This window comes from Halomonas sp. SL1 (assembly GCF_003030865.2).
GTDB lineage: Bacteria > Pseudomonadota > Gammaproteobacteria > Pseudomonadales > Halomonadaceae > Halomonas > Halomonas halophila.
The window spans coordinates 1-56,107 of sequence record NZ_PYUQ02000013.1 but is presented as its reverse complement, the minus strand read 5'-3'; the positions used below and the strand labels follow the sequence as shown (position 1 = coordinate 56,107).

The 56,107-nt window shown below is 68.5% G+C and carries 53 protein-coding genes (1 of these 53 cut by a window edge); 16 read left to right on the top strand and 37 right to left on the bottom strand.

Translation table 11 applies throughout. The features are described 5' to 3' along the window. From C9J49_RS08150 to C9J49_RS08130, 5 genes are all read right to left on the bottom strand, one after another. Positions 1-524 carry the 5' portion of a sarcosine oxidase subunit alpha family protein gene (locus tag C9J49_RS08150; RefSeq protein ID WP_107181559.1) on the bottom strand. Its footprint begins 2,518 nt before the window's first position, so only the first 524 of its 3,042 coding nucleotides appear in the window; the start codon lies at positions 522-524; its stop codon lies beyond the left edge, outside the window. Beyond that, a complete protein-coding gene (locus C9J49_RS08145; RefSeq protein ID WP_046078178.1) occupies positions 521-868 on the bottom strand; it encodes a sarcosine oxidase subunit delta in 348 nt (115 codons plus the stop codon). The genes C9J49_RS08150 and C9J49_RS08145 overlap by 4 nt, the downstream gene beginning before the upstream one ends. Positions 869-889: 21 nt before the next feature. Continuing rightward, entirely contained in the window at positions 890-2,140 is a 1,251-nt protein-coding gene (locus C9J49_RS08140; RefSeq protein ID WP_046078179.1) for a sarcosine oxidase subunit beta family protein, read from the bottom strand. A gap of 49 nt (positions 2,141-2,189) precedes the next feature. After that, a complete protein-coding gene (gene glyA / locus C9J49_RS08135; protein WP_046078180.1) occupies positions 2,190-3,488 on the bottom strand; it encodes a serine hydroxymethyltransferase in 1,299 nt (432 codons plus the stop codon). Positions 3,489-3,868: 380 nt separating this feature from the next. Further along, positions 3,869-4,909, bottom strand: a complete 1,041-nt coding sequence (locus tag C9J49_RS08130) for a GlxA family transcriptional regulator (RefSeq protein WP_046078181.1) — start codon at positions 4,907-4,909, stop codon at positions 3,869-3,871. Positions 4,910-5,054: 145 nt separating this feature from the next. On the opposite strand from C9J49_RS08130, the gene C9J49_RS08125 reads away from it, so the two are divergent. Genes C9J49_RS08125 through C9J49_RS08115 form a run of 3 tightly spaced genes read left to right on the top strand, consistent with a single transcriptional unit; the run spans position 5,055 to position 9,368 of the window. After that, positions 5,055-5,786, top strand: coding sequence for an ABC transporter ATP-binding protein (locus C9J49_RS08125; protein WP_046078182.1), 732 nt, complete (start codon positions 5,055-5,057; stop codon positions 5,784-5,786). 14 nt (positions 5,787-5,800) lie between these two features. After that, entirely contained in the window at positions 5,801-8,164 is a 2,364-nt protein-coding gene (locus C9J49_RS08120) for an ABC transporter permease (RefSeq protein ID WP_107181557.1), read from the top strand. 4 nt (positions 8,165-8,168) lie between these two features. Continuing rightward, the gene (locus tag C9J49_RS08115; RefSeq protein ID WP_107181556.1) at positions 8,169-9,368 is read left to right on the top strand and encodes an efflux RND transporter periplasmic adaptor subunit; all 1,200 of its coding nucleotides are present in this window, start codon (positions 8,169-8,171) and stop codon (positions 9,366-9,368) included. Between the two features lie 112 nt (positions 9,369-9,480). Here the strand turns inward: C9J49_RS08115 and C9J49_RS08110 are convergent, their stop codons facing one another. Next, a complete protein-coding gene (locus C9J49_RS08110; RefSeq protein ID WP_046078184.1) occupies positions 9,481-9,636 on the bottom strand; it encodes a 2Fe-2S iron-sulfur cluster binding domain-containing protein in 156 nt (51 codons plus the stop codon). Positions 9,637-9,676: 40 nt separating this feature from the next. After that, positions 9,677-10,792: a hybrid-cluster NAD(P)-dependent oxidoreductase gene (locus C9J49_RS08105; protein ID WP_035597962.1), complete on the bottom strand. Its 1,116-nt coding sequence runs from the start codon at positions 10,790-10,792 to the stop codon at positions 9,677-9,679. 345 nt (positions 10,793-11,137) lie between these two features. Here C9J49_RS08105 and C9J49_RS08100 point away from each other — a divergent pair, with 345 nt between their 5' ends. Continuing rightward, positions 11,138-12,424, top strand: a complete 1,287-nt coding sequence (locus C9J49_RS08100; RefSeq protein WP_046078185.1) for an aromatic ring-hydroxylating dioxygenase subunit alpha — start codon at positions 11,138-11,140, stop codon at positions 12,422-12,424. A gap of 164 nt (positions 12,425-12,588) precedes the next feature. On the opposite strand, the gene C9J49_RS08095 is transcribed toward C9J49_RS08100, so the two are convergent. Next, on the bottom strand, positions 12,589-12,846 hold the full coding sequence (locus tag C9J49_RS08095) for a hypothetical protein (protein ID WP_107181555.1): 258 nt from the start codon (positions 12,844-12,846) through the stop codon (positions 12,589-12,591). 189 nt (positions 12,847-13,035) lie between these two features. Continuing rightward, entirely contained in the window at positions 13,036-14,229 is a 1,194-nt protein-coding gene (fdhA, locus tag C9J49_RS08090; RefSeq protein WP_107181554.1) for a formaldehyde dehydrogenase, glutathione-independent, read from the bottom strand. A gap of 243 nt (positions 14,230-14,472) precedes the next feature. Between fdhA and C9J49_RS08085 the strand changes: the two genes are divergently transcribed. Continuing rightward, positions 14,473-16,044, top strand: a complete 1,572-nt coding sequence (locus tag C9J49_RS08085; protein ID WP_107181553.1) for a BCCT family transporter — start codon at positions 14,473-14,475, stop codon at positions 16,042-16,044. A 207-nt stretch (positions 16,045-16,251) separates the two neighbouring features. Beyond that, positions 16,252-16,767: an invasion associated locus B family protein gene (locus tag C9J49_RS08080; RefSeq protein WP_046078189.1), complete on the top strand. Its 516-nt coding sequence runs from the start codon at positions 16,252-16,254 to the stop codon at positions 16,765-16,767. Positions 16,768-16,848: 81 nt separating this feature from the next. On the opposite strand, the gene C9J49_RS08075 is transcribed toward C9J49_RS08080, so the two are convergent. The 10 genes from C9J49_RS08075 to C9J49_RS08030 all read right to left on the bottom strand — a co-directional run bounded on the left by C9J49_RS08075 (position 16,849) and on the right by C9J49_RS08030 (position 29,315). Further along, a complete protein-coding gene (locus C9J49_RS08075) occupies positions 16,849-17,652 on the bottom strand; it encodes an electron transfer flavoprotein subunit beta (RefSeq protein WP_107181552.1) in 804 nt (267 codons plus the stop codon). Beyond that, entirely contained in the window at positions 17,642-18,910 is a 1,269-nt protein-coding gene (locus tag C9J49_RS08070; protein ID WP_107181551.1) for an electron transfer flavoprotein subunit alpha/FixB family protein, read from the bottom strand. The genes C9J49_RS08075 and C9J49_RS08070 overlap by 11 nt, the downstream gene beginning before the upstream one ends. Further along, positions 18,910-20,883, bottom strand: coding sequence for a (Fe-S)-binding protein (locus C9J49_RS08065; RefSeq protein ID WP_046078192.1), 1,974 nt, complete (start codon positions 20,881-20,883; stop codon positions 18,910-18,912). Before C9J49_RS08065 ends, C9J49_RS08070 begins: the two co-directional genes overlap by 1 nt. A 214-nt stretch (positions 20,884-21,097) precedes the next feature. Beyond that, the gene (dgcA, locus tag C9J49_RS08060; RefSeq protein ID WP_046078193.1) at positions 21,098-23,170 is read right to left on the bottom strand and encodes a dimethylglycine demethylation protein DgcA; all 2,073 of its coding nucleotides are present in this window, start codon (positions 23,168-23,170) and stop codon (positions 21,098-21,100) included. A 13-nt stretch (positions 23,171-23,183) separates the two neighbouring features. Further along, positions 23,184-23,741 carry a DUF5943 domain-containing protein gene (locus tag C9J49_RS08055; protein WP_016853728.1) on the bottom strand — a complete coding sequence of 186 codons (558 nt, stop codon included), beginning with the start codon at positions 23,739-23,741 and terminating at the stop codon, positions 23,184-23,186. Between the two features lie 146 nt (positions 23,742-23,887). Further along, complete coding sequence (locus C9J49_RS08050) at positions 23,888-24,865, bottom strand: dipeptidase (protein ID WP_035597939.1); 978 nt, start codon at positions 24,863-24,865, stop codon at positions 23,888-23,890. A gap of 142 nt (positions 24,866-25,007) precedes the next feature. Then, a complete protein-coding gene (mtgA, locus tag C9J49_RS08045; RefSeq protein ID WP_107181550.1) occupies positions 25,008-25,709 on the bottom strand; it encodes a monofunctional biosynthetic peptidoglycan transglycosylase in 702 nt (233 codons plus the stop codon). 71 nt (positions 25,710-25,780) lie between these two features. Next, a complete protein-coding gene (locus tag C9J49_RS08040) occupies positions 25,781-26,917 on the bottom strand; it encodes a GlxA family transcriptional regulator (protein WP_035597931.1) in 1,137 nt (378 codons plus the stop codon). Between the two features lie 302 nt (positions 26,918-27,219). Continuing rightward, positions 27,220-28,077 (bottom strand): S-formylglutathione hydrolase, encoded by an 858-nt coding sequence (fghA, locus tag C9J49_RS08035; RefSeq protein ID WP_046078195.1) that lies wholly within the window; start codon positions 28,075-28,077, stop codon positions 27,220-27,222. A gap of 128 nt (positions 28,078-28,205) precedes the next feature. After that, entirely contained in the window at positions 28,206-29,315 is a 1,110-nt protein-coding gene (locus C9J49_RS08030; protein WP_035597919.1) for an S-(hydroxymethyl)glutathione dehydrogenase/class III alcohol dehydrogenase, read from the bottom strand. 134 nt (positions 29,316-29,449) lie between these two features. On the opposite strand from C9J49_RS08030, the gene C9J49_RS08025 reads away from it, so the two are divergent. Beyond that, a complete protein-coding gene (locus C9J49_RS08025; protein ID WP_035597916.1) occupies positions 29,450-30,343 on the top strand; it encodes a LysR family transcriptional regulator in 894 nt (297 codons plus the stop codon). A gap of 106 nt (positions 30,344-30,449) precedes the next feature. Here C9J49_RS08025 and C9J49_RS08020 read toward each other — a convergent pair whose 3' ends face one another. Beyond that, a complete protein-coding gene (locus tag C9J49_RS08020; protein WP_035597913.1) occupies positions 30,450-31,829 on the bottom strand; it encodes an L-serine ammonia-lyase in 1,380 nt (459 codons plus the stop codon). Positions 31,830-31,988: 159 nt separating this feature from the next. Here C9J49_RS08020 and C9J49_RS08015 point away from each other — a divergent pair, with 159 nt between their 5' ends. Next, positions 31,989-32,954 (top strand): LysR substrate-binding domain-containing protein, encoded by a 966-nt coding sequence (locus C9J49_RS08015; RefSeq protein ID WP_046078196.1) that lies wholly within the window; start codon positions 31,989-31,991, stop codon positions 32,952-32,954. 37 nt (positions 32,955-32,991) lie between these two features. Next, on the top strand, positions 32,992-33,633 hold the full coding sequence (locus C9J49_RS08010; RefSeq protein WP_035597910.1) for a hypothetical protein: 642 nt from the start codon (positions 32,992-32,994) through the stop codon (positions 33,631-33,633). 121 nt (positions 33,634-33,754) lie between these two features. Here the strand turns inward: C9J49_RS08010 and rpoD are convergent, their stop codons facing one another. The 3 genes from rpoD to rpsU all read right to left on the bottom strand — a co-directional run bounded on the left by rpoD (position 33,755) and on the right by rpsU (position 38,008). Next, on the bottom strand, positions 33,755-35,596 hold the full coding sequence (gene rpoD / locus C9J49_RS08005; RefSeq protein ID WP_035597907.1) for an RNA polymerase sigma factor RpoD: 1,842 nt from the start codon (positions 35,594-35,596) through the stop codon (positions 33,755-33,757). Positions 35,597-35,829: 233 nt separating this feature from the next. Then, positions 35,830-37,662 carry a DNA primase gene (dnaG, locus tag C9J49_RS08000; protein WP_035597904.1) on the bottom strand — a complete coding sequence of 611 codons (1,833 nt, stop codon included), beginning with the start codon at positions 37,660-37,662 and terminating at the stop codon, positions 35,830-35,832. 130 nt (positions 37,663-37,792) lie between these two features. Then, positions 37,793-38,008 carry a 30S ribosomal protein S21 gene (gene rpsU / locus C9J49_RS07995; RefSeq protein WP_013333229.1) on the bottom strand — a complete coding sequence of 72 codons (216 nt, stop codon included), beginning with the start codon at positions 38,006-38,008 and terminating at the stop codon, positions 37,793-37,795. Between the two features lie 278 nt (positions 38,009-38,286). Here rpsU and tsaD point away from each other — a divergent pair, with 278 nt between their 5' ends. Beyond that, positions 38,287-39,324, top strand: coding sequence for a tRNA (adenosine(37)-N6)-threonylcarbamoyltransferase complex transferase subunit TsaD (gene tsaD / locus C9J49_RS07990; protein ID WP_107181593.1), 1,038 nt, complete (start codon positions 38,287-38,289; stop codon positions 39,322-39,324). A gap of 121 nt (positions 39,325-39,445) precedes the next feature. Here the strand turns inward: tsaD and plsY are convergent, their stop codons facing one another. After that, entirely contained in the window at positions 39,446-40,033 is a 588-nt protein-coding gene (gene plsY / locus C9J49_RS07985) for a glycerol-3-phosphate 1-O-acyltransferase PlsY (RefSeq protein ID WP_258393829.1), read from the bottom strand. 150 nt (positions 40,034-40,183) lie between these two features. Between plsY and folB the strand changes: the two genes are divergently transcribed. Both folB and folK read left to right on the top strand, forming a co-directional pair. Then, positions 40,184-40,546 carry a dihydroneopterin aldolase gene (gene folB / locus C9J49_RS07980; protein ID WP_107181549.1) on the top strand — a complete coding sequence of 121 codons (363 nt, stop codon included), beginning with the start codon at positions 40,184-40,186 and terminating at the stop codon, positions 40,544-40,546. Next, positions 40,546-41,064 carry a 2-amino-4-hydroxy-6-hydroxymethyldihydropteridine diphosphokinase gene (gene folK, locus C9J49_RS07975; RefSeq protein ID WP_107181548.1) on the top strand — a complete coding sequence of 173 codons (519 nt, stop codon included), beginning with the start codon at positions 40,546-40,548 and terminating at the stop codon, positions 41,062-41,064. Before folB ends, folK begins: the two co-directional genes overlap by 1 nt. A 42-nt stretch (positions 41,065-41,106) precedes the next feature. Here folK and C9J49_RS07970 read toward each other — a convergent pair whose 3' ends face one another. The 8 genes from C9J49_RS07970 to C9J49_RS07935 form a co-directional block, all read right to left on the bottom strand. Next, entirely contained in the window at positions 41,107-42,249 is a 1,143-nt protein-coding gene (locus C9J49_RS07970) for a polynucleotide adenylyltransferase (protein ID WP_107181547.1), read from the bottom strand. Between the two features lie 2 nt (positions 42,250-42,251). Continuing rightward, entirely contained in the window at positions 42,252-42,572 is a 321-nt protein-coding gene (gene glpE, locus C9J49_RS07965; protein ID WP_016853711.1) for a thiosulfate sulfurtransferase GlpE, read from the bottom strand. Between the two features lie 38 nt (positions 42,573-42,610). Then, complete coding sequence (locus C9J49_RS07960; RefSeq protein WP_107181546.1) at positions 42,611-43,417, bottom strand: symmetrical bis(5'-nucleosyl)-tetraphosphatase; 807 nt, start codon at positions 43,415-43,417, stop codon at positions 42,611-42,613. A gap of 58 nt (positions 43,418-43,475) precedes the next feature. Beyond that, positions 43,476-43,865 carry a Co2+/Mg2+ efflux protein ApaG gene (gene apaG / locus C9J49_RS07955; protein ID WP_173835016.1) on the bottom strand — a complete coding sequence of 130 codons (390 nt, stop codon included), beginning with the start codon at positions 43,863-43,865 and terminating at the stop codon, positions 43,476-43,478. Next, on the bottom strand, positions 43,862-44,674 hold the full coding sequence (rsmA, locus tag C9J49_RS07950; protein ID WP_107181545.1) for a 16S rRNA (adenine(1518)-N(6)/adenine(1519)-N(6))-dimethyltransferase RsmA: 813 nt from the start codon (positions 44,672-44,674) through the stop codon (positions 43,862-43,864). The genes apaG and rsmA overlap by 4 nt, the downstream gene beginning before the upstream one ends. Positions 44,675-44,710: 36 nt before the next feature. Then, positions 44,711-45,766, bottom strand: coding sequence for a 4-hydroxythreonine-4-phosphate dehydrogenase PdxA (gene pdxA, locus C9J49_RS07945; protein ID WP_107181544.1), 1,056 nt, complete (start codon positions 45,764-45,766; stop codon positions 44,711-44,713). Then, complete coding sequence (locus C9J49_RS07940; protein WP_035596593.1) at positions 45,763-46,401, bottom strand: SurA N-terminal domain-containing protein; 639 nt, start codon at positions 46,399-46,401, stop codon at positions 45,763-45,765. Before C9J49_RS07940 ends, pdxA begins: the two co-directional genes overlap by 4 nt. Positions 46,402-46,490: 89 nt before the next feature. Beyond that, positions 46,491-48,968 carry an LPS-assembly protein LptD gene (locus C9J49_RS07935; protein WP_107181543.1) on the bottom strand — a complete coding sequence of 826 codons (2,478 nt, stop codon included), beginning with the start codon at positions 48,966-48,968 and terminating at the stop codon, positions 46,491-46,493. 160 nt (positions 48,969-49,128) lie between these two features. Here C9J49_RS07935 and C9J49_RS07930 point away from each other — a divergent pair, with 160 nt between their 5' ends. The 4 genes from C9J49_RS07930 to speD all read left to right on the top strand — a co-directional run bounded on the left by C9J49_RS07930 (position 49,129) and on the right by speD (position 52,577). Further along, positions 49,129-50,175: an aminoglycoside phosphotransferase family protein gene (locus C9J49_RS07930; protein WP_107181591.1), complete on the top strand. Its 1,047-nt coding sequence runs from the start codon at positions 49,129-49,131 to the stop codon at positions 50,173-50,175. Continuing rightward, on the top strand, positions 50,172-50,846 hold the full coding sequence (gene murU, locus C9J49_RS07925) for an N-acetylmuramate alpha-1-phosphate uridylyltransferase MurU (protein ID WP_046078205.1): 675 nt from the start codon (positions 50,172-50,174) through the stop codon (positions 50,844-50,846). Before C9J49_RS07930 ends, murU begins: the two co-directional genes overlap by 4 nt. Before the next feature lie 324 nt (positions 50,847-51,170). Next, the gene (locus C9J49_RS07920; RefSeq protein ID WP_016853702.1) at positions 51,171-51,590 is read left to right on the top strand and encodes an OsmC family protein; all 420 of its coding nucleotides are present in this window, start codon (positions 51,171-51,173) and stop codon (positions 51,588-51,590) included. Positions 51,591-51,782: 192 nt separating this feature from the next. Continuing rightward, positions 51,783-52,577, top strand: a complete 795-nt coding sequence (gene speD / locus C9J49_RS07915; protein WP_046078206.1) for an adenosylmethionine decarboxylase — start codon at positions 51,783-51,785, stop codon at positions 52,575-52,577. A gap of 131 nt (positions 52,578-52,708) precedes the next feature. Here speD and coq7 read toward each other — a convergent pair whose 3' ends face one another. The 5 genes from coq7 to purD all read right to left on the bottom strand — a co-directional run. Beyond that, complete coding sequence (gene coq7 / locus C9J49_RS07910) at positions 52,709-53,353, bottom strand: 2-polyprenyl-3-methyl-6-methoxy-1,4-benzoquinone monooxygenase (protein ID WP_035596601.1); 645 nt, start codon at positions 53,351-53,353, stop codon at positions 52,709-52,711. A 181-nt stretch (positions 53,354-53,534) separates the two neighbouring features. Continuing rightward, on the bottom strand, positions 53,535-53,876 hold the full coding sequence (locus tag C9J49_RS07905; RefSeq protein WP_035596603.1) for a histidine triad nucleotide-binding protein: 342 nt from the start codon (positions 53,874-53,876) through the stop codon (positions 53,535-53,537). Between the two features lie 41 nt (positions 53,877-53,917). Beyond that, complete coding sequence (locus tag C9J49_RS07900) at positions 53,918-54,790, bottom strand: phosphoribulokinase (protein ID WP_046078208.1); 873 nt, start codon at positions 54,788-54,790, stop codon at positions 53,918-53,920. Continuing rightward, a complete protein-coding gene (locus C9J49_RS07895) occupies positions 54,790-55,224 on the bottom strand; it encodes a thioesterase family protein (protein WP_046078209.1) in 435 nt (144 codons plus the stop codon). Before C9J49_RS07895 ends, C9J49_RS07900 begins: the two co-directional genes overlap by 1 nt. Positions 55,225-55,277: 53 nt before the next feature. Beyond that, positions 55,278-56,107 (bottom strand): phosphoribosylamine--glycine ligase (gene purD / locus C9J49_RS07890; protein WP_111382301.1); only part of this gene is annotated, 830 nt, incomplete at its 5' end.

The window sequence follows — 56,107 nt, the reverse complement described above, 5'->3', positions numbered from 1 at the left end:
ACCAGCACGTCGCAGTGCTGGTGCATGTGATCGTAGATGTCCGGGTCGCTTTCCATCGGGCTGCGACCGAGACCGGCGCCCTTGCGGATGTACTTCTCGTAGGTCATCCACATGGAGGCCGGGGCCATGAAGGTCTTGTAGTAGAAGCCCGGCGGCATGAAGCCGCCGCCCAGCTTGCCGACCAGGCCCATCAGGTCGCGCTGGACGTTCGGCCAGCCGTTGGTGCTGCGCGCGGTCAGGCCGTCGTACAGCGCCTGCTGGGTGGAGCGCACGTTCGGCACCTGGCCGGCCTCGGTGGCACCGAGCTGGACCAGCGCGTTCGGCTCCTCGGCGCCGGCGGCGAAGATGCCGCGGGGACGCGAGTACTTGAAGCTGCGGTTGACGATGTCGACGCCGTTGGCCAGCAGGGCGGAGGCCAGGGTGTCACCGGCATGGCCCTGATACGTCTTCCCGTTGAAGGTGAAGCTCAGCTGACGAGAGCGGTCGATACGGCCGCCCTGGGCGAGACGATTGAGCTGGCTCATGCGCGGACTCCTTCACGAAGCGATGCCTGGTCGGCTTCAGCAGACGGCCGGCCCTCGGGGTGCTCGGCGGTGAACGTCGGCTGCTCGCCCATCTTGTAGGTCTCGAGAATCTCGTAGGTCACGGTATTGCGCGTGATGTTGAAGAACTTGCGGCAGCCCACGGCGTGTACCCACATCTCGTGGTGGATGCCACGGGGGTTGTCGCGGAAGAACAGGTAGTCGCCCCACTCCTCGTCGCTGCAGTTCTCCGGATCCGCCGGCCGGATGAGGTGCGCCTCACCCTTGGGGTGGAATTCCTCTTCCTCGCGGTGTTCGCCGCAGTAGGGGCAATGGATATAGAACATGTCGGCTCTCCTCTGCGGAAATCAGTGGGCCACGCCGGCGGCGCCGTGCTCGTCGATCAGCGCTCCGGTGTTGAAGCGGTCGATGGAGAACGGGGCAGCGATCGGGTGCATCTCGCCCTTGGCCAGGCTGGCCGCGAACACGTTGGCCGACCCCGGGGTGGCCTTGAAGCCGCCGGTGCCCCAACCGCAGTTGAAGTACAGGCCCTTGACCTTGGTCTTGGAGATGATCGGGCAGGCGTCCGGGCAGGTGTCGACGATGCCGCCCCACTGACGGTTCATGCGCACCCGCGAGAACATCGGGAACATCTCGACGATCGCCTGCAGGGTGTGCTCGACGGTCGGGTAGCTGCCGCGCTGGCCGTAGCCGTTGTAGCCGTCGATGCCGGCGCCGATGACCAGGTCACCCTTGTCCGACTGGCTGACGTAGCCGTGCACGTGGTTGGACATGGTCACGGTGTTGAGCACCGGCTTGAGCGGCTCGGAGACCAGCGCCTGCAGCGGATGCGATTCCAGCGGCAGCTTGATGCCGGCCATCTTGGCCATCACGCCGGAATTGCCGGCGGTCACGCAGCCCACGGTCTTGGCCTCGATGTCACCGCGGTTGGTGTGCACGCCGTAGATCTGGCCGTCGCGGATCTTGAAGCCGGTGACTTCGGTCTGCTGCAGGATGTCCACGCCCAGGGCGTCGGCACCGCGGGCGAAGCCCCAGGCCACGGCATCGTGACGGGCCACGCCGCCGCGCGGCTGCCAGGAGGCGCCGAGGATCGGGTAACGAGCGCGCTTGGAGGTGTCCAGCAGCGGCTCGATCTCCTTGATCTGTTCCGGGGTCACCACCTCGCCGTCGACGCCGTTCAGGCGGTTGGCGTTGACGCGGCGCTGGATGTCGCGCATGTCCTGCAGGGTGTGGCCCAGGTTGAGCACGCCGCGCTGGGAGAACATGACGTTGTAGTTGAGGTCCTGGGACAGGCCTTCCCACAGCTTCATGGAATGCTCGTAGAGCGCCGCCGCCTCGTCCCACAGGTAGTTGGAACGCACGATGGTGGTGTTACGCGCGGTGTTGCCGCCACCCAGCCAGCCTTTCTCGATCACGGCGACGTTGGTGATGCCGTGCTCCTTGGCCAGGTAGTAGGCGGTGGCCAGGCCGTGGCCGCCGCCGCCGATGATGATGACGTCGTAGGACGCCTTGGGCGTGGGATTACGCCACTGGCGCTGCCAGTTCTCGTGGTGGCTCAGCGCGTGCTTGACCAGCCCGAAACCTGAATAACGTTGCATATGGGTCTACTCCTCAAGGGCCCCGCCGGCTGCCCGGCGGGGAACGGGCTCACGCGGTGGCGGTGTCGGTCGACTCGACCGCGGCCTTGGCATAAACGGGATGGCGGGCGCACAGCTCGGCCACCTTGCCCCGGACCTCGGCCTCGATGGCGGAGGTGTCTTCCTCCTTCTCCAGCACGTCGAGGATGTCGCAGATCCAGCCGGCCAGGGTCTCGCAGTCGGCCTGGTTGAAGCCGCGGGTGGTGACGGCCGGGGTACCGAGGCGCAAACCGGAGGTGACGAACGGGCTCTGCGGATCGTTGGGCACGGCGTTCTTGTTGACGGTGATGTGCGAACGGCCCAGGGCGGCGTCCGCGTCCTTGCCGGTCACGCCCTGCTTGATCAGCGAGACCAGGAACAGGTGGTCGTCGGTACCGCCGGAGACGACCTCGAAGCCACGCTCGACGAACACGCTGGCCATGGCCTGGGCGTTGTCGATGACCTGGGCCTGGTAGCGCACGAAGTCCTGGCTCATGGCCTCGCGGAAGGCCACGGCCTTGGCGGCGATGACGTGCATCAGCGGGCCGCCCTGCTGACCCGGGAAGACCGCGCCGTTGAGCTTCTTGTACAGCGCCTCGTCGCCGCTGGCGGAGAGGATCAGGCCGCCACGCGGACCGCGCAGGGTCTTGTGGGTGGTGGTGGTCACCACGTGAGCGTGGGGCAGCGGGCTCGGATAGTGGCCGGCGGCGACCAGGCCGGCGACGTGGGCCATGTCGACCAGCAGGTAAGCGCCCACGGCATCGGCGATGTCGCGGAACCGGCGCCAGTTGACCACGCGCGAGTAGGCCGAGAAGCCGGCGATGATCAGCTTCGGCTTGTGCTCGTGGGCCAGGCGCTCGACTTCCTCGTAGTCGATCTCGCCGGTCTCCGGATTCAGGCCGTACTGCACGGCGTTGTAGTGCTTGCCGGAGAAGTTCGGCGCGGCGCCGTGGGTCAGGTGGCCGCCGTGGGCCAGGCTCATGCCCAGCACGGTGTCGCCCGGGGCGACCATGGCCATGAAGGCCGCGGCGTTGGCCTGGGCACCGGAGTGAGGTTGGACGTTGGCGTAGTCGGCGCCGAACAGGGCGCAGGCCCGGTCGATGGCCAGCTGCTCGACCACGTCCACGTGCTCGCAGCCGCCGTAGTAGCGCTTGCCGGGATAGCCCTCGGCGTACTTGTTGGTCAGCTGACTGCCCTGAGCCGCCATCACCTGCGGGCTGGCATAGTTCTCGGAGGCGATCAGCTCGATGTGGGCTTCCTGCCGTGCCACCTCATCACCGATGGCGGCAGCGATCTGGGGATCGGTCATTGTCAGGTTGTTGTCATTCATTCGTCATCACCCTCGGGTTAGCGTCACAACGTTAAGGATTGGTGGCGATCGAGGCATCCTGAAAACGACACCGCCGTCGTTGAACGAGACACCGGCCTCTCACGCGTTTCACCTTGGCCATATTGATAGCCAAGGCCGCCGCCCAAAGATTGAATGAATGCGACAAATTTACCGACAGATTCCCGCCATAATATTCAAGCACCTGATTTTAAATAGTTTAATTTAAAGACGGTTTTTGTATTTATCCCTGCCTGACGCGGAGTATCGATACCCTCACAGCGCCAGCGTTGAAGCCCCTTCGAGCGACTCCCACGCGATCGTCGCGCCGACGACATCGTCCCCGAAGATGAGCGCGCCCGGTCGAGACGCCATACGCCACCCTAGCCGCCCGCCCCCTCGCGGGAGGCGATATGCAGGAAGAACGGATCCACCGGCGTCTCGCCGCGCTGCGCGGCCTTGCGCATGGCGGTAGGCGTGTCGCCGAAGGCCTCGCGGAAGTGGCGCGAGAAATGGGCGGTGTCGGCGAAGCCGCAGCGTTCGCCGATCTCGGTGACGCTCTTGGCGGTGTAGTGCAGCATCCACAGGCCATAGCGCAGGCGCAGGTCACGAGCGAACTTCTGCGGCCCGATGCCCAGCTCCTCGCGGAACTTGCGCTCGATGTTGCGCCGCGACGACCCCACCCGCCGCGCCAGTTCGTCCACCGTGATCGCCTCGCCCAGGTGCTGCTCGATGATGGTGATGGCGCGGCGCACCAGCCGGTCGGCGACCTTGTCGAAGACCACCGGCTGGGGCTGGGGATGCTCCCCGCGGCGCGCCTCGTCGATCAGCATGATGTGCAGGCTCTTCATCGCCCAGGCCTTGCCCAGGTGGCGCTCGACCAGGTAGGCGGCCAGATCCGCCGAGGCGATGCCGCCGGCGCAGGTCAGCCGATCGCCATCGTCGATGAACAGCCGATCCGCCACCGGCTCGATATCGGGGAAGCGGCTCGTCAGGTCGCCGTGGTGGTACCAGCTCACGCAGCAGCGCCGGCCGTTCATCAGCTCGGCCTGAATCAGCGCGAAGACGCCGGTGCACACCCCGACCAGCGGCACGCCGGCCTCGGCCACGCGCTGCAGGTAGTGGAGCGCCGCCTCGTCCACCGCGTCGTGCTCGTCCTGCACCCCGCCGATGACCACGATGTAGTCGAAGTCGCGCGGATCGCGAAACGGCGAGCAGGGCGTGACGGCGGCGCCGCAGCTGGACATGGCGTCGTGCCCGCCGCTGGTCATGAACACCCAGTGGCAGCGCAGCTGGCGCGAGCGGTCGCCCTCGTCGGCGGCCAGACGCAGGCAGTCGACGAAGGCCGCGAAGGGCATCATGGTGAAACGCCGCAGCAGCACGAAGCCGACGGACAGGGGCTCGTTGTCGTGGGAATGACGCATGGGACGGGGGACTCTTCGCTCTCGCCGGATCGCCCCTAGTGTCCGGCACGGCGCGGCGCGGCGCAACGCGGGCCCGGCGCATCGGAGCCGGCTCGCTATACTCCCGGTAGAGGTCACGACGACCGCCCATGCAGGGAGCCCCGCAGTGCCGACGCCCTCACCCGCCTCTTCCCCGTCGACGGTGCTCGAGGCCCGCCATCTGACCCGCATCTTCCGCATGGGCACCGTCGAAGTGGCTGCGCTGCGCGGCGTCGACCTCGACCTCGCGGCCGGCGAGCTGGTGGTGCTGCTCGGCCCCTCGGGCAGCGGCAAGTCGACGCTGCTCAACCTGCTGGGCGGGCTGGATACCCCCACCGAGGGCGAGATCCGCTTCCACGGCGACCCGCTGACCGGCGCCAGCGAGCGCGCCTTCGACCGCTATCGCCGCGAGCACGTCGGCTTCGTGTTCCAGTTCTACAACCTGATCCCGAGCCTCACCGCCCGCGAGAACGTGGCGCTGGTCACCGAGATCGCCCGCGATCCGATGACGCCCGAGGAGGCGCTGGAGATGGTCCACCTCGGCCCGCGCCTCGACCATTTTCCCGCCCAGCTTTCCGGCGGCGAGCAGCAGCGGGTAGCGATCGCCCGGGCCATCGCCAAGCGCCCCGAGCTGCTGCTGTGCGACGAGCCCACCGGCGCCCTGGACCGCGATACCGGCATCGTGGTGCTCGAGGCGATCCTGCGCGTCAACCGCGAGCTCGGCACCACCACCGCGCTGATCACCCACAATGCGGTGATCGCCGACGTCGCCGACCGGGTACTGCACTTCGCCGACGGACAGATCGTCGACAGCCGCACCAATACCGCTCGGCGCTCGCCCGCCGAGCTGGTGTGGTGAGCCGGAGATGCACCGTGAGTAGCCTCGACCGCAAGCTGCTGCGCGAACTGTGGCGCCTGCGTGCCCAGGTGCTGGCCATCGCCCTGGTGATCGCCTCGGGCAACGCCCTGCTGATCATGGCGCTGACCACCATCGAGGCCCTCGAGGAGACCACGGTCGCCTACTACGAGCGCACGCGCTTCGGCGAGGTGTTCGCCGACGTCACCCGGGCGCCGGAATCGCTGAGCCGCGAGCTGGCCGAGATCCCCGGCGTGCAGCGCGTGTCGACGCGCATCATCGAGGGCGCGCTGCTTGACCTGCCGGACTTCGACGAGCCGGTGGTAGCGCAGCTGGTGTCACTGCCCGAGCGCGGCGTCGAGCCGATGAACGCCCTGACCCTGCGCAGCGGCCGCCGGGTCGCCCCCGACCGGCCGGACGAGGCGGTGATCGGCGAGGCCTTCGCCGAGGCGCACGGTCTGGTGCCGGGCGACCACTTCGACGCCGTGCTGCGCGGCCAGCGTCGCACCCTCGAGGTGGTCGGCATCGCGCTCAGCCCCGAGTACGTCTACGCCATCGCCCCCGGCGGGCTGATGCCCGACGACGCGCGCTTCGGCGTGCTGTGGATGGGCCGCGAGGCGCTGGCCGCCGCCTTCGACTTCGACGGCGCCTTCAACGCCGTCAGCCTGACGCTCATGCCCGGCGCCAGCACCCGCGAGGTGGTCGCGCGGCTCGATGCCCGGCTCGCCCGCTACGGCGGCACCGGCGCCTATCCTCGCGACGAACAGGTCTCGAACTGGTTCCTGCAGAACGAGATCGCCCAGCAGAAGAACATGGCACAGCTGCTGCCGAGCGTCTTCCTGGCGGTCTCGGCCTTCCTCACCCACCTGGTGATGGGCCGCATGATCGATACCGAGCGCCGCGAGATCGGCCTGCTCAAGGCCTTCGGCTACTCGCGGCTGGCCATCGCCTGGCACTACGTCAAGCTGGTGCTGGTGATCGGCGGGCTCGGTGTGGTCATCGGCGCCCTGCTCGGCGCCTGGCTGGGACACTGGAACACCCGGCTGTACGCCGAGTTCTATCACTTCCCCTTCCTGCTCTACCGCCCCGGGCCGGAGAGCTTCCTGCTGGCCACGCTGGTCAGCCTGGGCGCGGCGTTGGCCGGCGCCCTGTGGGCGGTGCGCCGCGCCGCCGCCCTGCCCCCGGCCGAGGCCATGCTGCCGCCTTCGCCGCCGGTCTATCGGCGCAGCCGGCTGTCGCGCTCGGCGCTGGCCCGCCACCTGGACGAGCCCACGCGCATGATCGCCCGCCGCCTGCTGCGCTGGCCGCTGCGCGCGCTGCTGGCAAGCGCAGGCCTGGCCATGTCGGTGGCGGTGCTGGTGATGGCCCTGCAGTGGCTGGACGCCATCGACGCGCTGGTCGACAGCGTCCTCGTCGAGAGCCAGCATCAGGATGCCACCCTGGGCTTCCACGACCTGACCCCGCTCGGCGAGCTGGCCGGCGTCGAGCGGCTGCCCGGGGTACTGGCCGCCGAGCCGCTGCGCGGCGTGGCGGCACGCCTTCACCACGGCTCGCTCAGAGAGCGCGAGGCCATCGTCGGCCTGCCGCGCGACGGCGTGCTGAGCCCGGTCCACGACGCCCAGGGCCGCCCGGTGACGGTGCCGCCGGACGGCCTGCTGCTATCGCAACAGCTGGCCGGCATGCTGGAGGTGGAGATCGGCGACGTGCTCATCGTCGAGGTGCTCGAGGGCCGGCGCCCGCGGCTCGCGCTGCCGGTGGTACGGCTGTTCGACACCGACGTCGGCAAGCCCGCCTATATGGCGCTCGACGCGCTCAACCGCCGCATGGGCGACGGCCGGGTGATGCGCGGCGCCCGGATCGTCGTCGATCCGGCCCGCCGCGCCGAGCTGCTCGCCAGGCTCAAGACCCTGCCCGCCGTCAGCGGCGTGCAGTTCCGTCAGGCCGCCATCGACACCTTCCATGACACGCTCGGCCAGACCCTCTTCATCTTCGCCGGCTTCTTCATCGCCTTCGCCAGCGTGCTGTCGGTAGGGGTGACCTACAATACGATTCGCATCGCCCTGGCCGAGCGGGCCCGGGAACTCGCCACCCTGCGGGTGCTCGGCTTCAGCCGCTGGGAGATCTCCTACATCCTGCTCGGCGAGGCGGGGCTGCTGACCTGGCTGGCCATGCCGCTGGGCTGCCTGCTGGGCTTCGCCCTGGCCTGGTACCTGTCCAGCGCCTTCGCCACCGAGCTGTTTCGGGTGCCGCTGGTGATCCACCCGGCCACCTACGCCCGGGCGGTACTGATCGCGCTGGCCTCCGCCGGCGTCTGCGCCGCGGTGGTGCGCCGTCGACTCGACCGCCTGGACCTGATCGCGGTGCTCAAGACCCGGGAGTGACGCCATGGACGTGAAGGGACGCCGAGGACTGCTGTGGGGAACGCTGCTGGCGCTGCTGGCCGTCGGCATCGGCGTCGCCCTGCGCCCGCAGCCGGTGCCGGTGGATCTCGCCATCGCCGAGGTCGCGCCGCTGCGCGTCACCGTCGACGAGGAAGGCATGACCCGGGTACGCGAGGTGTTCACCCTGGATGCGCCGGTGGCCGGGCGGCTGCGGCGCATCGACGTCGACGCCGGCGACCCGGTCGAGGCCGACCGCACGGTGCTGGCCACCATCGACACCGCCCCGCCCGCGCTGCTCGACGCGCGACGCCTGGCCGAGCAGCGCGCCGCCCTCGAGGCCGCGCGCTCGACCCGGGACCTGGCGGCCGCCGAGCGCGAGCGGGCGGCGGCGGACCTGGCCTTCGCCCGTCGCGAACTCGATCGGGCCCGACGCCTGGCCGAGGAACAGAGCCTGGCCCGCCGGGCCCTCGAGGACGCCGAACGGGCCTTCCGCGTGGCCAGCGCCGAGCTGACCCGCAGCGAGGCCGCGCTGGCGGTCCGCGAGCACGAGCTGGAGCGGGCCGCCGTCCAGCTGCTATCGCCGCTGGAGCTCGAGGCCCGTCAGGCCAGCTGCGAGTGTGTGACCGTCACCTCGCCGACCCACGGCGTGGTGCTGCGCGTGCTGCGACGCAGCGCCGGCATCGTCGGCGCCGGCACCCCGCTGATGGAGATCGGCGATCCGGCCGACCTGGAAGTGGTGGTCGACCTGCTCTCCGAGGACGCGGTGCGCGTCTCGCCGGGTCAGGCGGCCATCCTCGGCGGCTGGGGCGGCCCCGAGCTGGCAGCCAGGGTGCGCCGCATCGAGCCGCTGGGCGTGACTCGCGTGTCGGCGCTGGGCATCGAGGAACAGCGAGTCGACGTGGTGCTCGACCTGAGCGACCCGCCGGCACGCTGGGAGCGCCTCGGCCACGACTATCGAGTCGACGTCGGCATCGTGCTGTTCGAGGGCGAGGTGCTGCAGGTGCCGCTCGGCGCGCTGTTCCGCGACGGCGACGACTGGGCGGTGTTCGTCGCCGATGACGGCGAGGCGCGGCGCCAGACGGTCACGATCGGCGCACGCAACGATCTGGCGGTGCAGATCCGCGACGGCCTGGAGGCGGGCCAGCGGGTGATCCGCTATCCCGGCGAGCGGGTCAGCGACGGCAGCGCCATCGTCGAGCGCTGAGGTCAAGCACGAGAGACCTCAAACGCAAGCGCCCCAGGCCATGGCCCGGGGCGCTTCGCGTCGAGAGACATTCGCGTAAGCGACATACGCCTCCACGACGTGCGCGTCTGCCTCAGTAATCCACGACCAGGTTGGTCTTGGGCGTGCTGCAGCAGGACAGGATGTAGCCCTCGGCGACGTCCTCGTCGGTGATGCCGCCGTTGTGCTCCATCTCGACCTCGCCCTCGGTCACGGCCACGCGGCAGGTGCCGTCAGGAAAGAGCCCCATGCCGCCATGCCGTTTCAGGCTTGAGCTCGAAATACCCGCCTCAGTAGTCCACAACCAGGTTGGTCTTGGGGGTGCTGCAGCAGGACAGGATGTAGCCCTCGGCGACGTCCTCGTCGGTGATGCCGCCGTTGTGCTCCATCTCGACCTCGCCCTCGGTCACGGCCACGCGGCAGGTGCCGCAGATGCCCATGCCGCAGGCCTTCGGGATATGCAGGCCCAGCTTGGCAGCGGCGGTGTGCACGGTCTCGGTGGGCTGGATGCGCACGCTCTTGCCGGTGCTGCTGAACTCGACGCTCAGCATGTCGGAGACGTCGAGCTCCTCGGCCTCGGCCTCGGCCTGCTCCACGTTCTCGATGACCTCCTCCTGGACGTCCACCGGCGTGGCGCCGAAGGCTTCCTCGTGGTAGCGGCTCATGTCGAAGCCGTTTTCCTGGAGCAGGCGCTTGACCGCGTTCATGTACGGGGTCGGACCACAGCAGAATATCTCGCGATCCATGAAGTCCGGCGCCATCAGCTCCAGCATCGCCTGGCTGAGGTAGCCGCGGAAACCGGCCCAGGCCTCGCCCAGCTCGTCGCTGCGCTCGCAGACGATGTGCAGCTTGAACTCGGGGATCCGCGAGAAGATATGCTCCAGCTCACGGTGGAAGATGATGTCCCGGGGCGTACGCGAACTGTGCACGAACTGCAGGTCCACGGCGGCGTTGGTGTCGAACAGCCAGCGCACCATCGACATCAGCGGGGTGATGCCCACACCGCCGGAGAGCATCAGGTACTTCTCCGCCGGGTAGTCGATGATGTTGAACTTGCCGACCGGACCGTGCACGGCCAGCTCGTCGTTGACCTTGAGGTTGTCGTGCAGCCAGTTGGAGACCACGCCGCCCGGCATGCGCTTGACGGTGATCGAGAAGCTGTAGGGCACGGACGGTGAGCTGGAGATGGTGTAGGAGCGCATCACCTGCTCGCCGTCGATCTCCAGCTCCAGGGTCACGAACTGTCCCGGCTTGAAGAAGAACATCACCGGCTGCTCGGCCATGAAGCAGAAGGTGCGAGTATCCCAGGTCTCCTGGATCACCTTGACGCAACGCACCTGGTGGCGGCCGTTGGTCCAGGTCTGGGTGGTGACGGGATTGACGGGATTGAGAAAATTCATTGTCATGATTGTATCGCCTGGGGGTCGCCTGGGGCTGCAGCGTGAAGCTCGCGGTCCGACGGCGGAGACACCGCCTGCCGTTGGCAGAATTTTGCGCACCCCCGCGCGCCCCCACTTGTCTGTCAACGACATGGTCATGCCCATCACGTCCATCGGCAGGACATTTATCACACCCCCTGGTCGCTGTTGCATCGCCACGCGTCGTCAGTGGACAACTCCCCCTCCAGACGCTGTTTCAAACTCACCTCACCCGCCGCGGCCCCACCGGGGCGTGAATTCGCTAGACCTTGGCCCGCATTTCAACAATCCCGAGGCTGTCACAGCAGCCCAGCAATGAGGAAGCGTCCCACCATGGATTCACTGTCACCTGCCCGTCTGGATGACCCCCTGGCCCCGGCACGCGAGGCCACCGCCGAGATGCTGAAGGAGCGTCAGCACAACTACTCGCTGCCGCAGCCGTTCTACAACGACGAGCGGCTGTTCGCCCTCGACATGCAGGAAATCTTCGAGAAGGAGTGGCTGTTCGCGGGCATGACCTCCGAGATTCCGGCCAAGGGCAATTTCATGACCCTGGAGGTCGGTGACAACCCGGTGGTGATCGTGCGCGGCAACGACGGTGACGTGCACGCCTTCCACAACGTCTGCCGCCACCGCGGATCGCGCCTGTGCGTGACCGACAAGGGCAAGGTCGCCAAGCTGGTCTGCCCCTACCACCAGTGGACCTACGAGCTGGACGGCCGCCTGCTGTTCGCCGGCACCGAGATGGGCCAGGAGTTCAACCTCGCCGATCACGGCCTCAAGCCGGTTCACGTGCGCACCGGCGGCGGCTTCATCTTCGTCAGCCTGGCCGACGAGGCCCCGGAGATCGACGGTTTCCTCGAGACGCTGGACCACTACCTGGCGCCTTACGACATGGAAAACCTCAAGGTCGCCGTGGAATCCAGCATCGTCGAGCAGTGCAACTGGAAGCTGGTGCTCGAGAATAACCGCGAGTGCTACCACTGCAACGGCGCGCACCCGGAGCTGCTCAACTCCCTGCAGGAGTTCGACGACACCGACGACCCCCGCGCCACCCCGGCCTACAAGGAGCTGGTCGCGCGCAAGCAGGCCGACTGGGAAGCCCAGTGCGTGCCCTACAAGCTGACCCGTCTGGATCGTCGCAACCGCCTGACCCGCACCCCGCTGCTGGACGGCGCCGAGTCGATGACCATGGACGGCAAGCGCGCCTGCCAGAAGCTGATGGGCCAACTGCAGAGCGCCGACCTGGGCTCGCTGCGCATCCTGCACCTGCCGAACTCCTGGAACCACTTCATGGGCGACCATGCCCTCGTCTTCCGGGTCCTGCCGCTCGGCCCGCAGCGTACCGTGGTGACCACCAAGTGGCTGGTGCACAAGGACGCCGTGGAAGGCGTCGACTACGATCCGGAGCAGATGCGCAAGGTCTGGGACGCCACCAACGACCAGGACCGCCGCCTGGCCGAGGAAAACCAGCGCGGCATCAACTCCAAGAGCTACCAGCCGGGTCCGTACTCCGAGACCTACGAGTATGGCGTCATCGACTTCATCAACTGGTACAGCGAGCGCATGCTGGAGAACCTGGGCCACAGCCAGCCCGACCTGCAGCTCGCCAACGGCTGATCTCGCCTCCGGTCGAGCGCGCCATCGCAAGGACCCGCCTCGGCGGGTCCTTTTTTATCGTCGCATCGAATGCCGTCGCGTCGGCCAGACACCAACGCGCCCCGCCCGGACATCCGGGCGGGGCGCGTGCGTTCGGCGACTCGAGAGTCCGGCGTCGAAGGCCCTCAGGCCGACTCACCCTCTCCGTTCGGCAGCTCCATCAGATGCTGCTCGATGGCCTCGCGCACCGCGGGCAGCATCACGTCGCTCTGGGCCATCAGCTCGCGGACCAGGGCCTCGAGCCCCGGCACGCCCACCTCGTCATGCTTGAGCCGCGCCAGATGGGCGCAGGTCTCGGGACTGGCATCCGCGGGGACATGAATGTCCAACGCCACCAGACGGTCGCGGAAATCATCCCCGTCGATCAGGTCGACGATCATCATGGTGGATTCCTCCTGTTCTTGATCTTCGGCTAGCCTCAAGATTGGCACCGCGCGACGTCGCCCGCAATGCCGGCGCTCCCCCAGGCGAAACCGCTCGCCACCGTTCACCCCCCCCCCTTCCAACGCATGACGGCGCCCCGAAGGGCGCCGTCATGAAGAGAGCCTGATGGCCTCTCATACCGCAACGTCTCAGGCCGCCACGCTGCCGTGCGGGTCCATGACGAATTTCTTGGCCGCCCCGCCATCGAAGTCGGCGTAGCCCTGCGGCGCCTCGTCCAGGCTGATCATCTGCACGTTGACCGCGTCGGCGATGTTGACCTTGCCGAACAGGATCGCCTGCATCAGCGGACGGTGATACTTCATCACCGGGCACTGGCCGGTGTGGAAGCTGTGCGACTTGGCCCAACCGAGGCCGAAGCGCATGCTCAGGCTGCCCTGCTGGGCGGCGGCGTCGGCAGAGCCCGGGTCCTCGGTCACGTACAGACCGGGGATGCCGATCTGGCCGCCGGCGCGGGTCACCGACATGGCGGAGTTCAGCACCGCGGCCGGCGCTTCCTGGCCGTGGTTGCAGCCGCAGGCGTGGGCCTCGAAGCCGACGCAGTCGACGAAGGCATCGACCTCGCGCTCGCCGAGGATGACCTCGATCTTGTCGGCCATGTCGCCGTCTTCGGTCAGGTCGATGGTCTCGCACCCGAAGCTGCGGGCCTGGGCCAGACGCTCCTCGATCATGTCGCCGACGATGACGCAGGCGGCACCCAGCAGCTGGGCGGAGACCGCGGCGGCCAGACCGACCGGACCGGCACCGGCGATGTAGACGGTGGAGCCCGGGCCGACGCCGGCGGTGACGCAGCCGTGGAAGCCGGTCGGGAAAATGTCGGACAGCAGCGTCAGGTCCTTGATCTTCTCCATGGCCTGATCGGCGTCCGGGAACTTCAGCAGGTTGAAGTCGGCGTAGGGGACCATGACGTATTCGGTCTGGCCGCCGACCCAGCCGCCCATGTCGACATAGCCGTAGGCCGCGCCCGGGCGTGACGGGTTGACGTTCAGGCAGATCCCGGTCTGGCCGGACTTGCAGTTGCGGCAGCGGCCACAGGCGATGTTGAACGGCACCGAGACCATGTCGCCCGGGCTCAGGAATTCGACGTCGCGACCGCACTCGACCACGATGCCGGTGATCTCGTGACCCAGCACCAGACCTTCCGGGGCGGTGGTACGACCGCGCACCATGTGCTGGTCGCTGCCACAGATGTTGGTGGTGACGACCTTGAGGATCACGCCGTGTTCGCACTTGCGATTGCCGAGGGCGAGTTCCGGGTAGGCGATGGACTCGACGGCGACCTGGCCCGGGCCCTTGTAGACGACTCCGCGGTTGTTTGAACTCATGTGGCTGGCTTCCTTCATGGTTTTTGTGGACTCACGGTACAAGACCGTCACCACGACCCTACCCCTCCTGCATGGCCGGAACGCTCCGCGAGCGGCCTCGCCATATCCATCCGCGACCCCCTTCGACCACATGCTGTCGACGCATAGCTGCAGGTCGCTTTCACGACACTCCTCGACCCGCCTCGGCGACAAGAATGATCGGCGCCGCCCGTGGCGGCACACAATAACAACCGAGGAATACGCATGACTCATGATGACGATCCTGTCCTGTCACCCGGGCAGGACAACAAGCAGTTACTGGGGCTGGATTTCCACAATCCCGTCTTCCCCCTCTCCGCCCTGGCCATTCTCGGCTTCATTCTCTACGCCCTGGTCTACCCCGACGCCGCCAACACCCAGCTGGGCGCGGCGCGCGGCTTCGCCATCGAGCACTTCGACTGGCTGTTCATGATCGCCGGCAACGTGTTCGTGGTGCTGTGCCTGGCGCTGATCGTGCTGCCGCTGGGGAGGATTCGCCTGGGCGGGGCCGACGCCCGCCCCGATCACTCGCTGGTGTCCTGGTTCAGCATGCTGTTCGCCGCCGGCATGGGCATCGGCCTGATGTTCTGGAGCGTGGCCGAGCCGGTCGCCTACTACACCGACTGGTACGGCACGCCCCTCGACGTCGCCGCCCGGACCCCGGAGGGCGCGACCGCCGCCATGGGCGCCACCATGTTCCACTGGGGCCTGCACCCCTGGGCGATCTACGGCGTGGTCGGCCTGTCGCTGGCTTTCTTCGCCTACAACCGCGGCCTGCCACTGACCCTGCGCTCGGCCTTCACGCCGCTGCTGGGCGAACACACCCGCGGCTGGATCGGCCATCTGGTGGACATCCTGGCGGTACTGGCCACCATCTTCGGCCTGGCCACCTCGCTGGGCTTCGGCGCCTCCCAGGCCGCCGGCGGTCTCAACTACCTGTTCGACGTGCCCAATACCCTGGGCACCCAGATCGCCATCATCGTGGCGGTCACCGCCGTGGCACTGTTCTCCGTGTGGCGCGGCATCGACGGCGGGGTCAAGCTGTTTTCCAACATCAACATGGTGATCGCCCTGCTGCTGCTGCTGTTCGTGGTGATCACCGGCTCCACCATGCTGTTCGTCAACGGCCTGTGGGACACCAGCGTGGCCTACCTGACTCACCTGGTACCGCTGTCCAACTGGGTCGGCCGCGAGGATGACACCTGGTTCCACGGCTGGACGGTGTTCTACTGGGCCTGGTGGATCTCCTGGTCGCCGTTCGTCGGCATGTTCATCGCCCGCGTCTCCCGCGGCCGCACCGTGCGCGAGTTCCTGATGGCGGTGCTGCTGGTCCCGACGCTGGTGACGATCGTGTGGATGAGCGCCTTCGGCGGCAACGCCCTGGCCCAGGCCGCCGGCGGCGTCGGTGCGCTGTCCGATGGCATCGGCGAGGTCTCGCTGGCAATGTTCCAGATGCTCGAGCACCTGCCGCTGACCACCCTGACCTCGACCATGGCCATCGTGCTGGTGCTGGTGTTCTTCATCACCTCCTCCGATTCGGGCTCGCTGGTGATCGACAACATCACCGCCGGCGGCAAGGTCGACGCCCCGCGCACCCAGCGGGTGTTCTGGGCCACCCTGGAAGGCGTGATCGCCGGCGTGCTGCTCTACGGCGGCGGTGACAAGGCCCTGGGCGCCCTCCAGGCCGGCGCCGTGGCCACCGGCCTGCCCTTCACCCTGGTGCTGCTGGTGATGGCCGTGGGGCTGGTCAAGAGCCTGCGCGAGGAACACGCCCTGGGCCTCGCCCGGACCGCCTGACCCCTCGCTGAACGACACCGACGCCCCCGGCCGGGACTTCCCGCCGGGGGCGTCGGCGTTCCTGCTTACCGTTTCCCCGTTGCGGCCCCGCGGGGGCTCGACCTTGCCGCCGGTTACGGGCATGGTGGTAGCACCATGCCCGGGCACCGCTCGGCGTCCGGGGCCACGAGCGTCAAACCGTCTCAACCGTCAGGAGAAAGAACCCCAATGTCCAAACGACTCGTGTCGGGCCTGATCGGCCTGCTGTGCCTGCTGCCGCTGGCGTCTTCGGCCCTCGCCCAGACCAGCATGTCCGGCCAGGGCGGCAACTTCGAGAGCGAGCAGTACCAGAGCTGGGAAGTGCGCTGCCCCACCGACGCCCAGAGCGGCCCGTGCAGCATGACCCAACTGGTCACCAACCCGGACGACGACCAGCCGGTGATGCGCGTGATCATCGCCCAGCCGCCCCAGGCCGAAGTGCCGATCATGACCTTCCTGCTGCCGCTGGGCGTGCGCCTGGCGCCGGGCCTGCAGCTGAGCGTGGACGGCGGCGAAGGCGTGCCCTTCCCCTATCAGGTCTGCGACCAGCCGGGCTGCCGCGCCGACCTGCCGCTGGAACCGTCGCTGATGCAGCAGCTGCGCGGCGGCAGCAACGCCACCCTGAGCCTGATCGACCCGCGCGGCAGTCGCCGCGATCTGAACATCTCGCTGATGGGCTTCACCAGCGCCAGCCAGCAGATCTGAGTCGCGCGCTCCGCGCCACGTAAAAAGCCCCGGTCGGTGACCGGGGCTTTTTGCTTTGGTACCTGGCGAGAGACGCTGCGGCTAGCGCAGCACGCCCTCTTCCTTCAACAGCTTGAGGATCGCTTCCGCGCCTTCCTCCGCGGTCACGTCGGTGAGCACCTGGCCACCGCCGCCCTCGGCCTTGGCGGCCGCGGCCTTGAAGCGGTCGCGGGCCGAGGCGGCCTTGACGATCTTCAGGCGCTTGGGCCGCTTGCGGGCCGGCTGGGTCTCCCAGCTCGCCCAGGCCTCGTCCACGGTCACGCTGCCGGGCACCGCGGCCAGGTGGCCACGACGGGCCGGGCCGTAGGCGCTCTGACGCGGCGCCGGGGCCGCGCCATCGACCGTGACGATGGCCGGCAGGCGCACCTTGAGCCGGCGACGCTGGCCGCGCGGCAGCGCCTGCAGCAGGGTCGCGACGCCGTTCTCGACGCTCTCCACCGCCGCCAGGCCGCTGACCACCGGCCAGCCCAGGCGCTCGGCGAGCAGGTAGGGCAGCAGGCCGGAGCCTTCGCCCTGCTCGGCGCGCTCGCCGGTGATGACCAGCTGCGGCGGCGCCGCATCGAGCGCCTCGGCGAGCGCGGGCAGCACGTCGGTGCCCTCGGGCTGCTCGACCAGGGTCAGGGCATCGAAGCCCATGCCCAGGTAGCCGCGCAGGGCCGGCTCGCTGTCCGCCTCCTTGCCGCCGGCATGCAGCAGCTGGACACTGGCGTCGGCCACGCCGCGGGCCAGCTCCACCGCCCGGGCGTCCTGGTCGGCGCGGCGCGCGCGACCGGTGACGGGGTGACGCCCCACGGAGACCAGCACGGTGATCTCCAGCGAGGCATCGGCTTGGGCTTCAGGCCGCATCGCGCTTCTCCTCTCGTTGCTGCTTGACCATGGCCACCAGCGAGCCGAGTACCTCGGCCGAATCGCCGATGACCGCCAGATCGGCGCGCTTGATCATGTCGCAGCCGGGGTCCATGTTGATCGCCACCACCTTGTCGCAGGTCTGGATCCCCTGCAGGTGCTGGATGGCGCCGCTGATGCCGACCGCCACGTAGACCCGGGCGGTGACCCAGGTACCGGTGGCCCCGACCTGGCGATCGCGCGCCATGAAGCCGTCATCCACGGCGACACGAGATGCCCCTTCCGTGGCGCCGAGCACCTCGGCGGCGGTGTGGAAGCCATCCCAGTCGCGGATGCCGTTGCCGGCGGAAAGGATGAACTCGGCCTCGGCCAGCGCCACGCCCGACGGGTCCACCGGCACCTGGCCCAGATCCTCGATGCGCGAGATCGGCGACGGCAGCTCCTGGGGCAGGCTCAGCGCCTCGGCGGCGTGACGGTTGTCGTCGACCGGCTCGGCGCATTCCTCGAGCGCCAGGGTGATGCGCGGCAGCGGCCGCTGGATGTCGATGGTGGCCGCCGCGCCGCGGGCGGTGCACTGCCAGCCCAGTTCGGCATCGGCGTCGGGCTCGAGCTGCCACACGCCGGTGGCGGGGCGCTCGCCGAGACGCGCCGCCAGGCGGCGGCCCAGATCGGCGCCGCCGAGCTTGGAGTCCGGCACCAGCCAGTGGCGCGGCGTCCAGGCCTCCTCCACCGCCAGCAGCGCGCCGAGGCGGGCCTCCGGGGCGAAGCCGTCGAAGCGGGGATCGTCGAGGGTCAGCAGGCGGTCGACGCCGGCTTCGCCGAAGCCGTCTTCCTTGTGCTCGCCGTAGACCACCGCCAGCACCGCACCCCGGGCATCCGGGTCGGCGTCGGCCAGCTGCCGTGCCAGGCCCAGCAGGTCACGGTCATGGCCGGAGAGGCGGCCGCCGGCCATGTCCGGCACCACCGCCACCAGGAAGGCCGGCGATTCGATCTCGACCAGCGGCTTGCTCTGGGCGGTCGTCTTGGCGGCTCCGCCGCCGCCGGCACCCTGCTGGACGCCGCTGCGGTCGATGCGCTTGAGGCCATTGGGGCCCATGAAGCCCACCGCGTGCGGATTGCGGCGGACGATGCCCGCGGGTCCCACCCACTCGCTGGCCGCGCCCTGGCCGAGCTCGGCCAGGACTTCCAGATGCTGCGGGTGCAGCCGGTTACGGGCGATCCAATCCTTGCGCGGATCGCGACGGACGATATCGCTCATCACGCCACCTCCACGGCCTGGGGCCGATTCGATGATTGCTGGGCCGCGCCGGAGGACGCCTCGGGCGCCTCGGTCAGCGCGTTGGCGACCAGTTCGGCAATGTCACGCACCTCGGCGGTGGCATCGACCACGCCCTCAAGCATCGCGGTGCACTGCGGGCAGCCCACGGCCACCAGCTCGGCGCCGGTCTCGCCCACGTCGTTCATGCGCATGTCGGGAATCCGGCGCTCACCGGGGATGTCGGTGATCGGCGCACCGCCGCCACCACCGCAGCAGCGGGAGCGGAAGCCGGAGCGCTCCATCTCGGCGACTTCGATGCCGAGCGCCTTGAGCACGTTGCGCGGGGCCTCGTACTCGCCGTTGTAGCGGCCCAGGTAGCAGGGATCGTGATAGGTCACGCCGCCGCCCTTCCAGGGCTTGAAGTGCAGGCGACCGGCCTCGTACAGCTCGGCGATGTAGGTGCTGTGGTGCCGCACCTCGTAGTGACCACCCAGCTCGCCGTACTCGTTGCCGAGCACGTGGAAGCTGTGCGGGTCACAGGTGACGATGCGCTGGAAGCGGTACTTCGACAGGGTGGCGATGTTGCGCTTCGCCAGGCTCTGGAAGGTCGCTTCATCGCCCAGGCGCCGGGCCACGTCGCCGCTGTCGCGCTCCTCGTTGCCGAGCACCGCGAAGTCGACGTCGGCGGCGCGCAGCACCTTGACCAGCGAGCGCAGGGTGCGCTGGTTGCGCATGTCGTAGGCGCCGTCGCCCAGCCACAGCAGCACCTCGGCCTCGCCGCGATCCGCCATCAGCGGCAGCTCGAGGTCGGCGGCCCAGTGCATGCGGGCGTCGGGGGCGAAGCCACCCGGGTTGTCGGTGGCGATCAGGTTGTCGAGCACCTCGGGCCCCTTGTTGGGGGTATTGCCGTGCTCGAGGGTCAGGAAGCGCCGCATGTCGACGATGGCATCGACGTGCTCGATCATCATCGGGCACTCCTCGACGCAGGCGCGGCAGGTGGTGCAGGACCACAGGGTCTCGGCATCCACCAGGGCCTTGCCCTCGCGGGCCACGATCGGGCCGTGAGGCGTGCCTTGATGCTCGCCCACCGGCTGGCCCGGATAGGGGCTGCCGGCATAGTGGGCATCGCTGCCGCCGGCCATGCCGACGACCATGTCCTGGATCAGCTTCTTGGGATTGAGCGGCTGGCCGGCGGCGAAGGCCGGACACATGGCCTCGCAGCGGCCGCACTGCACGCAGGCGTCGAAGCCGAGCAGCTGGTTCCAGGTGAAGTCGCTGGGCTTCTCGACGCCCAGGGTGGCGTTCTCGTCGTCCAGGTTCAGGGCCTTGAGGCCGGTGGAACGGTTGCCCTCGCCGAAGCGCTCGGCGCGACGGTGGAAGGCCAGATGCAGGGCGCCGGCGAAGGCGTGCTTCATCGGCCCGCCCCAGGCCATGCCGAAGACCATCTCGCCCAGGCCCCAGACCAGCACGGCGGACAGCGCCAGCGCCAGCACCCAGCTGCCGAAGTCCTCGGGCAGCAGGCCCACGGCGGGCAGGGTGATGGCGAAGACGCTCAGCGAGAAGGCCATCAGGCTCTTGGGCAGGCGCATCCACGGGCCCTTGGAGAGCCGGGACGGTGGATTGCGGCGGCGGCGAGCCACGAAGCAGCTGCCGACGAACATGGTGGCACTGGCGGCCAGCAGCACCCAGCCGAGCACGCCCTGGGCCAGGCCCAGGCCGTGCACCAGGACCATCAGCACCGCCGCGGCGACGAAGCCGCCGGCGGTGGCCACGTGGGTGTTGGACATGACCTTGTCGCGGGCGACCACGTGGTGCAGGTCGACCAGGTAGCGCCTCGGCACGGAGGCCAGCCCCTTGACCAGCGGCACGGGTGAGGGACGCCCCTGGCGCCACAGGCGCACGCGCCGGACGACGCCGATCGCCGCCAGGCCCAGCGCGGCGAAGATCAGGATCGGCAATAGGATATCGAGCATGACGCTCACCTCATATCGAGAGCCGTAGCTTTAAGCTGTCAGCGGAAGTGATCCACACGGGCGGGGAACCCGGGCCGGCAACCGGCGGAGGGCTCGACAACGGCGCGGGGGCCCGAGGGCCGTTCCGCGCCGTGACCGAGGGTGTTCGACCGAGGCCCGGTGCGGCCGCGAGGCCTGCACCGAGCCCTCCCCTTCCGTGGTTCCCCGGGCGCCGTCAGAAGTCCTTGCAGAGGCGCAGGGCGTCGTAGATCGCGGCATGGGTGTTGCGCGGCGCGGTGCAGTCGCCCAGACGGAACAGCAGGAAGCCGTCGCCGTCCTCGCTCAGGCAGGGCTGCGGCTTGATGTCGTACAGCGCCTCGAGATCCACCTGGCCCTTGTTGCGCGACTCCTGCTTGAGCGCGTAGTAGAGGTCCTCGTCCGGACGCACGCCGTTCTCGACCACGATCTGATCGACCACGCGCTCCTCCTGCTGGCCGGTGTACTCGTTCTCGAGCACCGCCACCAGGGAATCGCCCTCGCGATAGACCTTATGCAGCATCAGGTCGGAGGTCATGATCACCTCCTTCTCGTAGAGGCTGCGGTAGTAGGTCGGGAAGGTGGTGCCGCCGACCGCCGCACCGGGCTTGATGTCGTCGGTGACGATCTCGACCTTGGCGCCCTTGTCGGCCAGGTAGTCGGCCGCGGACATGCCGGCGAACTCGCACAGGGCGTCGTAGATCAGCACGTTCTTGCCCGGCTCGACCTTGCCGTTGAGCACGTCCCAGGTGCTGACGATCAGGCTCTCCTCGGGATTCTCGGAGTAGCCCCACTCGGGGTACTGGTCCAGGTACGGCTGACCGCCGGTGGCCAGCACCACGATGTCGGCCTTGAGGTCCTTGATGGTGGCCTCGTCGGCATAGGTGCCGAGACGCTGGTCGACGTTGAGGCGGGCCAGCTCGAGCTGGTACCAGCGGGTGATGCCGGCGATCTGGTCGCGCTGCGGCGCCTTGGCGGCGGTGGTGATCTGCCCGCCGATGGCCTCGGAGGCCTCGAACAGGGTCACGTCATGGCCACGCTCGGCGGCCACGCGGGCCGCTTCCATGCCGCCTGGGCCACCGCCGACCACCACGACCTTGCGCTTCTTGCCTTCGGTCTGCTCGATGATGTGCGGCAGGCCCATGTACTCGCGGGAGGTCGCGGCGTTCTGGATGCACAGCACGTCCAGACCTTGGTACTGGCGGTCGATGCAGTAGTTGGCGCCGACGCACTGCTTGATCTGGTCGACCTGATCCATCTTGATCTTGGTGATCAGGTGCGGATCGGCGATGTGCGCGCGGGTCATGCCCACCAGGTCCACGTAGCCACCCTCGAGGATGCGGCTGGCCTGGTTCGGGTCCTTGATGTTCTGGGCGTGGATCACCGGCTTGGAGACCACTTCCTTGATGCCCGCCGCCAGGTGCAGGAACGGCTCCGGCGGGAAGGACATGTTGGGGATGACGTTGGCCAGGGTATCGTGGGTGTCGCAGCCCGAGCCGACCACGCCGAAGAAGTCCACCTGGCCGGTGGCATCGTAGTAGGCGGCGATCTGCTTCATGTCGTCGTGCGACAGGCCGTCCGGGTGGAACTCGTCGCCGCAGATGCGCAGACCGACCGTGAAGTCGTCGCCGACCTCGGCGCGCACGGCCTTGAGCACTTCCATGCCGAAGCGCATGCGGTTCTCGAAGCTGCCGCCCCACTGGTCGGTCCGCTTGTTGACGCGCGGGCTCCAGAACTGGTCGATCAGGTGCTGGTGCACGGCGGACAGCTCGACGCCGTCCAGGCCGCCTTCCTTCGCCCGGCGTGCGGCCTGGGCGAAGTCACCGATGATGCGCCAGATCTCCTCCTCCTCGATGGTCTTGCAGGTGGAGCGGTGCACCGGCTCGCGGATGCCGGACGGCGACAGCAGGGTCGACCAGTTGAAGCCATCCCAGCGCGAGCGACGACCCATGTGGGTGATCTGGATCATGATCTTGCCGCCGTGCTTGTGCACGGCGTCGGCCAGATTCTGGAAGTGCGGAATGATGCGGTCGGTGGCCAGGTTCACCGAGCTCCACCAGGCCTGCGGGCTGTCGATGGAGACCACCGAGGAGCCGCCGCAGATGCACAGGCCGCAGCCGCCCTTGGCCTTCTCTTCGTAGTACTTGACGTAGCGGTCGGTGGTCATGCCGCCGTCGGTCGCGTAGACCTCGGCGTGGGCGGTGCTGACCACGCGGTTGCGAATGGTGAGGTTGCCGATCTCGATCGGCTGGAAGATCGCGTCGAATGCCATGGGTGATGCCTCCTCAGCCCTGTGCGTTGTTCGAGATGTCGGCGATCGGACGGGTCACGAAGACGCCGACGTCGCAGCCTTCTTCGGCGCCGCTCTGGGTCTGCTCGGCGACGGTGCGCAGATCGCTGCCGCGGGCGGCGAGGATCTGGTCCATGGCGCCGGCGAACCAGCCGGTGAACATGTATTCGATCTTCCGGCCGACCTTGCCCATCTGATAGACGAAGGCGCTGTGCTCGAGGCGCACGCGGCAGGTACCGGCGTCTAGGTCGATGTCCTCGGTGATGAACAGCCCCCAGCCGCGCTGGGAGAGGCGCTTCATGTAGTGTTCGAAGACGTCGACGCCCTCGAGGCCGTGGCATTCGGCCTCCTTCTCGCACCAGTGCCAGGCGCTCTTGTAGCCGGCATCGTAGAGGATCTCGGCGTACTTCTCGGCGCCCAGGGCCTCTTCCACGGCGACGTGGTTGTTGATGAAGAAGTGACGCGGCACGTACAGCATCGGCAGGGCGTCGGTGGTCCAGATGCCGGTATCGGCATCCACTTCGATCGGCAGTTCAGGGGCCATCTTGGTCACGATCTTATTCCTCGAATCTTGCTGATTATTATCGGGCTTCAATGGGCTCGCAGGCGCGGCTTCGGGCGTTGTTGGCTGTTGGCAAGCGGCGTCGAGCGGCAGTGACATTCACGGATGGCGCCGGGCCGCGGCCCGGCGCGGAGGGCTCACTCGCCCCAGACGTCCTTCAGGACATTGACCCAGTTCTCACCCATGATCTTGCGCACCTGGCGCTCGCTCAGGCCGCGCTTCAGCAGCGCCTCGGTGAGGTTGGGGAATTCGCCGATGGTGCGAATGCCCTCGGGGTTGATGATCTTGCCGAAGTTGGTCAGGCGACGGGCGTAGCCCTTGTCGTGGGTCAGCCACTCGAAGAACTGCTTGTCGTGACCCTGAGTGAAGTCGGTGCCGATGCCGATGGCATCCTCGCCGACGATGTTCATCACGTACTCGATGGCCTCGACGTAGTCGTCGACGGTGGCGTCGACGCCGGCACGGAGGAAGGGCGTGAACATGGTCACGCCGACGAAGCCGCCGTTGTCGGCGATGAACTTGAGCTCTTCGTCGGACTTGTTGCGCGGATGTTCCTTGAGGCCGGACGGCAGGCAGTGGGAGTAGCAGACCGGCTTCTCGGACGCCTCGATCACCTCGCGGGAGGTGTTCTCGCCGACGTGGGAGAGGTCGCACATGATGCCGACGCGGTTCATCTCGGCGACGATCTCGCGGCCGAAGCCGGACAGGCCGCCGTCACGCTCGTAGCAGCCGGTGCCGACCAGGTTCTGGGTGTTGTAGCACATCTGCACGATGCCCACGCCGAGCTTCTTGAAGATCTCGACGTAGCCGATCTGGTCCTCGAACGCATGGGCGTTCTGGAAGCCGTAGATGATGCCGGTCTTGCCCTCTTCCTTGGCCCGGGTGATATCCGCGGTGGTGCGCACCGGACGCACCAGGTCGCTGGACTCGGCCATCAGGGCGTCGGTCTTGACGATGTTGTCGACGGTGGCCTGGAAGCCTTCCCAGACGGACACGGTGCAGTTGGCGGCAGTCAGGCCGCCCTTGCGCATGTCCTCGAACAGCTCGCGGTTCCACTTGGCGATAACGAGACCATCGATAACGATGGCGTCCTGGTGCAGCTCGGAAGGGGTCATGGCGGGGGGCTCCGTGGTAGCGCATGGTCACGCCGGCAGCATATCCCCCGCCCTGCGGGCCCCGGCGCCTGGAAACGACCGGGAAAATTCCAAAAGCGTCACGCCCGTCGCGATCGCGACACGCCGGGAAATCGGTGTCGCGTCAGAGACGCTCGAGGTAGGCGGCACCGCCGAGATTGCGCATCTGCCCGCGGATCCAGGCGCTGCGCTGCAACACGTAGCCGCTGGGGCGCGAGGCATTCCAGCCACGGGGATTGGGCAGGATGGCGGCCAGCCGGCTGGCCTGGGCATTGCTCAGACGCGACGCCGGTACGCCGAAGTAATGGCGGGAGGCGGCCTCGAGACCGAAGACTCCGTCGTCCCACTCGGCGATATTGAGATAGACCTCGAGAATGCGCTCCTTGGGCCAGAGCGTCTCGATCAGCAGGGTGAACCAGGCCTCCAGGCCCTTGCGCACCCAGCTGCGGCCGGTCCACAGGAAGAGGTTCTTGGCGGTCTGCTGGCTGAGGGTGCTGGCGCCGCGCAGGTCGCCGCCGTTGAGGCTGGCCTCGATGGCGCGGCGCAGCTCGACCAGGTCGAAGCCGTGATGCTCGGGGAAGCGCTGGTCTTCGGCGGCGATCACCGCCAGCTTGGCGCTGTCGGGCAGCTGGCTCCACGGGCGCCAGTCCTGGCGGATCTCCAGCGAATCGCCGTCGCGCCAGGCCTGTACCTTGCGCTCGAGCATCACCATGGAGCCGCCCACCGGCACCACCCGGAACATCAGCACCGCCAGCACGCTCAGCCCGATCCCGCCGAGCAGCGCGAGCCCCAGGGCCCGCGCCAGCCATCGCCATCCGTTTCGCATCGACCTCCGCCCGGCACTTCGTCAGGGGCGCACTCCCCGAGGATGGGGATGCGCCCTCCCGGCGCCAGGCGCTAACTCAGCCTGACGCTGGCATAGGTCGGCTCCCCCCGGGCCTGGTCCAGGGCGCTCATGGCCGCGGACACCGGCGTGTCGGGCACCGACTCGAAAGAGGCGGACTGTAGCATGACGGCGGCATCCTGGCCCAGCTGCACCGGCACCAGGTCCACAGCGCTGGAGCCCAGACGTTCGTCGCGGGGCGGAATGCCGAAGTACTCGCGGTAGCACTTGGAGAAGTGCGGCGTGGAGACGAAGCCGCAGGCCGAGGCCACCTCGATGATCGACATCGGCGTCTGCTTGAGCAGCTGCCGGGCCCGGGTCAGACGCAGCTTGAGGTAGTAGCGCGACGGCGAGCAGTGCAGGTTCTTCTGGAACAGCCGCTCCAGCTGGCGCCGCGACACGTTCACGTAGCCGGCCAGCTCGTCGAGGCTGATCGGCTCCTCGAGGTTGGCCTCCATCAGCGCGACGATCTCCAGCAGCCGCGGCTGGGTGGTCCCCAGCACGTGCTTGAGCGGCACCCGCTGCTGGTCCTGCTCGTTGCGCACGCGGTCGTAGATGAACATCTCGGAGATGCCGGCGGCCAGCTCGCGGCCGTGGTCGCGGCCGATCAGGGTCAGCATCATGTCCATCGGCGCCGTGCCGCCCGAGGCGGTGGCCCGGTCGCGGTCGATGGAGAACAGCCGCGTGGTCAGCGAGACCTTGGGGAAAGCCTCCTGCATGGCGGCCAGGCATTCCCAGTGCACGCTGGCCTCGAAGCCGTCGAGCAGCCCGGCGCGGGCCAGGGCCCAGGAACCGGTGCAGACGGCGCCCAGGCGGCGCGAATGGCGTGCCTCGGACTGCAGCCAGGCGACGTGCTCGCGCTGCACGCTGCGCTGCGGGCCCACGCCGCCGCAGACGATCACCATGTCCAGCGCCAGCGGCACGGTGGTGGAGGCGTCGGGGGTGATCTGCAGGCCGTCGCTGGCACGCACCGGGCCGCCATCGAGGGTCAGGGTGTACCAGCGATAGAGCTCGCGCCCGGCCAGCTGATTGGCCATGCGCAGGGGTTCGATGGCCGAGGCCAGCGAGATGAGAGTGAAGTTATCCAGCAACAGGAAGCCGAGCGTCTGGGGCCCGGCGGCATGACGCGAGGTCTGAGGAGCGCTTGTCATCGTCCATACTCCAGCACGGTGGTGTTGTCATCGTTATTGACGAGTCAGGCAGGGGCATTTGCCCTGGAGGCCCGCCTGTCGCGGACAGGCATGCACGCTTCGAAATTTACCGGCTGTGTCGTTTTCTGGCATGTCAAATTTGCCTATCGGGAGGCGTTCTCCCGGTACATCACGACAATGAGTCGCACACAGGCATGAAAACGTCGCCAAGGAACACGGTAGGCAGGAACGACAGGCGCCGCCTCGAGGAGGCGGCGCGCTGCGGGCCGCTGAGCGACCCGGCCGACAGGTCCCGGCGCGACTCAGTGCTGAGCGTGAAGATGCTCGGCGTGGTAGCGCAGGTGGTCGTCGATGAAGCTGGCGATGAAGAAGTAGCTGTGGTCATAGCCCGGCTGACGACGCAGGGTCAGCGGATGGTCGTGCTCGGCGCACACCGCCTCCAGGCGCTCGGGGCACAGCTGTTCCTCGAGGAAATTGTCGGCCTCACCCTGGTCGATGAACAACGGCTGGCGGGAGGCGCCGCGCGCCACCAGCTCGCAGGCGTCGTACTGGGTCCACTGGCTGACGTCCTCGCCCAGGTAGTTGCCGAAGGCCTTGCGGCCCCAGGGGCACTGGGCCGGGTTGACCACCGGCGCGAAGGCCGACACCGAGCGGTAGTGCCCGGGACGACGCAGGGCCAGGATCAGTGCCCCGTGGCCGCCCATGGAGTGGCCGCTGATGGCCTCGCGACCATTGACCGGGAAGTGCTGACGCACCACCGAGGGCAGCTCCTCGGCCACGTAGTCGTACATCCGGTAGTGGTCCTTCCACGGCGCCTGGGTGGCGTTGACGTAGAAGCCCGCGCCGGAGCCGAAGTCGTAGCTGTCGTCCTCGCCGGGCAGATTCAGCCCGCGGGGGCTGGTATCCGGGCAGACGATGGCGATGCCGAGCTCCGCGGCCAGGCGCTGGGCGCCGGCCTTCTGCATGAAGTTCTCGTCGGTGCAGGTCAGTCCCGACAGCCACCACAGCAGCGGGACCCGCTCGGTCTCCGCCTGGGGCGGCAGGTAGATGGCGAAGGTCATCTCGCAGTCCAGCGCCCGGGAGCGGTGGCGGTAGCGCTTGTGCCAGCCGCCGAAGCTGCGGTTGGCCGAGACCAGCTCGAGCTGTTCGGTCATGGTCATGAGCGACTCCTCATGGGGTTCGAGGGGTACCGGGCGTCGCGGTCGCGACGCCCGGTACCAGAGACGGGTCGTTCACTGCCGCTCGCGCGGCGACGGGGCTGCCCGCCCCGCGCGGCAGAGAACGCTGATCAGTAGTGCAGCACGGTGCGGATGCTTTCGCCCTTGTGCAGCAGCTCGAAGGCCTCGTTGATCTTCTCGAACGGCATGTCGTGGGTGATGAAGTCGTCGATGTTCAGCTCGCCCTTCATGTAGCGATCGACGTAGCCCGGCAGCTCGGTGCGACCCTTGACGCCGCCGAAGGCGGAGCCCTTCCAGACCCGGCCGGTGACCAGCTGGAACGGACGGGTGGAGATCTCCTCGCCGGCGCCGGCGACGCCGATGATCACTGACTCGCCCCAGCCCTTGTGGCAGCACTCCAGGGCCGAGCGCATGACGTTGACGTTGCCGATGCACTCGAAGGAGTAGTCGACGCCACCATCGGTCATGTCGACGATGACCTGCTGGATGGAGTCACTGTAGTCCTTCGGATTGACGAATTCGGTGGCGCCGAACTGCTTGGCCAGCTCGAACTTCTCCGGGTTCACGTCGATGGCGATGATGCGGCTGGCCTTGGCCATGACCGCGCCCTGGATCACGGCCAGACCGATGGCGCCGAGACCGAATACGGCCACGGTGGAGCCCGGCTCGACCTTGGCGGTGTTCATGACCGCGCCAATGCCGGTGGTCACGCCGCAGCCCAGCAGGCAGATCTTGTCCAGCGGCGCTTCCTTGGAGACCACGGCCAGGGACACCTCGGGCACCACGGTGTATTCGCTGAAGGTGGAGCAGCCCATGTAGTGATGCAGCTTCTGGCCGTCGAGGGAGAAGCGGCTGGTGCCGTCGGGCATCACGCCCTTGCCCTGGGTGGCGCGGACCGCCTGGCACAGGTTGGTCTTGCCGGACAGGCAGAACTTGCACTTGCCGCACTCGGCGGTATAGAGCGGGATGACGTGGTCACCGGGCTTGAGGCCGGTGACGCCCTCGCCCACTTCCTCGACGACGCCGGCGCCCTCGTGGCCCAGCACGGACGGGAACAGGCCTTCCGGATCGGCGCCGGACAGGGTGAAGGCGTCGGTGTGGCAGACGCTGGTGGCGGCCATGCGCACCAGCACTTCGCCGGCCTTCGGGCCTTCGACGTCGATCTCGGTCAGCTCGAGCGGCTTGCCCGCTTCCAGGGCGACGGCGGCGCGTGACTTCATGATTCATTCCTCTCAATGGGGTTGGCCTTCCCACAGTCTAGGCAAGACCGCATACTCGGATAAACTGCACTAAACGCATGACATTGTTGCCACTTGACAACAATCCAGCGCACCACCACCGGAGGACACACCGCATGCAACGCTGGGACCGCGTCGAGGCCTTCATCGAGGTCGTACGCCTGGGCGCCTTCAAGGCCGCCGCCGAACGCCTAAAGGTCTCGAGCTCCCACGTCAGCCGGCTGGTCAGTCAGCTGGAGAATCAGCTGGGCACCACCCTGCTCTATCGCACCACGCGACGGATTCGCCTCACCGAGGCCGGGCGGCTCTACTACCAGCACTGCCAGCACCTGTTCGAGGGCTTCCGCGAGGCCGAGACCGCGGTCAAGGAACTGCAGGACACCCCCACCGGCCTGCTGAGCCTGACCTGCGCCACCACCTTCGGTGAACGCTTCATCGCGCCGCTGGTGCATGACTTCATGTGCGCCAACCCCCGGCTCGAGGTGCGCATGCACTTCACCAACCGTCAGGTGGACATCATCGACGAGGGTTTCGACATCGCCATCCGCATGGGCCGGTTGCAGGACTCCTCGCTGATCGCCCGGCGCCTGTGCGAACGGCGCGAGTACGTGGTCGGCGCGCCCGCCTACTTCACCCGCGTCGCCCAGCCCCACAGCCTCTCGGAGCTGTCGCGCCACCGCTGTCTGGTCGGCTCGCGGGACTACTGGCGCTTCGACGTCGACGGCGTGCGCCGCGACATCCGTGTCGACGGCCCGCTGAGCGGCAACTCCGGGCCGGCACTGCTCGACGCGGCGCTCAAGGGCCTGGGGCTGGCCCAGCTACCGGACTACTACGTCGAGGAACACCTGGCCCGCGGCGAGCTGATCAGCGTGCTCGACGCCTATCGCCACGGCGACACCGCCGTGTGGGCCGTCTACCCCCAGCATCGCCACCGCTCGGCCAAGGTGCACCGCTTCCTGGACTACCTGGTCGCCCATATCGGCGACACCCTGCCGGCACGACGAGGCTGACGCAGGACAAAGCGAGCCGGATCACCCGGGACGAGACAAAAAAAGGCGCGCCACCCGAGTGGCGCGCCGGCAAGGACGGCACCCGCCGCCCGACAAAGAGACTGATTCAGCATTCGATGGCGTTGACCGCCAGACCGCCCTTGGAGGTTTCCTTGTACTTCTCCTGCATGTCGGCGCCGGTATCGCGCATGGTGCGGATCGCCTTGTCCAGCGAGATGAAGTGCTCGCCGTCGCCGCGCAGGGCCATCTGGGTGGCGTTGATGGCCTTCACCGAGGCGATGGCGTTGCGCTCGATGCAGGGCACCTGGACCAGGCCGCCAACGGGGTCGCAGGTCAGGCCAAGGTTGTGCTCCAGGCCGATCTCGGCGGCGTTCTCCACCTGGCCGGGGGTCCCGCCCAGCACCTCGGTGAGACCGGCGGCGGCCATGGCGCAGGCCGAGCCCACCTCGCCCTGGCAGCCGACCTCGGCGCCGGAGATGGAGGCGTTCTTCTTGCACAGGATCCCCACGGCGCCGGCGGTGAGCAGGAAGTCCACCACGCAGCGCTCGTCGGCGCCCTGCTGGAACTTCATGTAGTAGTGCAGCACCGCCGGGATGATGCCGGCCGCGCCGTTGGTCGGTGCGGTGACCATGCGCCCGCCGGCCGCGTTCTCCTCGTTCACCGCCAGGGCGAAGACGTTGACCCAGTCCATGGCGGAGAAGGTCGAGGCGATCAGGCTGCCGTCATCCTCGACGGCCTCGAGGCGGCGATGCAGGGCGCCGGCGCGGCGCTTGACGTTGAGCCCGCCGGGCAGCACGCCCTCGCCCTCGAAGCCCTTCTGCACGCAGTCCTGCATGGCTTCCCAGATGCGCCACAGCCCGGCGCGGATCTCGGCCTCGCTGCGCCAGGCCTTCTCGTTCTCCATCATCAGCTCGCTGATGCGCATGTCGTGCAGGCGACACAGCGCCAGCAGCTCGCCGGCGGAGTTGAAGTCATAGGGCAGCGCGGTGGTGTCGCTGTCGAGCTCGCCGCTGGCCGCCTGAGCCTCGTCGACCACGAAGCCACCGCCCACGGAATAGAAGATGTTGCGGTACAGTTCCTGGGAGTGGCCATGGGCCACCAGGGTCATGGCGTTGGGATGGTAGGGCAGACTCTCGTCGTGCCACTGCAGGTCACGCGCCCACAGGAAGGGGATCGCCAGATGACCGTCGAGCAGCAGGGTCTGGGACTCCAGCAGCTCCTCGATGCAGGGCGTGACGATGTCCGGGTTGATCGACTCGGGGCGCTCGCCCATCAGGCCCATGATGGTCGCCTGATCGGTGCCGTGCCCCTGGCCGGTGGATGACAGCGAGCCGTGCAGATGCACCTCGACCCGTGCCACCCGCTCCAGCAGGTCCTGCCGACGCAGTTCCTGCACGAAGTCGTAAGCCGCGCGCATCGGGCCGACGGTATGCGAGCTGGAAGGGCCGATGCCGATCTTGAACAGGTCGAAGACGCTGATGGACATGGGGAGGACCTCGGGCGGGGCCGGAACGTACCGACGCCGTCTTGTTGTCAGTTACACTAAAGCCAACTGGCTTTCGTTTGCCTTGGACCTTAATGTTGTCGCGACTCTCCCATCGCGGCAATCCAGAATATCTCGCCCACGCTATAGAATGACTAAACCATGAGCCGACTCCTCAATGCCCAGACCCACGCCTGGCTGAAGGTCTTCGCGGTCAGCGCCCGCCACCTCTCCTTCACCCGGGCGGCGGAGGAGCTGCACGTCACCACCGGCGCCGTCAGCCAGCAGATCAAGCAGCTCGAGGATCGCCTCGGCTTCAAGCTGTTCCGCCGCCTGCCGCGCTGCCTGGCGCTCACCGAGGAAGGCCGGCGACTGGCCTCGGTGGTCGACGAGGCCTACCAGGCCGTGGGGCTCGAGGTGAAGCGGCTGCGCAGCGGCGTGATGAGCGGCATCATCCGCATGCGCGTGGTGCCCTCCTTCCTCAACAAGTGGCTGATGCCCAGGCTGCCGCGCCTGCAGGCGCGCTTCCCCGACATCGAACTGCATATCCTCTCGGAGGACAGCAGCATCTCGCTGCGCGAGGGCGAGTTCGATCTGGCGCTGGACCTCAACGACGGCCACTATCCGGGCATGTCGATCACGCCGCTGATGGAGGAGACCATCTTCCCGGTCTGCGCCCCCTCGCTGATGCGCGGCCGTCCGCCGCTGCGCCGCCCCGAGGATCTGGCCTGGTACCCGCTGCTGCATGACGTCACCGCCTGGCGCGGCAGCCACGACTATGGCGAATGGGAGCACTACCTGCAGGCCATCAGCGCCCCGGACGTCAACGTGCGGCGCGGCTACACCTTCAACCGCAACCACCTGACCATGGAGGCGGCCCTGGCCGGCATGGGCGTGGCCATCGCGCGCCAGACGCTGATCACCAGCGAGCTGGACACCGGCGCCCTGGTGGCACCGTTCGACCAGCGCGTGGCGACCGGCATGCACTACGGTATCGTGCATGCCGCGGGCTCGCTGGACGATCGCCGGATCTGTGCGGTCCACGACTGGCTGCTGGAGGAGGCGCGACGCCAGCACCCGTCGCGTCACCCGGTGGTGGCAGACAGCGACCTCTCTCAAGACGTATAATTAGCTGACTCAATATTCTTCCGACAGAAGCCTGACCATGCCCGAACATTCCGCCGACCGAATCGCCTTCCGCTACCTGTGCCTGCGCGGCTTCGGCTACATGCTGCTGATTGCCGCGCTGCTCGAGATCGTGCTCTTCGAAGCCACGCACATGCCGGACCTGCGCTTCACCGAACGAGGCCTCACCGAGCCCCTGCAGTCGCTGCTGCTGCTGACCGGCACGATCATGGCACTCATCGCCCGCCGCCTGGACGACCGCCTGCCGCACCTCACCCTGCTGCTGATCGGCCTGCTCGGCGCATCGCTGATCCGCGAACAGGACGCCTGGCTGGACGAGTACGTCTTCGACGGCGCCTGGCAGATCCTGGTCAGCCTGCTGGTGCTGCCGATCCTGTTCGTGGTAATCCGCCACGGCCGCGCCTTCGCCGCCGAGCTCGAGCGCTATGCCATGACCTTCTCCGGCGGCCTGTTCGCCGCCGGCTTCCTCGGCACCTACGTGTTCTCGCGCCTCTACGGCCGCGGCGACATGTGGAAGGCCGTCCTCGGCGAGCACTACGTCCGCGTGTTCAAGGACGCCGCCGAGGAGGTCACCGAACTGTTCGGCTACACCCTGATGTGCATCGCCATGATCGAGCTGCTGCTGCTGGCCCGCCGCTGGCGCCGACAGCGCCTGGCCTGACGCCTCGACAACTCCCCCGAAACGACGATGCCCGCGGCCATGGCCGCGGGCATCGTCGTTTCGAGCAGGGCATTTCATGCGAAGAATGCCGGGGCCGGCGAACGGCCGGCCCGGTCGACGATCACTCGTCGAGGAAGGAGCGCAGCGGCTCGGAACGGGACGGGTGACGCAGCTTGCGCAGCGCCTTGGCCTCGATCTGACGGATCCGCTCGCGGGTCACGTCGAACTGCTTGCCGACCTCCTCGAGGGTATGGTCGGTGTTCATGTCGATGCCGAAGCGCATGCGCAGCACCTTCGCCTCACGGGCGGTCAGGCCGCCGAGCACGTTGCGGGTGGCCTCGATCAGGCCCTCGCCGGTGGCCGAGTCGATCGGCAGCACCATGGTGCCGTCCTCGATGAAGTCGCCGAGGTGCGAATCGTCGTCGTCACCGATGGGCGTCTCCATGGAGATCGGCTCCTTGGCGATCTTCAGGACCTTGCGCACCTTGTCTTCCGGCATCTCGAGGCGCTCGCCCAGCTCTTCCGGCGTCGGCTCGCGCCCCATCTCCTGCAGCATCTGGCGGGAGACGCGGTTGAGCTTGTTGATCGTCTCGATCATGTGCACCGGGATACGGATGGTGCGCGCCTGGTCGGCGATGGAGCGCGTGATCGCCTGACGGATCCACCAGGTGGCGTAGGTCGAGAACTTGTAGCCGCGGCGGTACTCGAACTTGTCCACGGCCTTCATCAGGCCGATGTTGCCCTCCTGGATCAGATCCAGGAACTGCAGGCCGCGGTTGGTGTACTTCTTGGCGATCGAGATGACCAGGCGCAGGTTGGCCTCGACCATCTCCTTCTTGGCGCGACGCGCCTTGGCCTCGCCGATGGACAGCCGACGGTTGACCTCCTTGATGTCGGTCACCGGCAGCTGGATCATCTCTTCCTCGAAGGCGATCTTGCGCTGGGAGCGCTGGATGTCGCCCTTGAAGACGGCAAGCTTGTCGGCGTACTTGGTCTGCTCGGCCATGAAGTCGTCGAGCCAGTCCTGGCGCGACTCGTTGCCGGGGAAGGCCTTGATGAAGGTCTTGCGCGGCACCTTGGCCTTCTTGACGCACAGCTGCATCACGGCCTTTTCCTGGGCCCGGATCTGCTCGACGCTGATGCGCACCTGACCGACCAGGCGCTCGAAGTGCTTGGGCACCAGCTTGATCGGCGAGAACAGCTCGGCCAGGCGGGCCAGCTCGGCCTGCGCCTGGGCGGAGCCGCGGCCGTTGGCGTCGATGGCCTGGCGGGCCGACTCGTTCTGCTCGCGGATCTGCTCGAAGCGGGCGCGGGCCTCTTCCGGGTCCGGGCCGCCGCCGCTGTCGTCCTCGTCCTCGGCGTCCTCGTCATCCTCGTCGGACGCCCCTTCGGCGACCACCGGCTCCTCGGGCACATCGGCCTCGGCGACGCCGGGGATACCCTCGTCGGGGTCGATGAAGCCGGAGAACAGGTCGGACAGGCGGCCCGGGGCCTCCTCATCCTGAGTGGCATCGTAGGCCTCGAGGATGGAGTCCACGGCGCCCGGCAGATAGGCCAGGGCGGACATCACCTCGCGGGTACCCTCCTCGATGCGCTTGGCGATCTCGATCTCGCCTTCGCGGGTCAACAGCTCGACCGTGCCCATCTCGCGCATGTACATGCGCACCGGGTCGGTGGTGCGGCCCACGTCGCTCTCCACCGCCGCCAGGGCCGCCACGGCCTCCTCGGCAGCCGATTCATCGGTGGAGTGATCGGCCATCATCAGGGTATCTTCATCAGGCGCTTCCTCGACGACATTGATACCCATGTCGTTGATCATGCCGATGATGTCTTCCACCTGATCGGGGTCGGCGATATCCTCGGGAAGATGGTCGTTGACCTCGGCATAGGTCAGGAAGCCCTGTTCCTTGCCGCGCGCGATCAACTCCTTCAGACGTGACTGCTGCTGCGCATTTCCAGCCATAGAAACCCTATCTCGACGAAGAAGAATGAAGCACCTGAAGCACTGAGGCGGAGAAAACTCGATAAGCCGAACAGTATAGCGGGTTTGACCGCCGTTTTGCCAGTTCGACGTATTTGCGCGGTCATTCAGGTGTGTTAGCGTGTCTGGTTGCGTTCCGCTCAGGGGACGCTGTCTATATGGTGATGGTAGGCGGAAATTCAAGTCCGGCGCCAATCGACGCCTCTCTCAGACCCTCACCCCTTGAGCTCCATCAGCAGCGCATTGAGCCGCTGCCGCTCCTCTTTCGACAGCGACTCGCCGGCCTGCATTCGAGCCAGCAGGGCGTCATACGCCTCCTGCGGCGACTGCTGCCGACGATGGCGCTGAAAATAAGCCACCCAGTTGTCGAGCTCGGTGCCGAGCAGCCCGCGCGGCACCAGCGGCGCCCGCCGGGCCAGCATCGCCAGGCGCTCGCCCTCCGGCGTGCCGTGAAAGTGCGCCAGCAGCACCTGAGGGCTGCGGTAGCCGCCGGCCCGTAGCAGGCGCACCACCTCGCGACACAGCCCGGCATCCGGATCGTTCTGGTCGCACCAGTCGTCGTCCTCGGGCAGACGCTCGACCAGCGACGGCTCATGCACCAGCAGCTGCAGCGCCCGAGCCATCTGCCCCAGGGACGCCGGACCGCCGGTCGTCCGCGCCCCCGCCGGCGCCTCGCCTCGGGGCGGCGCCTCATCCGCCCACTCCGGCGGCACGTCCGCGGTCGGCGCCTCGTCGACACTCTCGCCGCGGGACATCAGCGACTCGAAGCTTGACTGATCGACGCCGGTGCGACGGGAGAGTTCCGTCAGCAGCAGCGACTTCATCACCCCCTCGGGCAGGCGACCGATGGCCGCCAGCACCCGGCTGGCGAAGCGCTCGCGCTCCTCCAGCCGCTCCAGGTCGCGCCCCTCGGCGGCCTGCTCGAAGAGGAACTCCGACAGCGGACTGGCACAGGTGACCCGATCCTCGAAGGCCTCGGGACCCTCGCGGCGCACCAGGGTATCCGGATCCTCGCCATCGGGCAGGAACAGGAACCGCGCCTGACGGCCGTCGATCATCTGCGGCAGCACCGTCTCCAGCGCCCGGCTCGCCGCCTGGCGGCCGGCGCGATCGCCGTCGAAGCAGAACACCACCTCGTCGACCATGCGGAACAGCCGCCCGAGATGATCCTCGGTGGTGGCCGTGCCCAGGGTGGCCACCGCATTGCGGATGCCGAACTGGGCGAGCGCCACCACGTCCATGTAGCCCTCGACGATCACCAGTCGCTCGAGACGCGGGTTGGCCTGACGCGCCTCATAGAGGCCGTACAGCTCGCGCCCCTTGTGAAAGACCGGCGTCTCCGGGGAGTTCAGGTACTTGGGCTTGGCATCGCCCAGCACCCGTCCGCCGAAGGCGATGGTGCGGCCGCGGATATCGCGGATCGGAAACATCACCCGATCACGGAAGCGGTCGTAGGTGCGCCCGCTGTCCTCGCGGTGCACCAGCAGGCCGTATTCGATCTGCACCGGCTCGGCGATGCCCTGCTCGCCGAGATGCCGCTTGAGCGACTCCCAGCCGCCCGGGGCATAGCCGATGCCGAAGTCGCGCACGACCTCCGGCGACAGCCCGCGACGCTCGATATACTCCCGCGCGCCCTGCCCTTCGGGCATCTTCAGGCGCTCGCGAAAGAAGCTCGCCGACAGTTCGAGCAGGTTGACGCCTTCCTTGCGCTTGCGCTCGCGGGCCTGGGCCCGCGGATCGTCGGCGCCCTCGCGCGGCACCTCGAGCCCCAGCCGGGCGGCGAGATGTTCCACCGCGTCGGGGAAGCGCAGGTTGTCGTACTCCATCAGGAAGCGCAGCGCGTTACCGTGGGCACCGCAGCCGAAGCAGTGATAGAACTGCTTGTCGGCGCTGACGGTAAAGGACGGCGACTTTTCCTGGTGGAAGGGACAGAGACCGGAATGATTGCGTCCGGCCTTCTTGAGCTTGACCCGCTCGCCGACCACCTCGACCACGTCGACGCGAGCCAGCAGGTCATCGATGAAACGCTGCGGGATCTGACCGGCCATCAGGCAATCCAGTATGGGTTGAAAGCCAGGACCCTGAGAACGGGCGAAAAAACAAGCGGCCACCGAACGGCGGCCGCTTGGCGCTCCTCCCGAGTCGATCCGCTAGCCAGCGGTCCGACCCAAGTACGGATCAATAGAGCCGTTCGAAACGCTTGCGCTCACGCTGAAGCTTCTTGGCGTGACGCTTGACGGCGGCAGCCGCCTTGCGCTTGCGCTCTGCGGTCGGCTTCTCGTACTGCTCGCGACGGCGAACCTCGGACAGAACACCGGCTTTTTCACAGGAACGCTTGAAGCGACGCAGTGCGACGTCAAACGGCTCGTTATCGCGTACTTTAACAGAAGGCATTAAGCACTCACCTACCTTGAAAAACTTGAGTTCGGTTTGAACGCACGCCTTCAGGGGCGCTCGCCATGTCCCACTGACGCCGACGACCACGCGATGCGGGCCGAAACGATGGAAGGGAGAAACAGGGAGCCTGCCCCTGGGCGCACGACCCAGTCTTGCAGCGCAAAGTATTCTAGTCGTCGTACCACGACCATGCAAACCGTTTCGCGCCCCGCCCCTGCCGCCCAGCGACCAAAAGGCGTAGAATGGCGCCCTTTCCGCTGTACCGAGCCATGACCATGCGTGTACTGGGCATCGAGACCTCCTGCGACGAGACCGGCGTCGCCCTCTATGACACCGAGCGTGGCCTCGCGGCCGACGCCCTCCACAGCCAGATCGCCATGCACGCCGAATACGGCGGCGTGGTGCCGGAGCTGGCCAGCCGCGACCACACCCGGCGCCTGCTGCCGCTGATCCAGACCGTGCTCAGCGATGCCGGCGTGAGCCGTGGCGAACTGGACGCCATCGCCTACACCGCCGGCCCCGGCCTGGTGGGCGCACTGATGGTCGGCGCCAGCACCGCCCACGGCATGGCCCGGGCACTCGACATCCCGGTGCTCGGCGTGCACCACATGGAAGGCCATCTGCTGGCGCCGATGCTCGAGGACGCGCCGCCCGCCTTCCCCTTCGTGGCGCTGCTGGTTTCCGGCGGCCACACCCAGCTGGTCGAGGTCGAAGGCCTCGGCCGCTATCGCCTGCTCGGCGAATCGGTGGACGACGCCGCCGGCGAGGCCTTCGACAAGGCCGCCAAGATGCTCGGCCTGGACTACCCCGGCGGCCCCGCCGTGGCGCGCCTGGCCGAGACCGGCGACCCGACGCGCTTTCGCTTCCCGCGGCCGATGACCGACCGCCCCGGGCTGGACTTCAGCTTCTCCGGACTCAAGACCCATACCCTGACCGCGATCCGCAAGCTCGAAGCCGACGGCGAACTCGATGACGCCGCCCGCGCCAACGTGGCCCGCGCCTTCGAGGAGGCCGTGGTCGACACCCTGGTGATCAAGTGCCGCCGCGCCCTCGACCAGACCGGCCTCAAGCGGCTGGTGGTGGCCGGCGGCGTCAGCGCCAACGCCCGCCTGCGCGAGCGCCTCGGCCTCGAGACCGCCAAGCGCAGCGCCGAGGTCTTCTATCCTCGCGGGCGCTTCTGCACCGACAACGGGGCCATGATTGCCTATGTGGGCGCCCAGCGCCTGCTGGCCGGCGAGCACGACACCGTGGGGCAGATGCAGGCCGTACCGCGCTGGCCGATGGACGGGCTCGAGCCGCCGGCCGGGCGCTGAAAGCTGGAAGACAGCATGACCCCCGCCATCATGGGGTCACGGGTTTTCTTCAAGCTTCCAGCTCAAGCCCGCGAAGCGGGCGTTCTTCCAGGCGCAAAGCGCCGCTCTTCGCGCTTACGACTTACAACCCCGGCTCGTCGCCCCGCCCCAGCTGACGGATATTCAGCGCATGACGCCCCAGCACCAGCAGCGTGAAGCCGATCACCACCGGCACGTAGTCGGGCGCCAGCCAGATCGCGGCCAGCGGAGCCAGCGCGGCGCTGGCCAGTGACGCCACCGCCGCGGTGCGAACCCGCCAGGCCAGCAGACACCACAGAGTCGCGCAGCACAGCGCCACCCAGGGGGTCAGCACCAGCATCACGCCGAAGGCGCTGGCCACCGCCTTGCCGCCGCGAAAGCGATACCAGGCCGGATAGCTGTGGCCGAGCAGCACGCCGAGCCCGACCAGCCCCTGCCCCCAGGGCGGCAGCGCCAGCAGCATGGCGAGCCACAGCACCGGCATGCCCTTGACCGCATCGACCAGCAGCGTGGCCAGGGCCAGCCACGGCCCATGCAGGCGCAGCACGTTGGAGAAGCCGGGATTGCCGGAACCGGCCAGGCGCGGATCGCCGCGGCCGGCCAGGCGACACACCGTGATCGCCCCCAGCCAGGTGCCGCTGAGATAGCCCAGCGCCATCAGCGGCAGCACGAGTTCGAGTTGGCTCAGCACGGCCGACCCTCAAGCGGAAAGTGCCCCGATTCTGCCAGCCTCGATGCCGCGGGAACAGCGTCGACGCTGTCGCCGACCGGTCGCCTCGCGTACAATCGCCGCCCAATCCGGCACTGCCGCCGCCCCTTGCCACGGCTCGGAGAGCCCAAGATGGATCTCGTACTGATCGAAGCGCTGAAGGTCGACACCGTGATCGGCGTCTACGACTGGGAGCGCACCCTCACCCAGACCCTGGTTCTGGATCTGGAGCTGGCCACCGACACTCGCCCCGCGGCGGCCGACGACGATATCGCCCAGACCCTCGACTATGCCGCCATCAGCGAGCGCATCGCCCGCTTCGGGGCCGAGCACAGCTTCGAGCTGGTGGAAACCTTCGCCGAGCGCCTGGTCGACGCCCTGCGCCAGGAATACGGCATCGCCTGGATACGCCTGACCCTGCGCAAGCCGGGCGCGGTGCCCGCCGCCAATGCGGTCGGGGTGCGCATCGAGCGCGGCGAGCGGAGCGCGACCTGATGGCCCTGGTCACCGTCAGCATCGGCAGCAACATCGAGCGCGAGACGCACCTGACCGCCTGCCTCGACGCCCTCGCCGAGCGCTTCGATGGCCTGCGCCTGTCGCGGGTCTACGAGAGCGAACCGGTGGGCTTCGAGGACGGCCGCAACTTCTACAACCTGGTCGCGGCGTTCGACAGCGACTGGTCGGTGGGCGAGCTGCAGGCCTGGTGCAAGCGGCTCGAGTTCGCCAACGGCCGCCGCGCCGACAGCCCCAAATTCAGCCCCCGCACCCTGGACGTCGATCTGCTCACCGTCGGCGAACTGACCGGCGAGCACGATGGCGTCGCGCTGCCGCGGGCCGAGATCCGTCATCACGCCTTCGTGCTGAAGCCGCTGGCGGAGCTGCTGCCCGACGTCCGTCACCCCGAGGACGGCCGGCGCTATGCCGAGCTGTGGACGACCTTCGAGGCCGACGACCAGGCCCTGTGGCCGGCCGACTTCCCGTGGCGCGGAAAGTCCCTGCCGCTCGACGCCTGATCCGACCGTCTTATCCGGTCGTTTGAATCGGACACCGGACCCTCAGCCCGCCAGCACCTCATCGATCGCTACCCGGCGCCGCCGGGCCAGCTCCTCGCCCAGCTCGCGGCCCTGATAGCCCTCCTCGACGAGCCCGCGGGGCAGGATCTGCCCCGCCAGGCGCCAGGCCACGGCCAGGTCCTCGGCCAGACGCGCGTCTTCCATGCTCACCAGGCTGATCAGCGAGGCCACCCGCTCGCCCTGGCGCCAGGCGCCGATGGCGTCGAGCCAGGCCATCACCCGCGCCCCGTCCAGCTCGCCCGCCCGCGCCTCGGCCACCAGCCGGCGCGTCGCCGCCGCCTGATCGCCCAGCCGGCGCGGTGTCCGGGGCAGCTTCAGACGCTCGGCCAGGCGCTCGCGGGCTTCGGCCTCGAGATGCTCGACCAGCCGCGCCCAGCGCCAGTGGGGCGCCTGCTCGTCGGCGATGTCCTCGGGCAGGCGCGCCAGCCGCCCCAGCGCCTCGTCCAGCGCCGCGGCGTCCGCCGCCAGCTCCGGCATCAGCGCCGCCAGGGCCCCGCAGTCGTGCAGAGCCTGGAAGTAGACGTCCGGCCAGGGCTCGCCCAGCGCCTTCTCGGTCTCGGTCCAGACGCGCTCGGCCACCAGGTGGCCGAGCTCCCCGCTCTCCGCCAGCCGGCGCATCAGCTCGCGGGTGGCCGGGGCGATCACGAAGCCGAGCCCGGCGTAGCGCGCCAGGAAGCGCGCCGTGCGCAGCACCCGCAGCGGGTCCTCGACGAAGGCCGGCGAGACGTGGCGCAGCACCCGGGCCTCGAGATCGTGAAGCCCGCCGTAGGGGTCGACCAGTTCGCCCTCGGGGGTCTCGGCCATGGCGTTGATGGTCAGGTCGCGACGCACCAGATCCTGCTCCAGGCTGACCTCGGGGCTCGCGTGGACCTCGAAGCCGGTATAGCCGTGGCCGGCCTTGCGCTCGGTGCGCGCCAGGGCGAACTCCTCGTGGGTCTTCGGATGCAGGAACACCGGGAAGTCGCGGCCCACGGCGCGGAAGCCGCGCCGGGTCATGGCCTCGGGCGTGGCGCCGACCACCACCCAGTCGACGTCGGTGACCGGCCAGCCGAGACGGGCGTCGCGCACGGCGCCGCCGACCCGATAGACCGTCAGGCCATCGAGGCGGGCATCGCGGGTCGCCATGCTCAGGCCTCCACGCGCTCGGGCAGACGGTGCTGCCAGTCGGTGAAGCCGCCGTCGAGGCTGTAGACCGTCTCGAAGCCCTGGCCGGCCAGCCAGGCCGCGGCCTGCTGGCTGGAGTGGCCGTGGTAGCAGACCACCACCAGCGGCGTCTCGCGAGGCGCCTCGGCCAGCAGGGCCGTGACGCTGTCGTTGTCCAGATGGCGGCAGCCGGGGATATGACCGGCGGCGAAGCTCGCCGGGTCGCGGATGTCGACCAGGGTCAGCGGCGAGCCGGCGTCGAGCCACTCGGCCAGGGTGGGAATGTCCAGGTGCTGGAAGCTCATCGGTTCTCCAGGAATGCAACAGGAAGGAAGGGCTAAATTCAGTAGCGGCTGGGCACGCTGATGCGTGCGCCGCTCTCGAGGTCGAGGGCGGTCAGCGCCCCGCCCCAGACGCAGCCGGTATCCAGCGCCTCGGCCCGCACCCGGCTGCCCGGCGTCTCGCCCTCGAGCGCGGCCCAGTGGCCGAACAGCAGCCGCGGATCGTCGTCGCGGGGATACTGGAACCAGGGCGCGAAGCCCGGCGGCGCGCTGTCGAGCCCCTCCTTGGCGCTGAAGTCCAGCGCGCCGTCGGCGGCGATGAAGCGCATGCGGGTGAAGGTGTTGACGATCGCCCGCAGGCGGTCGAGGCCGTCCAGGTCGTCACGCCAGCGGGCCGGCTCGTTGCCATACATCTGCTCGAGGAAGGCGCCGGCACGCTGGCCGCCGAGCCGCTCGGCCACCTCGGCGGCCAGCGGCTCGGCCTGATCCAGCGTCCACTGGGGCGGCAGGCCGGCGTGGCTCATCAGGGTATCGCCGTCGCGCACCACCAGCGGACGGCTCTGCAGCCAGTCGAGCACGCGCTCGCGATCGGCCGCGGCGAGGATGGCGTCCAGGGTATCCTTGCGCTTGAGGCGCGCGCCGCCGCGAGCCACCGCCAGCAGGTGCAGATCGTGATTGCCGAGTACCACCCGGGCGGCGTCGCCCAGAGCCATGACCTCGCGCAGGCAGTCCAGCGAACCGCGGCCGCGGTTGACCAGATCGCCGGCCAGCCACAGCCGGTCACGGCGCGGATCGAAGTCGAGGCGCTCAAGCAGGGCCACGAATTCCTCGTGACAGCCCTGGAGATCGCCGACGGCGTAGGTGGTCATGGCGCGTCCTCGCGGTCTCGTTGGAAGATCGGGGGTGAAGCGGCGCTCGCCGAACGCCTCAGTGCACCTGGTTGGGGCCGGCCAGCCGAAAGGGGGCGACGGCCACCTCGAAGGGGCGCTGGGTGGCGGTGTCGACGCAGGTGAAGGCGCCTTCCATCACGCCCACCGGGCCGTCGAGGATCGCCCGACTGGTGTAGCGGAAGGTCTGGCCGGGGCCGATCAGCGGCTGCTGGCCGACCACACCCTTGCCGCGCACCTCCTGGGTCTCGCCGCTGCTCTGGGTGATCTTCCAGTGGCGCGCCAGCAGCTGCATGCTGTGGCCGGAGTGATTGTGCACGGTGATGGTATAGCTGAACACGAAGCGCTCTTCTTCGGGGGCGGACTCGTCCGCCTGGAAGGCCGGCTCCACGTCGACATGGATATCGTCGCCCAGGATCGATGTCGTCATGAGGCGCCGCCCTCCTCGGCCAGGTGGTTGGCGATGCGCACGAACTCCGCCACGCTCAGGGTCTGGGGCCGCCGGCTCGGCTCGATGCCGAGCGCCTCCAGGGCCACGGCGTCGATCCGTCCCTTGAGGTTGTTGCGCAGCGTCTTGCGGCGCTGGGCGAAGGCCTCGCGCACCACCTCGAACAGCAGCGTCTCGTCGCGGGCGACATCCGGCATCTCGGCGTGGGGGGTCAGGCGCACGATGGCCGAATCCACCTTGGGCCGCGGCACGAAGGACTCCGGCGGCACGATGAACAGCGACTCGACCGTGCAGTAGTACTGGGCCAGCACCGAGAGGCGGCCGCGCTCGCCGCCCCCGGGCGGGGCCGCCAGGCGGTCGACGACCTCCTTCTGCAGCATGAAGTGCATATCGGCCACGGCGTCGCCGGCCTGGAGCAGGTGGGAGATCAGCGGCGTGGAGATGTTGTAGGGCAGGTTGCCCACCACCCGCAGCGCCGGGCCATCGCCACGCAGTTCGCGGAAGTCGACCTTGAGCGCGTCGCCCTCGTGGATCACGAAGCCCGGCTGGTCGAAGAACTGCACGCGCAGGCCGGGAATCAGGTCACGGTCGAGCTCGATGACCTCGAGATGGCCGCCCGCCGCCTCCAGCAGCGGCTCGGTGAGGGCGCCCTGGCCGGGGCCGATCTCCACCAGGCGCTCGCCGGGGCGGGCGCCGATGGCGCGCACCAGCCGCGAGATGATGCCGGGGTCGCGCAGGAAGTTCTGGCCGAAGCGCTTGCGGGCGCGATGACCCTGGGGGCGGGATGCCATGCGTCTGTCCTTCTGTTCGAATCGGGGATGCCGCGCTCAGTCACGAGCGGCGCGGCGGGCCATGTCGGCGGCCAGCGCCTCGGCCACCGCCAGGCTGCCGGGATCGGCGCGGCCGCTGCCGGCCAGGTCGAGGGCGGTGCCGTGGTCCACCGAGGTGCGCACCAGCGGCAGGCCCAGGGTGATGTTGGCGGCGCGGCCGAAGCCGGCGTACTTGAGCACCGGCAGGCCCTGATCATGATACATCGCCAGCACGGCGTCGGCCTCGGCCAGGTGGCGCGGGGTGAACAGGGTATCCGCCGGCAGCGGCCCGTCAAGGGTCAGGCCCTCGCGACGCAGCGCCGCGAGCGTCGGCACGATCACCTCGAGCTCCTCGCGACCGAGGTGGCCGCCCTCCCCGGCGTGGGGGTTGAGGCCGCAGACGGCGATGCGCGGCGCGGCCAGACCGAACCAGCGGCGCAGGTCGGCGTCGAGGATGCGAAGGATGCGGGTCAGCCGCTCGGGCGTCACCGCGTCGCTCACCTCGCGCAGCGGCAGGTGGGTGGTGGCGAGCGCCACGCGCAGCGACCGCGGGCCCTGCCAGTCTGGGCCGGTCGCATGCAGGGCACGGTCGGTGGCGAGCATCATCACCACCTCGTCGACGCCGCAGGCATCGCGCAGGTATTCGGTGTGGCCGGTGAAGTCGGCGTGGCCGGCCTCGCGGATCACCGCCTTGTGCAGCGGAGCGGTGACGATCCCGGCGGCCTCGCCTGCCCGGCAACCGGCGACGGCACGATCCAGCGTCTCGAGCACGTAGTCGCCGTTGCGGATATCCAGCACCCCGGGGCGACTGGGCGCGGCGAGCGCCACCGGCCACACGGGCAAGCGCCCGGGCCGGGTCTCGGGCACCGGCTCGCCCGGTGCCAGCTCGACGATCTCGAGCGCCCGCCCCAGGGCCTCGGCCCGCTCGGCGAGCAATCCGGCATCGCCCACCGCCACTCGGCGGTGCCCCGGGGTCGTGCCGGTGGCACCGTCGGTGGCCAGCATCACCGCGAGCTCGGGGCCGATGCCGGCCGGCTCGCCGGTGGTCAGGGCGATGACGGGCGCATCGCTCATGCGCCGGGCTCGAGACGCTCGTCGACGAAGGCCTCGCTGCGGATCTCCTGGATCCAGTCTTCCATCTCGTCATTGGCCTTGCGCTGGAACAATGCCTGGCGCGCCTGATCGCGGCTCATGCCGGCGCCCTGCTGCTCGATGAAGCGGTCGACCTCGCGCTCGGAGAGGCTGACCCGACCGCCCACGCGGCGCTGCTGCAGCTCGCGCATCAAAAGCTCGCGACGCACCTGGTCACGCACCACGCCGAGCGACAGGCCGTCGGCCTCCAGGGCGTCGGCGAACTGGTCCAGGGTCATGTTGTTGCCCCGGGCGATGGCCCGTACCTGACGATTGAGCTCGGTGTCGTCGACGCTCAGATTGGCCTCGCGGGCCATCTGCAGCTGGATCTCCTCGACGATCAGGCGGTCGAGCACCTGCTCGCGCAGCACCTGGTCCGGCGGCAGGTCGACGCCCTGGGCCCCGAGCTGTTGCTTGGTCTGGGTGAAGCGGTCCTCGAGCTGGGAGGCCATGATGGCGCCGTCGTTGACCACCGCCACGATACGGTCCAGGGGCTGGCGCGCCTGGGCCAGCCCGGTCAGGGGCGCGGCCCCCAGCAGCAGGGCCAGCAGCAGGGTGGCGAAGTGTCGGCTGCGCATGTCGGTGTTTCCTCTCTTTCGATATCGGATGTCTCGTGGCGGCCGGCGAGCGACCGCCACGAAGTGGCAGGCGGGGCGCCGGCCGCGGCTCAGCGTGCGCCGAAGGCGGTACTGCGATAGCCCGGCACGGCGCCGTCGAAGTAGCTGGCCGCGTCTCCGCCGATGCCGCCCAGGCCCTTGAACACGAAGCGCAGGAAGAACCCGCGATCGGTGGTGTCGTCTTCGATGGTGTTCGCGGTGCCCTCGTCGTCGACCCACTCGCGCCACACCAGCTGCAGACCATAGCAGCAGTCGTTCCACTGCACACCCGCCATCTGCTCGAGGCTGCGGTCGTTGGTGTTGTCGTAGACGAAGCGACCGATCAGGTCGACCTGTGGCCCGACCCGGTAGGCCCCGGAGACGTCGAACTCCTCGCGGTTGTAGCCGAGCCGGTCCTCGAAGTCGTCCTCGGAGACGTCGAAGCCCTGAAGCTGCCAGCGATAGCCCAGGTTGAGCACGTGGCCGGCATCGGCACGGTACTGCAGGTCCCAGCTGGCCTGCTCGGTACGCGATTCCTTGTCGTCGTACAGCCACTGCCAGCGCGTGCGCCACTCGTCGCTCAGCCGCCAGTTCAGGCGGGTCACCAGCGGCGAGCGGTCGCGGGTGGCATCGTAATACTCGTAGGAGTCCTCATCCCTCGGCAGGGTATCGGGATCGCCGGCCATGTCGATATGGCGATCCTCGAAGTAGAGCGCTTGGCCGAGGCCCAGCGACAGCCGCTCGCGGCCGCTCTCGTCCTCCAGCAAGCGACTCTCGACGCCATAGGACAGGCGATTGAGGTCGCCCACCCGGTCGCCACCGGAGAAGCGGTCCGGCGACCACAGCTGTTGCCAGGAGAAATTGCGCTCGCCGGTGTCGAAGTCAGGGAACTCGCTCTGGTCCTCGGCCGGCACGTAGGCGTAGTTGAGCCGCGGTTCCAGGGTCTGACGGTAGGCGCCACCGCCGACGTCGAGGTCGCGCTCGAACACCAGCCCGCCGTCGATCGAGGTCACCGGCACGGTCAACGACGGCGTGTCGGTGTTCGGCGTCTCGCGGTCGCCGTAGTCCAGGTCGTAGGAGCGATGGGCCAGCTCGACGCGGGGCTCGAGGAAGCCCCAGCTCTCGTCGAAGCGCCAGCCCACGGCCGGATCCAGCCTGAGCCGGGTGCCGTTGGCCGCCTCGCGGAGCGGAATGCGGCGCCGACCGTCCCTGAAGTCGTAGAGGCCATCTTCATCGGTATTCACGTCGCGCCAGAAGTAGGTCAGATTGGAGGCCCACTCCTGATAGAGGCCGCCGTCCTGGGACCAGCGCGCCCGGGCATCCAGGCTCGGCAGGCGGTAGAAGGGCTTGTCGCCCTCTTTCAGAGGATCATCGAGCCGCTGGTACCCCTGGGCCTTGGCCTGCAGGCGCCAGACATCGCCGCGATAGTCGAGCCGGGCCAGCCGTGACAGGTGGTCGGTGTCCTGCTCGGCGAAGTCGCGGCCGAAGTCGTCGAAGTAGGCGCCGTCGCTGGCCGCGCCGTAGCGCAGCCGGTAGTCGGTACGCTCGTCGAAACGCCCGGCGTGACGGAAGTCCAGGTACCAGCGCTCATCGCCGTTCTCGAGACGGGAGCCGTTCGAGGCCTCGTCGCCGGCACGCTTGTCGTCGGCGATGTAGGCCCCCTCGATGGTGCCGGCGTCGGACGGAAAGAGATAGCGATACTCGCCGCCCAGCAGCAGGCCACGATCGCTGATCCAGCGCGGGGTGAGGGTCGCGTCCTGGTCGGGGGCGATGTTCCAGTAGAAGGGCTGGGAATAGTCGAGCCCGCTGCCGGTGGCGCCGAGGGTCGGCCACAGGAAGCCGGTCTGGCGGCGCTCATCGAGCGGGAAGCGCACCCAGGGCCAGTAGAATACCGGCACGTGACCGACCTCCAGGCGGGCGTGCTTGGCGGTGCCGAAACCCTGCTCGCGGTCCAGCAGGATGTCGTTGCCGACCAGGCGCCACAGCTCGCTGCCGGGCTCGCAGGTGGTGAAGCTGGCCTCGCGCAGCCGGTAGCGGCCGTCCTCGAGCCGGGCCAGGCGCACGGCATCACCACGCAGGCGCTGCTCATGGGCCACATAGTGGGCGGTATCGATGCTCGCCGCATCGCTTTCCAGCGAGAATTCGGCGGCGTCGCCGCGCACCAGCAGATTCTGGTCGCGCAGCGCCACCGGCCCCTCGGCCTGCACCCGATCCCGGGACGCCGGCAGGTTGACCCGCGGCGCCTCGAGCTGGGTGTCGCCACGGCGCAGCACCACCTGGCCGCTGAGCCGGGTCTCCCCCTCGGCACCGTACTCGCCGCTGTCCGCCTCGCTGGTGACCTGCCCCTCGGGCGGCGGGGCCAGACGATAGTCCGGCATCACGTAGCGCCCGCGGCATACGGCATCGGCCGGCCGGTCGGCGCCCCAGGGCTGCCAGTCCAGCCGATCGGCGGGCAGCGGCTCGGGGGGCGCCGCCAGCAGAGGGGCGGCAATGATCAGGTTCGAGGTCACCAGACCTGCCAGGGCCGTCCGGGAGGGTCGCTTGGCCATGTTCCACGATGTCCTTGGCGGAGTGAATCGGTATTATACAGGCCCCATGCGACCTGTCCCGCCGACGAGTCCCTGTCACGCCGACGCTGTCGGGCCTCAGCATGCGGCGACGCTTCGGGGCCGTCAACCGAGCCCCGCCACCGGACATCGAGAGGTGATGATGCCAGAGGCCGATGCCCTCGCCCGCCAGACGCCGCTGCGCCACTGGATCGCGCAGTGCCATGGACTCGACCCGCAGGCCCTGGACCTGCGCCTGGCCGCCGGCGATGCCAGCTTTCGCCGCTACTATCGGCTGACACTGCCCGACGGCGCCACGCGCATGCTGATGGACGCGCCGCCGGACCGCGAGGACAGCACGCCCTTCGTGGCCATCGACCGGGCCTGGGAAGCCGCCGGCCTGCCGGTGCCGCACCTGCACGCCGTGGACCTCGAGGCCGGCTTCCTGGAGCTCGACGATCTCGGCGACACGCCGCTACAGACCCGCTTCCGCGGCGATAACGACCCGGCCACCCTGGCCTGGCACGAGCGCGCCCTGGCGCTCGTCCATGAGCTTCAGAACCGCGCCGCGCCGGACGCGCTGCCGGCCTACGACGCCGCCCTGCTCGGCCGCGAGCTCGACCTCTTCCCCGAATGGTGCCTGTCGCGCTGGCTCGACGTCGCCCCACCGCCCGGCTGGAACGCCCTGCGCCAGGCGCTGATCGCGTCCGCGCTGAACCAGCCCGTGGTCACCGTGCATCGCGACTATGACGCCATGAACCTGATGGTGGCCGACGAGGCGCTCTACCTGATCGACTTCCAGGACGCCGTGGCAGGTCCCATCAGCTACGATCTGATCTCGCTGCTTCACGGCCGCTACTGCCGCTTCGACGCCGCGCGGCGCGCCGAGTGGATCGAGGGCTTTCGCGCGAGGGCCGTCGCCGATGGCCGGCTCGACGCCGACGTCTCCTCGGAGACCTTCCGCGCCCGGGTGGCCGCCATGGCCGCCCAGCGTGCGCTCAAGGTGCTGGGCATCTTCTGCCGGCTGACCCTGCGCGACCAGCGCGACGGTTATCTCGCCCGCCTGCCCCACTTCCTCGCCCATCTCGAGGATGCCCTGGCCGAGCTCGACGGCCACGACGCCTTCAGGGCCTGGCTCGCCGACGTCTTCCGCCCCGCCCTGGCGGCGAAGCTGGACGAGGACGGCATCGACCGGGAGGGCGCGGCATGAAGGCGATGATCCTGGCCGCCGGACTCGGCACGCGCATGCGCCCGCTCACCGACCACTGCCCCAAGCCGCTGCTGCCGGTGGCCGGCAAGCCGCTGATCGTTCACCACCTGGAACGCCTGGCCACGGCCGGTATCCGTGAAGTGGTGATCAACGTCAGCTACCGCGCCGAGCAGATCATCGAGGCGCTGGGCGACGGCCACGAGTTCGGCGTGGACATCGCCTGGAGCCGCGAGGACGCGCCGCTGGAAACCGGCGGCGGCATTCGCCGCGCCCTACCCTTGCTCGGCGAGGCGCCATTCTGGCTGGTCAACGGCGATGTCTGGTGCGATGTCACGCCCGACGCGCTCCCTCCGCTCGGCGACGACCTGGCCAACCTGGTGCTGGTGGACAATCCCGATCACCATCCCACCGGCGACTTTCACCTGGATGCCGGCGGTCGGGTGCATGCCGAGGGCGAGCCGCGGCTGACCTACGCCGGCCTGGCGCTGCTCGATCCGGCGCTGGTCGCCACTCAGACCGACGGTGCCTTCGCCCTGGCCCCGCTGCTGCGCGAGGCCATGGCGGCAGGCCGGGTCGCCGGCCATCATCATCGCGGCGCCTGGGTCGATGTCGGCACCCCGGCCCGCCTCGAGAGCCTGGATAGGGCCCTGCGCACCCAACTTCCTTCATGACCCTCACGGGGCACCGGGGACAAGCCGAAGAGGAGCTCCGACGCCAGGACGGCGTCGGGAGCCTGGAGGGACATACCCGTCGTGTCTCCTCGCCGGCTTGTCGACGGACAGCCTACCCATCGCCGGAGCCCTCCCGGGCTGAGCCGGTCGGCGCCAGCTGCTAAGCTGGCGCCATTCCACTCTCTCACTGCACCAAGGAAACACCGCACATGAAAGCCAGCGTCAAATGGACAGACGGTCGCCAGTTCGTCGCCTGGGGATGTGGAAAGCTGGCAGCGGCCGCGGTGAAGCCACGCACTTAATCAACAGCAAGGAAATCAGTTCATGAAAGCCTCAGTGAAATGGACCGACGGTCGCCAGTTCGTCGCCGAAGCCGGCAGCGGCCACAGCGTGGTCATCGACGGTCCGCCCGACCACGGCGGCCGCAACACCGGCCCGCGCCCGATGGAAATGCTGCTGATGGGCATGGGCGCCTGCACCTCCTTCGACGTGCTGGAGATCCTCGAGAAGTCGCGCGCCCCGGTGGCGGACTGTGTGGCCAGCATCGAGGCCGAGCGCGCCGACAGCGTGCCCAGCGTATTTACCAAGATCCATATCCACTTCACCGTGAGCGGCCAGGGGCTCAAGGAGAAGCAGGTCAAGCGCGCCGTCGAGCTCTCCGCCGACAAGTACTGCAGCGCCTCGATCATGCTGGCCAAGGGCGGCGTGGAGGTGACCCACTCCTTCACCATCGTCGAGGAGTAAGCGAGCCTTCCCCCACGGCGCCCTGACGGCCGAGACGCCAGGTCCGGCTCCCCGCCCGGCGGCGGCGAAAAAAAACCGTGGCGGCGGGTGCGCCGCCACGGTGGGCTGTGCATAATACGCGGCTCTCGATTGCCAGGGGTTCCGGCGACATCCGTCGGGATGACACTATCTGCCACTTTGGGAGGCTCGGACGTGACCGACAATCTCCGACTCCACGGGTTCAACAACCTGACCAGCTCCCTGAGCTTCAACATCTATGACATCTGCTATGCGAAGACCGAGGAGCAGCGCAAGGCGTACATCGACTACATCGATGAGCTCTACAACGCCGAGCGTCTGACGCAGATCCTCAAGGATGTCACCAACATCATCGGCGCCCACGTGCTCAATATCTCCCGCCAGGATTACGAGCCCCACGGTGCCAGCGTGACCATCCTGATCGCCGAGCACGAGCTGGAAGAGGCCGCCCCCGAGCAGATGGAACCCGGCCCGGGCCCGTTGCCGGAAACCGTGGTGGCCCACCTCGACAAGAGCCACGTCACGGTGCACAGCTACCCCGAGTCCCACCCGGACAACGGCATCAGCACCTTCCGCCTGGACATCGACGTCTCCACCTGCGGCCAGATCAGCCCGCTGAAGGCGCTCAACTACCTGATCCACAGCTTCGATTCCGACATCGTGACCGTGGACTATCGGGTGCGCGGCTTCACCCGTGACGTGGACGGCAAGAAGCTGTTCATCGACCACGACATCACCTCGATCCAGGACTACCTGGCCGACGACACCAAGCAGGCCTACCAGATGGTGGACGTGAACGTGTATCAGGAGAACATGTTCCACACCAAGATGCTGCTCAAGGACTTCGAGCTGGACAACTACCTGTTCGGTACCTCCCGGCGCGATATCAGCTTCGAGGAGGCCCGCGACATCGAGAGCCGGCTGCGCAAGGAGATGCTGGAGATATTCTACTCGCGCAACATGGACTAGCCCCGCGCGGAGCGCGGGAGCCTTGAGCGGTAAGCTTGAAGCTGGAAGAAAAAAACGACCCCCATCCTGGCAAGATCAGGGTGGGGGTCGTTTTTTGGGTTTCTCACAGCTTACGGCTTCAAGCTTCCAGCTTAGAGCCTGTAGACCGACCGGGTCATCACCTTGGACATCAGCGTCATGCCGGCCTTGACCGGCCCCGGGAAGCGGGCGCCGCCGGCTTCCAGCGCCTGCTCGGCGTGATGGGCCTCGTCGATGGCCATCTGGCGCAGCACCGCGCGGGAGCGGTGGTCGCCGGACGGCAGCTCGTCCATGTGGGCGTCGAGGTGGCGACCCACCTGTTCCTCGGTGGCGGCGACGAAGCCCAGGCTGATGCGGTCGCCGATCGCCCCGGCCAGCGCCCCCATGCCGAACGAGGCGGCATAGAACAGCGGGTTGAGACGGCTGGTGTGACCGTCGAGCTCGTCGAGACGCGACTCGCACCAGGCCAGGTGATCGATCTCCTCCTGGGCGGCTTCCTCCATCTGCTCACGAACCTCGGGCAGCTTGGCGGTCAGCCCCTGTCCCTGGTAGAGCGCCTGGGCGCACACCTCGCCGGTATGGTTGATGCGCATCAGGCCCACGGCGTGGCGTCGTTCGGCCTCGTCCAGGGCATCGTCGCGCACCTCCGGGGTGGCCGGCGATGGACGAGACGGCTGGGCGGCGCCCGGCACCAGGGTGCGCAGCACGGCATCGCCCTGGCGCACCAGTTGATCGGCACGGGAATACTGACGGTTCATGACACCCCCTGAATCGATGATGAGCTCATTGTAACCGAGTCGCCCCGGTGCCGGCAGTGCCTCCGGATGCGACGACGCCGCCCCGGAGGCGGCGTCGAACGGAAACGGTGTCGGGCGAGGCCCGGGAAGGCTGCACCTGATGCGTCGAACACCGCAAGCCGCGGCAGGCGCCGCGCGCCGACTACCCAGCCGGCCAGGTAAAGCGTCGACCGCCCATCAGGTGCATATGAATATGATAGACGGTCTGACCGCCCTGTTCATTGCAGTTCATCACCACCCGATAGCCGTCGTCGGCGAAACCGGCCTCGCGGGCCAACCGGGCGGCGGTGAACTGCAGCCGACCCACCAGCGCCAGATCGTCTTCCTCGATGTCGTTGAGGGTGGCGATATGGCGCTTGGGCACGATCAGCTGGTGCGTCGGCGCCTTGGGATCGATGTCGTTGAAGGCCAGCACCTCGTCGTCTTCGTAGACGATGTCGGCGGGAATCTCACGCTTGATGATCTTGCAGAACAGGCAGTCCATGGCGGGCTCCTCGACGGATGACGAACGGCGAATGTAGAGGCTCAGCGAAAACGGCGCTGGGCCAGCAGGTGGCGCACCAGCGGCCCCAGGATCAGCTCCATGGCCAGCGGCATGCGCGAGCCCGGCACCACCAGGGTGTGCGGTCGGCTCATGAAGGCATCGGGGATCATCGCCAGCAGGTAGGGGAAGTCCACCGTGGCCGGATCGCGGAAGCGGATCACCACGAAGGACTCGGCATCGGCGGGGATATCCTGGACCTCGAAGGGATTCGAGGTATCCACCGTGGGCACCCGCTGGAAATTGATGTGGGTGCGCGAGAACTGCGGCTGGATATAGCGCACGTAGTCGTCCATGCGCCCCAGGATGGTGTCGATCACCGCCTCCTGGGAGTAGCCGCGATAGCGCATGTCGCGATCGATCTTCTGGATCCACTCCAGGTTCATGGTCGGCGCCACCCCGACCAGCAGGTCCACGTGGCGGGCGACGTCGTGCTCGGCGGTCACCAGGCCACCGTGCAGCCCCTCGTAGAACAGCAGGTCGGTGCCCGTGGGCAGCGGCTGCCATTCGGTGAAGGTGCCGACCTGATAGCCGGCCTCGATCATCGACTTGTCCTCGGCGTGGATATAGTGCCGATAGGTGCCGGTGCCGTGCTCGCCATACTCCTGAAACAGCGCCTCGAGCTCCTCCAGCAGGTTGGCCTCCACGGCGAAGTGCGACAGCTCGTCCTTGCGCTCGGGCTCCTCGCGGAAGATCCGCGCCAGCTCCTGACGGGTGTAGCGATGGAAGGCGTCGCCGTCGACGAAGGCGGCATGCAGGTCCTCGCGGGCGAACATGCGCTCGAAGGTGCGCTTGACCGTGGTGGTGCCGGCCCCGGAGGAGCCGGTCACGGCGATGATCGGATACTCGCGCGACATCAGCTCGCCCCCGCGAGACGCTCGCGCACGAGGTCGGGCACCGCCACCGGGCGGCCGGTGGCGGGGTCCACCAGCATCAGGTTGATGCGTGCCGTGGCCACGGGACGATCGTCGGCGAGGCGCCGGATGCGATGGTAGACGGCGATCGCGCGGCGCCCCGGCGCCGGAATCGCGGTGTCCACCTCCAGCGCCTCGGGCCAGCGCGACTCGGCCTGATACTGCACCGCCAGGTCGGCGGCCACGCACGGGTAGCCGCCCATGTCGCCCTCGGCGAGCGAGCGGGTGGCCAGGGCCTGAACGCGGGCCTCGTGCATCAACGACACCACGGCATCATGGCCGAGATGCCGGCCGTAGTTCATGTCGGTGATGCGCACCGACAGCGGATGCCGGTGCAGGATGTCCGCCTCGGGGAACTCCAGTTTCACGCGTTCCATGCCGCCTCCTGGTGGTGAATGTGCGCCGTCGTGGGTGGGTCAGGCTCGCGGGCTCAGCCCTCGCCGCCTTCCCGGGCGATGGCGCGATGCGCGATGTCGCCGCGGTGGAAGGCGTCCTGCCAGCGGATCTCGGCCACGCCCCGGTAGGCCAGGTCGCGGGCCGCGGAGACACCCTCGCCCAGCGCGGTGACGCACAGCACGCGGCCACCGGCGGTCAGCACCTCGCCGCCGTCGCCCAGGGCGGTGCCGGCGTGGAAGACCTTGCTGCCGGTGGCCTCGGCGGCGTCGAGCCCCTCGATGGCGTCGCCCTTGCGATAGCTGCCGGGATAGCCGCCGGCGGCCATCACCACGCCCACCGCGGCGCGGGAATCCCACTCGCAGGCGTGGCCGGAAAGCTCGCCGCGGGCGCCGGCCAGGCACAGCTCGGCCAGGTCGGACTGCAGGCGCATCATGATCGGCTGGGTCTCGGGGTCGCCGAAGCGGCAGTTGTACTCGATCACCCGCGGGTTGCCTTCGGGGTCGATCATCAGGCCGGCGTACAGGAAGCCGGTGTAGGGATGGCCTTCCTCGGCCATGCCGCGCACCGTGGGCCGGATCACGCGCTCCATCACGCGCTCATGGATCTCGTCGGTGACCACTGGTGCCGGCGAGTAGGCGCCCATGCCGCCGGTGTTCGGGCCCTGGTCGTCGTCGTAGGCGCGCTTGTGGTCCTGGCTGGTGGCCATCGGCAGCACCGTCTCGCCATCGACCATGACGATGAAGCTGGCCTCCTCGCCCTGCAGGAAGTCCTCGATCACTACCCGGGCGCCGGCGTCGCCGAAGGCGTTGTCCTCGAGCATGTCGTGGACCGCGGCCTCGGCTTCTTCCCGGGTCATGGCGACGA

Bases quoted from the DNA above. Each gene is read 5' to 3' on its own strand.
- C9J49_RS08145 (WP_046078178.1), bottom strand. From the start codon at position 868: ATGTTCTATATCCATTGCCCCTACTGCGGCGAACACCGCGAGGAAGAG.
- C9J49_RS08140 (WP_046078179.1), bottom strand. From the start codon at position 2,140: ATGCAACGTTATTCAGGTTTCGGGCTGGTCAAGCACGCGCTGAGCCAC.
- glyA (WP_046078180.1), bottom strand. From the start codon at position 3,488: ATGAATGACAACAACCTGACAATGACCGATCCCCAGATCGCTGCCGCC.
- C9J49_RS08130 (WP_046078181.1), bottom strand. From the start codon at position 4,909: ATGCGTCATTCCCACGACAACGAGCCCCTGTCCGTCGGCTTCGTGCTG.
- C9J49_RS08115 (WP_107181556.1), top strand. From the start codon at position 8,169: ATGGACGTGAAGGGACGCCGAGGACTGCTGTGGGGAACGCTGCTGGCG.
- C9J49_RS08110 (WP_046078184.1), bottom strand. From the start codon at position 9,636: ATGGGGCTCTTTCCTGACGGCACCTGCCGCGTGGCCGTGACCGAGGGC.
- C9J49_RS08105 (WP_035597962.1), bottom strand. From the start codon at position 10,792: ATGACAATGAATTTTCTCAATCCCGTCAATCCCGTCACCACCCAGACC.
- C9J49_RS08100 (WP_046078185.1), top strand. From the start codon at position 11,138: ATGGATTCACTGTCACCTGCCCGTCTGGATGACCCCCTGGCCCCGGCA.
- C9J49_RS08095 (WP_107181555.1), bottom strand. From the start codon at position 12,846: ATGATGATCGTCGACCTGATCGACGGGGATGATTTCCGCGACCGTCTG.
- fdhA (WP_107181554.1), bottom strand. From the start codon at position 14,229: ATGAGTTCAAACAACCGCGGAGTCGTCTACAAGGGCCCGGGCCAGGTC.
- C9J49_RS08085 (WP_107181553.1), top strand. From the start codon at position 14,473: ATGACTCATGATGACGATCCTGTCCTGTCACCCGGGCAGGACAACAAG.
- C9J49_RS08080 (WP_046078189.1), top strand. From the start codon at position 16,252: ATGTCCAAACGACTCGTGTCGGGCCTGATCGGCCTGCTGTGCCTGCTG.
- C9J49_RS08075 (WP_107181552.1), bottom strand. From the start codon at position 17,652: ATGCGGCCTGAAGCCCAAGCCGATGCCTCGCTGGAGATCACCGTGCTG.
- C9J49_RS08070 (WP_107181551.1), bottom strand. From the start codon at position 18,910: ATGAGCGATATCGTCCGTCGCGATCCGCGCAAGGATTGGATCGCCCGT.
- C9J49_RS08065 (WP_046078192.1), bottom strand. From the start codon at position 20,883: ATGCTCGATATCCTATTGCCGATCCTGATCTTCGCCGCGCTGGGCCTG.
- dgcA (WP_046078193.1), bottom strand. From the start codon at position 23,170: ATGGCATTCGACGCGATCTTCCAGCCGATCGAGATCGGCAACCTCACC.
- C9J49_RS08050 (WP_035597939.1), bottom strand. From the start codon at position 24,865: ATGACCCCTTCCGAGCTGCACCAGGACGCCATCGTTATCGATGGTCTC.
- mtgA (WP_107181550.1), bottom strand. From the start codon at position 25,709: ATGCGAAACGGATGGCGATGGCTGGCGCGGGCCCTGGGGCTCGCGCTG.
- C9J49_RS08040 (WP_035597931.1), bottom strand. From the start codon at position 26,917: ATGACAAGCGCTCCTCAGACCTCGCGTCATGCCGCCGGGCCCCAGACG.
- fghA (WP_046078195.1), bottom strand. From the start codon at position 28,077: ATGACCATGACCGAACAGCTCGAGCTGGTCTCGGCCAACCGCAGCTTC.
- C9J49_RS08030 (WP_035597919.1), bottom strand. From the start codon at position 29,315: ATGAAGTCACGCGCCGCCGTCGCCCTGGAAGCGGGCAAGCCGCTCGAG.
- C9J49_RS08025 (WP_035597916.1), top strand. From the start codon at position 29,450: ATGCAACGCTGGGACCGCGTCGAGGCCTTCATCGAGGTCGTACGCCTG.
- C9J49_RS08020 (WP_035597913.1), bottom strand. From the start codon at position 31,829: ATGTCCATCAGCGTCTTCGACCTGTTCAAGATCGGCATCGGCCCTTCC.
- C9J49_RS08015 (WP_046078196.1), top strand. From the start codon at position 31,989: ATGAGCCGACTCCTCAATGCCCAGACCCACGCCTGGCTGAAGGTCTTC.
- C9J49_RS08010 (WP_035597910.1), top strand. From the start codon at position 32,992: ATGCCCGAACATTCCGCCGACCGAATCGCCTTCCGCTACCTGTGCCTG.
- rpoD (WP_035597907.1), bottom strand. From the start codon at position 35,596: ATGGCTGGAAATGCGCAGCAGCAGTCACGTCTGAAGGAGTTGATCGCG.
- dnaG (WP_035597904.1), bottom strand. From the start codon at position 37,662: ATGGCCGGTCAGATCCCGCAGCGTTTCATCGATGACCTGCTGGCTCGC.
- rpsU (WP_013333229.1), bottom strand. From the start codon at position 38,008: ATGCCTTCTGTTAAAGTACGCGATAACGAGCCGTTTGACGTCGCACTG.
- tsaD (WP_107181593.1), top strand. From the start codon at position 38,287: ATGCGTGTACTGGGCATCGAGACCTCCTGCGACGAGACCGGCGTCGCC.
- folB (WP_107181549.1), top strand. From the start codon at position 40,184: ATGGATCTCGTACTGATCGAAGCGCTGAAGGTCGACACCGTGATCGGC.
- folK (WP_107181548.1), top strand. From the start codon at position 40,546: ATGGCCCTGGTCACCGTCAGCATCGGCAGCAACATCGAGCGCGAGACG.
- C9J49_RS07970 (WP_107181547.1), bottom strand. From the start codon at position 42,249: ATGGCGACCCGCGATGCCCGCCTCGATGGCCTGACGGTCTATCGGGTC.
- glpE (WP_016853711.1), bottom strand. From the start codon at position 42,572: ATGAGCTTCCAGCACCTGGACATTCCCACCCTGGCCGAGTGGCTCGAC.
- C9J49_RS07960 (WP_107181546.1), bottom strand. From the start codon at position 43,417: ATGACCACCTACGCCGTCGGCGATCTCCAGGGCTGTCACGAGGAATTC.
- apaG (WP_173835016.1), bottom strand. From the start codon at position 43,865: ATGACGACATCGATCCTGGGCGACGATATCCATGTCGACGTGGAGCCG.
- rsmA (WP_107181545.1), bottom strand. From the start codon at position 44,674: ATGGCATCCCGCCCCCAGGGTCATCGCGCCCGCAAGCGCTTCGGCCAG.
- pdxA (WP_107181544.1), bottom strand. From the start codon at position 45,766: ATGAGCGATGCGCCCGTCATCGCCCTGACCACCGGCGAGCCGGCCGGC.
- C9J49_RS07940 (WP_035596593.1), bottom strand. From the start codon at position 46,401: ATGCGCAGCCGACACTTCGCCACCCTGCTGCTGGCCCTGCTGCTGGGG.
- C9J49_RS07935 (WP_107181543.1), bottom strand. From the start codon at position 48,968: ATGGCCAAGCGACCCTCCCGGACGGCCCTGGCAGGTCTGGTGACCTCG.
- C9J49_RS07930 (WP_107181591.1), top strand. From the start codon at position 49,129: ATGCCAGAGGCCGATGCCCTCGCCCGCCAGACGCCGCTGCGCCACTGG.
- murU (WP_046078205.1), top strand. From the start codon at position 50,172: ATGAAGGCGATGATCCTGGCCGCCGGACTCGGCACGCGCATGCGCCCG.
- C9J49_RS07920 (WP_016853702.1), top strand. From the start codon at position 51,171: ATGAAAGCCTCAGTGAAATGGACCGACGGTCGCCAGTTCGTCGCCGAA.
- coq7 (WP_035596601.1), bottom strand. From the start codon at position 53,353: ATGAACCGTCAGTATTCCCGTGCCGATCAACTGGTGCGCCAGGGCGAT.
- C9J49_RS07905 (WP_035596603.1), bottom strand. From the start codon at position 53,876: ATGGACTGCCTGTTCTGCAAGATCATCAAGCGTGAGATTCCCGCCGAC.
- C9J49_RS07900 (WP_046078208.1), bottom strand. From the start codon at position 54,790: ATGTCGCGCGAGTATCCGATCATCGCCGTGACCGGCTCCTCCGGGGCC.
- C9J49_RS07895 (WP_046078209.1), bottom strand. From the start codon at position 55,224: ATGGAACGCGTGAAACTGGAGTTCCCCGAGGCGGACATCCTGCACCGG.